We start from the raw sequence: 57,671 nt of genomic DNA on the forward strand, positions 1-57,671 counted from the left end.
AAGATGGAGGCACAGCAGGAAATGGATATCCAAATGATACACCGACAAGTGGGGGCGGACAAACAGAACCACCGCAAACTGGAGGAAGTGGACAATCAAACCCGACCCATAACGATGGGGTGAATGGTGGAAACACAACTTATCCAACTGGTGGTCCATCTTCACAAACATCAGGCAATGCATCAAACGTAAATGATAATAGAGTGGCAACTTCCGACGATAGTAATTATGGTGATTTATCTCAGTCTTCTAATAAGGTTAAACAAAATAGCAACAGCATAAATAATTCAACTGATGTAAATTCTAATAGTGGTAGAGATAGTAATCCATCAAATTATCAAAATGATAGTTTATCCTATAATTATGAGCAAAATAAAAATGCTACTAGTTCAGGTGCTAAGCCAGCTTCAGCACAAACATTTGGTGATTTGGCGAATCAACAGAAAGATTCAAATGAAGATTCCGATAGTAATGTGATGAATCGCTTCCGTCAACTTTCTCCGGGTTCATTTAAATATAATCCTTATGTTTTAAAACAAGTTAAAGCATTGAATAATGATGACAGTAATGTTTCGGATAGTGATATAAATGCTATTTTTTCAAAACAGAAATTTACCGATAATTCTTATTTAAGAGAGTTACAAAAAAGTACAAACTATTTTAAGTTTCAGTATTTTAATCCTATTAAATTTGATGATTACTATAAAAATTTAGATAATCAAGTATTGTCATTAATTACAGGAGAAATCGGTTCAATGCCTGATTTAAAAGCGCCAAAAACTAAAAAGACTCAAGGTGCATATGAATATGAAGAAAGTGATGATACAGAAACGACTCAAACACGCCAAGAAGCTGAGAAAGCAGATAAAGGCTTGAAATTTGAACGTGTATTATTTACTTTAATAGCTGGTATAATAGTGATATTTATCGGTGTTGTTACTACCTATTTCATTCATAGAAGAAAAAAATAAATGCATGTTATCAAAAATAGGCTACTCATTCCTAGAATTCATCTGGGTATAAGTAGCCTATTTTTTATTTAGTTCTAAGTTAATTTAGAGATTGTTCTTATTATGCAGTTAACTTAAGTGTGATGTGGGTTGGTTTAAATGTACGTGACAAGGTATTAGAACAACATTTTTCATTAAAAAGGTCAACAAATTTCTTCGCATCTTGACGAGGGACTTGATCGAAAATCCAATTCTCCTCACTTTTTTCAGTAATAACTATTCTAAAAGGACTAAAAGAAGTACCTGATTTAATATTTTTAATGTCGCTAAATAAAAATGTATCCTTAATTTCAGAACCTTCTATGACTCCTGCTGCTTGAAATTGAATTCTATCTCTTAAAAGAGTCAAAGTTCCTGGTACTGCTTGTGATCGAAATATTTTCATAGATGCATATACTGATATTATAGGATTGGTTAAATCATTTTCCATAATGTTGACCACCTTTTTTAATAATTTAAATTATAACACACTAGATAGTTTTCACTGGTTAAACAATATAAGTAAAGTGGTGAAAACTAGATTGTAAGTGAAATGTTTTTTACTATTTTCTAGGCTTCTAATTTTTTACATTTTAACTTTATTATAGTATTCAATTGAATATGCTTTAGTCATAGAAAACCACCTCCAAATAAATTCATTTGTAATGAGAAGTTACTTGGAGGTGGTTTTATTTTACTCTTAGTAATTGATAAGATGCTTATTTTAAATAAAGAAATTTATAATAAATGATGTAGATTGTTGAAGTTCTTTAATTTTATCTGGACCAATTAAAATTTGTACTACAACAACAAATCCATTTTGAAATACATGAATCAGTATTGGAACCCAAATCCGTTTAGTATATACATAGAAAGCTGAAAAAATCATGCCCATACCAAAATAAATAATGAAGAAAGAAGGATCGCCATGTGCGACACTAAACAATATCGAGCTGACTATACTAGCAATTAAAAACTTAACTAACTTGTTACCTTTCAAGATATTGTACAGTTCACCGAAAATAACTTTACGGAATATATATTCTTCTAATATAGGGCCAATAACAGCGATTAAAACTATAAATATTGGAAACGCATTGGCAATTTGTAATATACGTTCTGTATTAGGGCTCTTTTGAGGGGCACCTAGAATATGTATATTTATCAAACTTGCAATGATTTGATAAATCATAACAATAAAATAGCCGACGAATGCCCATAAAATAATATAGCGTTTTTTTTCTTTAGGTTGACGCTCTAACTCTGTGGGATTTGATATTTTAAGATGTAACACTGCTATAATAATGAAAGCAATGAAAAATAGCACCACTTGAGTAGCAATTCCAGTAATTCTAAGATTTTCCCTGCTTAAGTTACCGAGTATACCAGTTGATAAGATAAGCGCTGGACCAAATTGTGCAAGTCCATAAATCAATAATGTAAGTATGGACACCCATAAACGTGACATTTTCTACCTCCAAAAATAATAATATACTTTATTTTATCGTAAAACTGAGATTACTACAAAATAAACCCCCGATAGTTTTTGCTTGAATTATTGACCAACTTTGATTATTATTAAAATTGTATTAGCACTCTATATATATAAGTGCTAAAAGTTTTTGAATTTTTAAGGAGGAACAATACATGTTAAAACCATTAGGTAACCGAGTAATTATTGAAAAAGTAGAGCAAGAACAAACAACTAAAAGTGGTATCGTGTTAACGGATAGTGCTAAAGAAAAATCAAATGAAGGTAAAATAATTGCAGTTGGTGCAGGACGTCTGTTAGATGATGGTACTCGTGTTGCTCCTGAGGTCAAAGAAGGCGATAGTGTGGTTTTCCAACAATATGCTGGAACTGAAATTAAACACGGTGAAGAAACATATTTAATTTTAAATGAAGATGACATTTTAGCAGTCATTCAATAATAAAAGTAACGGTAAAATAATTAAACAACATGGAGGTTAATTAATTATGGCAAAAGATTTAAGATTCTCAGAAGATGCGCGTCAATCAATGTTACGTGGTGTAGATAAATTAGCAAATGCTGTTAAAGTTACAATCGGACCAAAAGGACGTAACGTTGTTTTAGATAAAGAATATACATCACCTTTAATTACTAATGATGGTGTTACGATTGCAAAAGAAATCGAACTAGAAGATCCATATGAAAATATGGGTGCAAAATTAGTACAAGAGGTAGCAAATAAAACAAATGAAATTGCTGGTGATGGTACGACTACTGCAACTGTATTAGCACAAGCAATGATTCAAGAAGGATTGAAAAACGTAACGAGTGGTGCTAACCCTGTTGGTATTCGACAAGGTATAGACAAAGCTGTAGATGTTGCGATTACAGCATTACATGATATTTCACAAAAAGTTGAAAATAAAAATGAAATTGCACAAGTTGGTTCTATTTCAGCAGCGGATGAAGAAATTGGTAAATATATTTCTGAAGCGATGGAAAAAGTTGGTAATGATGGTGTAATTACAATAGAAGAATCAAGTGGTTTCAATACAGAATTAGAAGTAGTTGAAGGTATGCAATTTGATAGAGGATATCAATCACCATATATGGTTACTGATTCTGACAAAATGGTTGCAGAACTAGAAAAACCTTATATCTTAATTACAGATAAAAAGATTTCTTCATTCCAAGATATTTTACCGCTATTAGAGCAAGTGGTTCAATCTAATCGACCAATTTTAATCGTAGCGGATGAAGTAGAAGGCGATGCATTAACAAATATCGTCTTAAACCGTATGCGTGGAACATTTACAGCAGTAGCTGTGAAAGCACCTGGTTTTGGTGATCGTCGTAAAGCAATGTTAGAAGATTTAGCTATCTTAACTGGTGCACAAGTTATTACAGATGATTTAGGCTTAGAATTAAAAGATGCATCTTTAGATATGTTAGGTACTGCGAACAAAGCAGAAGTAACAAAAGATAATACTACTGTTGTCGATGGTGATGGCGACCAAAATAGTATTGATGCACGCGTTAGTCAAATTAAAGCACAAGTAGAAGAAACAGATTCTGACTTTGACAGAGAAAAATTACAAGAACGCTTAGCAAAATTAGCAGGTGGCGTTGCAGTAATTAAAGTAGGTGCAGCAAGTGAAACAGAATTAAAAGAACGTAAATTACGTATTGAAGATGCATTAAACTCAACACGTGCAGCAGTTGAAGAAGGTATTGTTGCTGGTGGTGGTACAGCATTAATGAACATTTACGACAAAGTAAATGCTATCGAAGCTGAAGGCGACGTAGCAACTGGTGTTAATATTGTACTTAAAGCGTTAGAATCTCCAGTACGTCAAATTGCTGAAAATGCTGGTTTAGAAGGTTCAATTATCGTTGAACGTCTTAAAAATGCAGAAGTAGGTGTAGGTTTTAATGCAGCTACAAATGAATGGGTAAATATGCTTGATGCTGGTATTGTAGACCCTACAAAAGTAACACGTTCATCATTACAACACGCAGCAAGTGTTGCAGCAATGTTCTTAACAACTGAAGCGGTTGTAGCTAACCTACCAGAAAAAGAAGATAATGAACCACAACCAGGTATGGGCGGCATGCCAGGTATGATGTAAAATGACCACTAAACATTGATTTTATAGTAAATCAACTGTTCATCGGTCATAGCAATAATAAAATAATTAATGCAAGACGTTTTCCAAGAGGTTACTTAGCCTTTTGGAAAGCGTCTTTTTTATGGTTTTGTAATTTTCAGTAGTTTAATAATGTTAGGATTTATTCATAAAGTTGAGCGATATACACGAGATTTATATTTATATGAAAACAAGAGAATAACTAAGTTGGATTTGAGGCAGTGTGGAGATAAAAATAATTAAAAAGATTAAATAAAGTAGTTGATTACTTACGTTTTGTGTAGTGTAATTATATATGTAAGGTTGAGATACACCTTACTAACACTCTTGAAAAGGGGGTGTTATTAGTGGATGATATAGAAAAATTCCTAGCAATCGCAACTATAATGCGAACGCCAGGAATTTTAAAACAACTTAGATTGTGGCATTTCGGCGTCCTAGACCGAAAGCGGAACAACAAAGAAGATAAGTAATTCACTTTACAAAGCCCGTTAATTCGGGCTACCCTTTTCAACTATTATAATATTACAATTTGGGAGGTAATGCAAACATGAATATCTATATAATTATAGGATTAATCGCATTTATACTTTTAATACCCGAATTCATTAGAATAGCTAGAATTTTACATTTGAAACACTTAGGAATTAAACACATAGGTAACGGTAAATATGAAGAAATAGGTAATAAGAAATATAAATGGTACGAATGGTTGAGATAATATGAGTGAATACAAACAAACGATACTAGATTAAGCCCAACGGTAATGTCTACATTGAGAATAGGTAAACGTGATGTTGATCATTTAAACTTGGTACTACTGAAAAATATAAGAAAACACAAAAGCCCACCTTGCTTAGGTGGGTTATTTTATTTATTTAACCTCATTCTTGCATCTGTTGTTTCTTCTGCTTCAATTACATCATGATATTGTAGTTTAGTTTCTTCTCTTACTACTTCATCTGATGGTAATTCAATTTGACCGATTGGAATATCACTCATAGCATCATCATTAGGTATGCCAGTATAACCATGTTCTTTGCCCAACTTAGCATAAGATTCCATTTTTTCTTGGTCGGTAGATTCTTGTTGTACAGGTTGCTCTACATTTGGTGTTTGTTGTGATTCATCAGTGTTAGAATCATCTTTTTTATACAATTTTGTGACCTTTGTGTCGTTAGTCATGGTGCGAGTCAAATTAGAATATTATGTGTTATTTCCAACGGTCTAACTTACGCATGAATTTTTTTGTATACATTTTAGATAGAATCATTTTTTGAAATTTATTCATGTCTGACTCTTGAAATCTTTTTAAGTTGTAATCATACATCTCATCAAAACTTAAATCCAATGTCCATTGACCATTTTGATAACAGTGTATACAGTATTTGAGTGATAAACTGCCATCTTCTTCAGTACCCTGTGGCGTATTTTTATCTAGAGGGATTCCGCAACTTTGACATTGTTTTTCTTTTTTCATCATATAGTGCTCCTTTTTTCTTTTGATTATAGCATGATTTTAAATGTAGTTTTGATACGCAATATTTATTTAATTTGAACGTTGCTTTGGGATTATTTTTCATATTATTTAAATATATGGAGCGTGTTATTTGTTAATAATTATTAATTTAAAATGTTAACTTTTCGCTTATTATAATTCTTTATAAGAGTAAAAAAAGGAGAATTAATGTAGAATTGACACAGACACAAATTTATCATGGTTTTGTGTTGTGATAGAAATAAAAGAAAGGATGGATTCTATGACAAATAAAACAGTATTCGATGTCATTGACTTAGGGGTCAATTATTTACTCTCAGGCTACGAGAAGTGGGGGGTTGATGAAGTCATTGATAATAAAGCTGAAGTATTTCCAAACACAATACTTTGGCAGTATGGTCATGTTTTATCTGTATTTGAATCAGCCTTATCACTTTGTGAACAAAATGTTGTTGACGTTCCTTATTATTCAAGTATATTTGGTTATGGGTCTAGCCCAGAAAATTGGGGTGACCAAGAAATTCCAAGTTTAGATGAAATTTTTTCACATATCAAAACATTGCCAGAACGCGCTCGTACGTTAACGGACGTACAATTATCCCAAGAATTAACAGAAACTATTGCAGGCTGTGATACACTAGACGAATTGTTAACTTTAAATGCAGTACATATTCCACTGCATGCAGGTAAAATTGAAGAAATGACACGAGTGTTAAAGGCGCATAGATAAATAAAAAGCATTTGGTGAACAACGTATTCACCAAATGCTTTTTTTATTCTTGTAAATCATCAATACCTTGCGCAATAGAATCAAAAACGTGTGGAATATCATCTTTTTCTACACAACTGAATGCAATACGAATATCTGTATCATTTAATGCAATAATACCTATAGAGTAATTATCAATTAAATGGATTCTTAATGCTTCAGGATCTACACCTTTGACTTGTAAGGCCATAAAGTAACCTGAATTGAAATCGTATGGTTGCCAGAATTTTGTATATTTATCAGCATAAACCACTTCTTTAGTAACTTCATAACGTGCTTGTAATGTTTCCATGTTATGTTGAATTTCTTTATCAAAAGTTTCGTGGTTTTCTAAAACATATTTAATCGCACTCTGTGATGGCAGAGGTCCACTAGAAATATTACTACGAATAAGACCTTTAACCTTTGCTTCTAACACATTTTTAGTTGCATCGTCATTAATACCAAATGTGAGGAATCCTACACGTAAGCCCCAAGCGAAAAATTCTTTTGTAGCACCATCTAAACGGATAGGTAATAAGTTATTCAAGTGTAAGTTTGTTAATGCTGTAAATATTGATTGTGTATAAACATCTTCATAAAATAAACCATAATATGCATCATCTACTACTGCTATAACGTTTGTTCCACGTTCAGCTAATCCTTTAATTGCTTCAACAATTTGAGCGACTTCTTCTTTTGTAGGAGTGTAGCCAGTTGGGTTATTAGGGTAGTTTAAGATTAAGATAACTTTATCTTTGTCATAGCTTTCTAAAGTGCGAACAAGTGCTTCTGTTGTATAATGACCGTCTTCATCAAAGATTGAATATGTTTGAATTTCTGCGTTATGACGCGTAGAATAGACTAATTTATAATTTCCCCAATTGTGTTCAGGTAATAAAATAGTATCTTGACTGTTTACAAATAAGTCTCCTACTAATGATAAACCATGTGTTAATGCATTTGTCACGATTGGACGTGAAATATCTTTTTCAGCTAGGTCTGGATTGTCTTTTAAGATTTTTTGAGTCCATAATTGACGTAATGATTCGATTCCTTGAGGTGGTGCATAAGGGAAGATATCATCAGGTTCAAGATGATTAAATACTTCATTTAATGTATCAGCGTACATTTTACTGTCTTTATATGTAGCCATACCAATAGTAGCATTATATTGTGTTGTTTTAGCTTCAGCAGATTGTGACAGTATACCTTTTGGATAGTACATTAGTTTTCCTAAATCGGAAAGCATGTCAGCAACTTCTGGTTTTGCGTTAGATAATTTTTCATTCAAATCTAAGGCTAAAGGGTTCATATTTAATTCAACCTCTCTTTACTTTTCATTTCTTTGTACATTCTTATATTATCTTGAAATGAAATAAAGATAAAGTGTTCTTTATATTATATTTTAAATTTTTAAAATTCACAGATAAAATAGCGAACATACGTTCTGTATTTATGTTAGAATATGGATAGGCCATCAATTCCTACATGCCAAACTGATTGTGGGAGGTGTAGTATATTATGTGGTGGCAAGATGCCGTAACAACTTTATTGTCAGGTAGCTTACTTGTTATTTTTCGCGTTTGGTTAGAAAACAAATGGAAAGATAAGTAGTGGCCTTACACAAAAAAACCCCCATGTCTGCTGGTACCAGACTGGGGGTTTGTGTAGTATATTCTGTGGATACACTTATAGTTTAGCATTACTTATAATGAACTGCAAACAATATATTTAAGAATATATTTATATAATCATTAACAGTATTATTTAAGTACTTTAATAATAAGATTGTTAATTTTACTAGATGTTTGGTAGAATAAACGTGTTCGAGGTGAAAAAATTTGAAGCATTTAACAAAAATATTTGTGACGATTGCGATAATTTTATTTATCGTAGGATATTATTTACAAGCTACTGGCAACGAAGGCTCAGGAATAAAGCTATTGCTAGCAGCAATTTTGTTTATGATATGTGCATTTATTAATAGAAGAAACGATCGATTGAAAAACAAAAAGAAATAACAATCGCATGCTACTAAAAGTAAATTATATTATTTTTAGTAGCAATTTTTTTGGCCTTGATTGAATTTCCGATTGAGTTGTGTATAATATGTTGTGTTTAGAACTATAATAACTATATATTTTGTACATATAAAAATGAGGTTGTTACCGTTATATTTTATTATTTAAATGTTTTTTTACTATGTTAAATTTAGTTTGTTGATTTATCGTATTTCGTAAATTAATAGGAGGTATTTATGCAGTTACAAGATATTACAAAGAAGTATGGTAGTAACAATGTACTTGATCATATTGACTTTGATTTTAATGATAGTCGTATTGTGGGACTTATCGGGAAAAATGGTGTAGGTAAAACAACACTTATGAAGGTTATGAATGGTAATATTATTAACTTTCAAGGAAAAGTAGAATTAGCTAATAATGAAAATATTGGTTATTTAATAGAACATCCGAAATTATACGATAATAAATCTGGCTTATATAATTTAAAACTATTCGCCCAAGTTTTAGGAAAAGGTTTTGACAAAAAATATGCTAATCATATTATCCAAACTTTCGGCATGGAACCTTATATTAAAAAGAAAGTAAAAAAATACTCAATGGGTATGAAGCAAAAATTAGCTATTGCTGTATCATTAATGAACAAACCTAAGTATTTAATTTTGGATGAACCTACAAATGGCATGGATCCAGATGGTTCTATTGATGTGTTAACGACTATTAAACAACTTGTAAAAGAGCTTGATATGAAAATTCTCATTTCTAGTCATAAGTTGGAAGACATTGAATTAATTTGCGATAGAGCGGTATTTTTACGAGATGGCAATTTTGTTCAGGATGTTAATATGGACGAGGGTGCACCTACAGACTCAACAGTTATAATATTTGAGGATGAAGACTTTGAACAAGCACATACGTATTTGAAAGAACATTATGAAATTATTGAGTCACAACGTGCGAATAAAGAAGTTGTTATACGGGCACAACAAAGTTATCAAGCTTTACTTAAAGGCTTGGCAAGTATTGAAGTATATCCGAAATTTATTGAAACACGAAAAAGTTCATTACGTGATACTTACTTTAATATTAATCAGAGAGGTGACCAATAATGAATAGCTTTCAATTAATCAAACATGATGTGTACAGTATTTTTAGAAGCCCATTGACTTATTTAGCTTTACTTCTAACATATGGTGCAATGGCTGGAATGACTGTATTATTTGTACAGCAGTTAGATAAAGTAGACGGCAATATTATACTGGCAGTCGGCAGTTGGTTCTTCTCAATTGTAGGTTTACTTTTTGTAATTAAAACGATTACGCGAGATATTTCTCAAGGTACGTTACAATTGTTTATGAATAAAACTAAAAATAGAGTTGGATACTTTATTGCGAAAGTATGTTCAATGATAATCATCGCCTTACTTATGTCAGGATTTTTAGTGGCATTTGTTATTATTGTTCAAAATATAGTAGATGGTAAAAATGTCACTGCTGAAAAGTGCTGGGAATTATTAGTATTTTATCTTATATTCCATCTGTTTTTCGGTTTGTTATTATATTTATTTGCATTAGTTATTCCAAAGACAGCTTTAATTTATACTGTAGGAATTATTTTAATATTCCTTGTACCATTTGCAGAACCATTTATCCCAATGATTCCTAAAATTGGTGATAATATTCAAGATTCATTAAAATATATACCATTTAGCTACTTACCAAACAAAACTACATCAGATGATTTTACTTTTACGAATTGGCAATGGTTTATATCAGCAGCTTCAATCATAATTTTATTTATCGTTAATTTATTCTATGTAACTAAAAAAGATATATAAAGTAAAAAAGGTATATGCACTTCGCTCGAAGTGTATATACCTTTTTATTATTATTTGTGGCGTAATTGTTCAATGATAGATTCAAACACTGCTTTCCACATTTGTGAATCTGTTTTATAACGATTGGAGATAATCGCATGAACTTCATTTGATTTTTCTTCAAATGTTGGGTCATCTTTCGCTGGTAGATTGGCACGAGCTTCATCTACAAATTTTTGAACTTGGCGTGCACGTGGTCCCCATACAGTTTCCTGTTGATATTCATCATTTAAAAAGACGAATATAGGAATAGAACGGGCAGTACCATTTGTTAAGTATTGATCAATTAAATTAGTATCGTCATCACGATGGAAGACTCTAACTTCTAAATTTAATAGTTCACTAATATGTTTTAAGATTGGAAGGTTCATCATAGCGTCCCCACACCAATCCTCTGTGATAACAAGTACTTTATCATAATTAGCTGCTTTAATTTTTTCGATGTTATCATTTTCTGTATTTGGCACAGAAAAAGAATTATAAATTGTTTCCACACCATCTTTATTAACAGTCATATTTTCGATGTATTCATTAAGTAGCTGACTGTCGTTAAAATAAGTCTTTAGACTTGTCATTTGTATTCCCCCTTCAATCTATTGATGTAATTATAGCAAATTAACTTATAATTGGGAAAATTATTAACTCTTAAATTTACATTATTTTTTATAGGAGTTGTAGGTGAGAGATGCAACTGTAAAATAGCTATGCTATATTTAAATAATGAAATGAATACGGTTGAAACAGGTGTAAAAAGTGAATTTCGTCAACTTTTTAGTGTGAAACGTATAGAGTAAAGTATGTGTTTGTAGTTAAAAACCGTAAATAATAGAACTATAGCAAGATGATAGTCATAATTAATGATAATTGGCGGAGATAATTTTGGACAAAATTACATTTTTAAATGAGCTCGAACAAGAACTGGAACGTTTACCAAGACAAGAACGTGATAAAATCATGTTTGAATATGAGAGTTACTTTTTTGACTTAGAGAAAAATGGGAAAAATGAATATCAAATTATGGGAGAGCTTGAATCCCCTAAAGTTATTGGAAAAGAAATTAAAGCTAAAAATGCGATTAGTTATGCAGAATATAAAACGAATGCTAAAACTATAATTAGAGCAATTATTGCTTCATTAGGTATGGGTATCTTTTCTTTATTATTAATTTTAATTCCTATGGTGTTTATAGCATGTATTATGTTTGTACTATTGCTCGTGTCTTTTATGATGTTTATTTCACCGTTATTGTTAATTGTTCATGGTGTGATTAACCATAATATCAGTTTAGCAATTAGTAATTACCTTTTTGCATTTTCCTACAGTGGTTTAGGAATTGTACTGTTTGTATTAATTTTAAAACTTGCTGAGTTAGTTTATCGTGCAATTTTAAAATATTTAAGATGGAATATTAAAACGATTAAGGGAAGTGCTGTAGAATGAAGAAGTTGTTCATTTGTGGTCTAACCATATTCGTCGTTTGCTTCGTGTTAGCTTGTTTATTTTGGTTTTCATTTGAACAACAAGATAATAAAACGAATGAAGTATCACAAAATTACCATGATGATGAGATTGAAGATATTAATGTGGCGACGAAGAATGCAGCAGTTAAAGTACGGCAAGGTGAGAAGTTTAACATTACATATAAAGGATCGAAAGATGTAAATATTAAACGTCATGCTGATAAAGTTAATGTAACGGAAAAAAATAACAATGAAGATCATTACGGTTTGAACTTTAATCCATTTAAAAATATTCATAGTACAGTATATATTACAGTTCCTAAACAAGCCTCAGCTAATCTTGATATGGAATTACATTCGCAATTTATTCAATTAGATCAACTGCGTTTGGGTGATGTTAAAGTATATACTGAACACGGTAATAGTGAAGGGTTTAAAGTGAAAAATTCTACAATAAAAAATTTAACGTATCAGTCTGACTTTTCATCAGTAGCTATATCTGATAGTAAGATTAAACAAGGCAATCTTAAAACGCAAAATAAAATTGAAGTGACACGTAGTTTATTAAAAGATACGATCTTATTAACTGAGGATAGTAATATTATGTTAGCTGATATGAAATCCAATACAGATGTGAAAGCTTCTACGAACGAAGGAAATATTAATATTTCCTATGCACAGAAACCTCAAGATACACTGTTAAAATTAAATCCATTAAAAGGGAAATCACATGTTAACAATCCTTACTTTCAACATAATAAAGTAGGTAATGGGCAAAATATAATTGAATTATATACAAATCAAGGCGATATTTATATCGACTAAATAAAGGGACAAACGACCATTATAGTGAAGCTTCTCCAAGTTGAATCACTATTGGCGTTTGTCCCTTTAGTTATTAATAAGTAGCAAATGTAAGGTCGGTATCAATGTAGCCTTTAAATGTTGAAACATCAAGTGATGTGCCATTGAGCCATTGTTGAAAATCAAAGTATGTTGGTTTGCTGTTTTCTCCTAGACTTATCCAAGCGGCTAATTGCTGAGGTTCGTACATACTAGTATGTATCGTTCCAGACCAGCTATTAAATAGTTTACTGTAAATATCAAAATCAGGGTTATTAAATAATTCAAAAGCGTCAAATTTATTTAATTGGTGCTGTGTACTTTGATTCAAACGATCCAAACGTGCTTTGGACTCTTTAGTATAATTTCTATTTTCGTGAGTTAAGAGCTGAAAATGATTCGTGCATGTATTATCATATCTGACGTCAATCGAACGTGGTGATACTTCAATAATGGCATGATTTAAAGCTTTATCCATAACGATATAACTGAATGAACTACGGTGTGGTATGGTTTTCAATAATTTTATGGCATCTTCGACATCTTTGCAGTATTGCAAAATTAATCGACCTATCATATAACAGACGAAACCATCACCGGGTTTTTTACGGTGCATGAAATTATAACCCATTACTAATCCGGCTTCGTTCATACCATCCATTCTTCCTGTAACTCTTGAAGTGGGGCCAATTTGAGCTAGTCCGCCATCAGTAGGTTGAAATAATAAATATCTACCATCATAAGTAGCGGGGTGGTAATCGTAATTACGTACCATATAATCGTTGCCTAAATAAACCGTACAGCCACTATTTGTTAACGGCGTAAAACGATAATGAGCAAAATTCAATACCATTTGGTTAGATGGTAAATTTAAAACTTCTTGCATACCTTTTATTTCTTCCCAAATATGTGGTGCATAGGTTTGGAAGATATCATAAGTCTCTTTAATATGTATATCAAAACGAGGCATACGTTTGCGCCATTCTTTTTCTCTATTTTTTAGTAAAGGTGTTTGTTGCATCCATTGAGCAGTTTTAACGCCTAAGTCAAAATGTGATCCGCGATGAGTCATTATATCTGATTGGACAAATTGCATTTTTTATACACTCCTATGAATATTATATATAACATGATTGTAACTTTATTGTAATTTGTTATTAATTGCTATTGAATAATGTAGTGGTTATTATAAACATACAACATAGAAAAATCTTTATTAGTTTATTGAGGTGATACTATGAATGAGTACTATCAAGCAGCAAAATCAGCTATGTCCGCATGGTGGAGAAACTAATAATTGTTTTCTGAGTTATCGAGTAACGACTATGATTATCATAGTCGTTTTTTGTGATTCTTGCATGTAAACATTTCACAGTTTAATCTTAATTATGATAATATAGATATGTTATTAATAAATAATATAGTCAATGTAATTTACCTATATTAACGCTTTTTACTTCTTACAATATCGTATCATAAAATTTCCTGTGATATTACTGGAATAAAAAAATGAATAATAGGTATATATTTATTGATGCTTTTAAGTGTGCTATTATTGAATATAGACATGCTATTAAATTATTGAGGTGAACAGAATGTGTAATTTTATTAAAGGTTTATTTAAATTTGTATTTGGTACAATTTTAACTGTATCACTAGTTGCTGGAATCGGTGCAGTTGTATTTGCATACATCTTCAAAAAAGATTTTGAAGACATCGAAAGCAAAACAAAAGAAATCGTATCAGACATCGAATCAAATAATTAATACTACAATAGAACACGATAGTGTTCTATTTTTTTTATAGACCCTTACTACTTTAGTAGTTAGGGTCTATTATGCAGATGAAGCATCTGCGAACCATAAAAACATACTACTTCAGTAGTTAGGGTCTATTATGCAGATGAAGCATCTGCGAACCATAAAAACATACTACTTCAGTAGTTAGGGGCTATGGTGCAGATGAAGCATCTGCGAACTATAAAAGACATACTACTTCAGTAGTTAGGGGCTATGATGCAGATGAGGCATCTGCGAACTATAAAAACATACTACTTTAGTAGTTAGGGGCTATTATGCAGATGAAGCATCTGCGAACTATAAAAACATACTACTTTAGTAGTTAGGGTCTATTATGCAGATGAAGCATCTGCGAACTATAAAAGACATACTACTTCAGTAGTTAGGGGCTATGATACAGATGAATATTTGTAGTTGCATGTTGGACTAAATTGTTAATTAGTAGTGATTTGTTGAATATTAGTAATGTCTACTAATGATAATTGAACAATTTGGGAATCTGTTTTGGATTCGCCAATTAAAGTCATCTGTAGCATATCAATTTTTTTGATATAGATTGATTTGTGTTCTAACCAGCCATCACAATAATATTCAATATGAATAGGTGTATTATTGTGTAAAGATTGATGTAATTGAAAGTTGAGATTATTGAGTTGGTCATCTGATAATATAGGGCGGTCAATTTTATTTTGGTCTATAATATACTGCTGTATTCTAGTGAACTGTTCGGGCAAAGTGGCAAAAGGTGCCCATTTTACCATGCCGCGTCCCTTAGGTATGCTTTGAGTTAAATATTCTCTAGGGATCTTGCGATAGTCAGTTTCATTTTTATATTTATCCGGAATCATAAAATCACCTCATCAATATTATAGAACATATGTTCGTATAAGTGAAGTGCTTTATTAATAATCTAACAATGAAATGTTGCACGTATAGATGCAGTTTTTGGCGTAACAGTATCAACGAGCTGTCACTAGCTAAATAAAAAGACGACATAAATTATGTCGTCTTAGTGTTTAGTTTGTTTTATGAAATTGCTGTATCGTGCGACCAATTTCATCTCGGACGCGTTGAAATTCTGACCAATCTTTTCCTGCTGGGTCGTCAAAACCCCAATGTTCTTTTTTTACATTTGGTGGCAGGATAGGGCAATTAGCATCTGCATCGCTACATAATGTAACCACCAAATCCGATTGCTTAAGAATATTATTATCAATTAAGTCTGACGTATGGTTGGATATATCAATATCTACTTCTTGCATTGCTTCAATTGCTTTAGGATTCACACCGTGTGTTTCAATACCAGCTGAATAGACATTCCAATGTTCGCCAAGTATTTTCTTACCCCAACCTTCTGCCATTTGGCTACGACAAGAGTTTCCAGTACAAATAAAATAAATTGTTTTTTTACGCATTATTAAAGCCTCTTTTCTTAAAATATAATTAATGTTAGGAATAAACCTAATAATGTTACAAAGAGTACCGGAATAGTAATAATGATTCCAGTTTTAAAGTATGTGCCCCATGCGATTTTTACACCTTTTTGTGTTAAAACATGTAGCCACAATAATGTTGCTAAAGAACCGATTGGAGTAATTTTCGGTCCTAAATCGGAGCCTATTACATTTGCATAAATCATACCTTCTTTAATAGACCCAACTACATTTGATTGTCCGATAGCAATAGCATCTATTAAAACTGTAGGCATATTATTCATTATTGATGATAAAAAGGCTGATATAAAGCCCATGCCCATAATACTGCTGAATAAGCCATAACTTGAAATATTAGATAATACATCGGCCAAAATTGTAGTGATACCTACATTTTTTAAGCCAAACACGACTAGGTACATACCAATTGAAAATAGGACAATATTCCATGGTGCCCCTTTAATCACTTGTTTCGTATGAACTGCATGAGACTTACGAGCTAAGAGTACAAAGATAACAGCAACTATACCAGCAAAAATTGATACTGGAATATGAATAAATTCACTAACAAGATAACCCACAAGTAAAATAGCTAACACAATCCATGAAATCTTAAATAATTTTGGATCTTTTATAGCATCATTTGGATTCATAAGATTTTCAGTTTCGAAAGTTTTGGGTATAGATTTTCTGAAATATAGCCATAGTACGAGAATACTAGCAATCAAAGAGAATATGTTAGGTATAATCATTCGACTAAAGTACTCAATAAATCCGATGTCAAAGTAATCAGCAGAAACAATATTAACTAGGTTACTGACAATTAAGGGTAGAGATGTAGTATCAGCAATAAATCCACTAGCAATAATAAATGGGAATATCATTTTTTTATTAAAGCCTAAATTTCTGACCATCGCTAATACAATAGGCGTTAAGATTAAAGCAGCGCCATCATTTGCGAAAAATGCAGCTACAATTGACCCTAATAGCATGATAAAAATAAACATTTTTAACCCATTACCGTTTGAAGCTTTGACCATATGTATCGCAGACCATTCAAAAAATCCAATTTCATCTAATATTAATGAAATAAGAATGACAGCAACAAATGTTAAAGTAGCATTCCAGACAATACCGGTTACTTCTAAGACATCGGAAACGCTAACCACGCCTGTAATGATAGCAACTACAGCTCCAATTAAAGCTGTAATACCAATATCTAGGCCTTTAGGTTGCCAAATGACAAAAAATAAAGTTATAAGAAAAATTATAATTGCTAAAGTCGTCATCATCAGCATTCACCTGATTTCATATTTTTACAGACACAGCGTGTGTTAGGTGTTGTAATGGTATTTAAGTTTTGATTGAGATCATCTAAAGTCTCGTGATTAAGTTGATACATACGTTTGTTACCATCTTTTCGTGTAGTAACTAACTCATTATCTACTAATGACTTCATATGGTGGCTTAATGTTGGTTGAGAAAATTGAAAGTGTTCTAACAAGTCACAGGCACACAGCTCACCACAAGAAAGTAAATCTATTATTTCTAATCTACTTGGATCTGATAAAACTTTTAATATTGAAGAAAGATTTTTATAAGACATCAATATACCTCCTAAACATTATATAGATTAACATCTATATAGAAGGTTGTCTATATAATTTGAAATGACTACATCAGTTCATGGCTATGCATCAAAATTTAATTGATTGTTATTCTGGTATATATTTTATAAACTAGTACTATATCAATAATGGAGGGGTTTACATGACAACACTAGGATATGTTGGTACATATACTAAAAAAGAAGGCAAAGGGATTTATCGTTTTGAATTGAATGAAGCTACTGGTGACATAGATACCGTAGAAACTGGATTCGAACTAGAAGCGTCAACGTATATTACCCAATATAATTCTTATTTATACGCAATTACGCGTGAAGGTGATGATTGTGGCGTAGCAAGCCTTAAAATTGATGCAGAAGGGCGTTTGACATTAATTAATAAATGTTTAGCTTCTACAGCTGGTACAGGATGTTATATAGCAGTATCTCCTGATGGACAATATTTATTTGAGTCAGTTTACGGTGCTGGTGTTGCACGACTATACGAATTAAATGCTGAAACTGGGGAAGTAGTGCAGTTGATTCATGAATTGCAACATACTTATGAGGTAGGTTCTAATGAACGTCAAGACGGTCCTCATGTTCATTTCTTAGATGTCACACCGGATAACAAGTATGTAGTAGCAATGGATTTAGGAACAGACAATGTAGTGACATATACTTATGGTCAAGATGGTTTAACAGAATACGCTGTTACTAAATTTGAGCCGGGAGACGGCCCTAGACATATTACTTTTAATCAAAATAATAGTAAATATGCTTATATCGTACATGAACTATCCAATAAAGTATCCGTAGTAAAATATGAAGATGGTAAATTCGAAGAAATAGAAAAACATTTGACAATTCCCGAATCATTTAATGGTGATACTAAGTTAGCAGCTGTTAGGTTATCTCAGGACCAACAATTTTTATATATTAGTAATAGAGGTCATGATAGTATAGCGATTTTTAAAATAGTAGAAGATGGTGCATCATTAGAATTAGTAGATATTACGCCGAGTGGCGGAGAGTTTCCTAGGGACTTTAATATTGTAGCATCTGACGACTACTTAGTTTGTGCGCATCAAGAAGGCAGTTCACCATTAGTTGTCTTTAAACGAGATAAAGCAACAGGAACATTAACTCAAACAGATAATAGAGCAACGGCGCCTGAAGGTGTATGTGTTCAATTTTTAAAATAATAATAACGCTAAAAGGGAGTGGGACAGAAATCTGATTTTGAGAAAATGATTTCGTTGTCCCACCCCGGCAAGGATGACTAGCGTTGAAAAAAGCTCGGTTTGAAGCGCATTTTCAATGCAGTCAACTACTGACCATATGAAAAAGGTTTCGAATAAAATATGGAGTGGGACAGAAATCTGATTTTGAGAAAATGATTTCGTTGTCCCACCCCGGCAAGGATGACTAGCGTTGAAAAAAGCTCGGTTTGAAGCGCATTTTCAATGCAGTCAACTACTGCCCATATGAAAAAGGTTTCGAATAAAATATGGAGTGGGACAGAAATCTGATTTTGAGAAAATGATTTCGTCTTCCCACCCCGGCAAGGATGACTAGCATTGAAAAAAGCTTGATTTGAAGCGCATTTTCAATGCAGTCAGCTACTGCCAAAATAAAAAGAGGTTGGAACAAATTAATATTATCCCAACCTCTTTTTAATCGTTAGTTATTGAAAAATGTTTTGATATATTTGAATTTACCTTTATAAGGTGGGAAGACAAGACTTGATTCTAAACGAGTTGTTTTGAAAATATAAGATTTTGCATGACTGAAAGTATCAAAACTGTATTTACCGTGGTATTGACCAATACCCGAAAGTCCTACACCGCCGAATGGTAAATTAGGATTGGCTAAATGCATAATAGTATCATTGATGGCACCACCACCGAAAGATAATTCATTTAAAATACGTTCTGTAGTATTTTCATCTTCACTAAATAGATATAAACTCAATGGTTTAGGTTTACTTTGTAAAGTGTTAATAATTTCATCAAAATCATCGTAAGCAATAATAGGTAAGATAGGCCCAAAAATTTCGTCTTTCATAATTGTAGAATCAAATGTAATATTATCTAAAATAGTAGGGCTAATGTAGTTCTCATTTTGATCGGTATCACCACCGAAAACAATTTCATTTTGGTGTGATTCAAGTAATTGTTGTAATCGCGTAAAATGTTTAGCGCTAACAATTCTACCGAAATCAGGCGATGATTGGATTTGTGTACCATAAAACTCTTTAATTGTAGTTTTAATAGCTTTAATAAGATCTGCTTTTACCTTTTGATTGACTAAAATAAAGTCTGGTGCAACGCAAGTTTGGCCAGCATTAATAAATTTACCAAAACAAATGCGTTCGCTGGCAACTTTAATATTGGCTGTGTCGTCAACTATAACTGGAGATTTTCCTCCTAATTCTAACGTTACTGGTGTTAAATTTTTGCTCGCCGCTTGATAAATGGAACGACCAACGTGTTCACTACCAGTGAAGAATATATAGTCGAAAGGTAATGCTACTAGTTGTTTTGTTACTTCTGCATCACCTTCAATAATGCTAATGTAAGCTGAATCAAATGTAGATTCAATAATATTTTTGACGACGTGTGAGACATTAGGTGTGAGTTCTGAAGGCTTCAAAATAACCGTATTACCAGCAGCTATAGCACCAATCAATGGCTCTATCAATAACTGAAATGGGTAATTGAAAGGTCCGATAATGAGTACCGTACCGTATGGTTCTTTCATTATATAGCTTTTAGTTGGAAACATGTGAAGCGGAGTATTTACTTGTTTACGTTTAGCCCAATTTTTAAGTTCTTTTCGTGCTAATTTTAAATTTTTTAGGACAAAACCAATTTCAGACGCATAAGCTTCGACTTTATTCTTTCCTAAATCTTGTTGAAAAGCGTGTAACAAGTCATCTTCGTGCGCTTTAATACTTTTACTAAGCGCCTTTAATTGTCTTTTTCTGAATTTAAGATCTTTTGTAACATGTGACTTAAAGTATTGTTTACTTTGGTTGAAAACAGTGTCGAACTGATTCAAACTAATTCCTCCTTTAAGTGTGTAAATGTATAACAGTATTATGTGAGAAAAAACTGGAACATAGTTATGTTCCAGTTTAATGTATATAAAATTAAATAGTAAAGGATATTAGCTTAATACTTCAGTAATTTGAGGTACAACTTGTTTCTTTCTAGAAACAACACCTGGTAAGAATGCTGTACCGTTTTCTAATTGTACATTAAATGCTTCGCCAACTTTATCTTTGTTGTCACCGATAACTAAGATTTTTGAATTACTGTTGATAATATCTGTCACTAATAAAACAAATAAATCATAATTTTGTTCTGTGTTTGCTGCTAACATTGCTGTAGCTAATTCATCGTGACGTTCAAAAACTTCGTCAATATCAACCGTGTTTACTTGTCCAATACGAGTTACATAGTCACCCATGTTGAATGATTTAGCATCTAATGATAATAAGTCCACTGCACTTTTATCTACTGTAGATGCACCAGCTTTTAACATTTCAAGGCCATATACTTCTAAATCAACATTTGCAATTGCTTTTAAAGCTTCAGCAGCAGCAACGTCTTCTTCAGTACATGTAGGTGATTTGAATAGTAAGCTATCTGAAATAATTGCAGAAATCATTAAACCAGCAATTTCAGGTTTGATTTCGAAACCTCTTTCTTTATACATTTTGTATAAAATAGTTGCTGTACAACCTACTGGTTCAGCGCGATAATAAAGTGGCGCAGCAGTTTCGAAGTTTGCAATTCTGTGATGATCAATAACATGTTGTACCGTAGCGTTTGCTATCGAATCCGCACTTTGTTGGAATTCGTTATGGTCAACCAATATTACATTTTGATCTGTTAAATCATCATTTAAAAGGTCTGGTGCTGTAATGTTGAAATAATCTAAAGCATGTTGTGTTTCTGGTCCGACTTCGCCTAAGCGGAAGGCTTGAGCATCTGTATTACCAGTTTGTTTTTCAAAGTCTGCCATGATGATTGCTGATGAAATTGCATCCGTATCTGGATTTTTGTGTCCGAAAATATAAGTTTTAGCCATAATTCAATTCTCCTTAAATAAATATTTAATATTATTCTAGCATGATTTATGCTTGATGTTCTACTTCAGCACCTAACGAATTTTTAAAATGTTCTAAAGCCCAACTATGACCTGTTTGGTTGAATGAAGCTACACCTCGTGCTGAAATTGCTATTTTGTAACCTAAATTATATGCTGAAATTGCAGTATGTAATACACAAATGTCAGTACATACGCCAACGATTTCTAAACGTTTAACACCACGTTCGCGTAACAGTAACTCTAATGGTGTGCCACAAAAAGAATCATAACGTGTTTTATCAATAAAATGGACATGATCATTGTATTGAATGTTTTGATAAATATCATTGACTTTACCATATAATTGTCTTCCTGACGTTCCCAATATGTTATGTGGGGGGAAGAGTTTGTTTTCTGGATGGTTATAATCGTCTTCGTGATGCAAATCCATCATAAAAAAAATAGGGCATTTATGACTATTGTAATCATCGATACGTCGTACGATGTAAGATTCAATCCTTTGTCCAGGTTTTCCACATGTAAGTTTCCCATTGTCAGCAACAAAATCATTAGAATAATCTACAACAATTAAGGCACTATTTTTCATAAATCTCTCCACACTCCAACTTTATTAATAAGTTATACCAAAAGTATATGTGTTAGCATAACTTAAAAAAGCAAATTAATCGAGTTTAAATATTTTATATTTTGTTAATTACTAACTATCAACACACATAGTGGAAAGGAAAAAATTATGCAAATAAACGCACAAGATTTTGGCTTAGTGGGACGCAATAAACGTAAAGACACACGAGCGATTCAACAAGCATTAAACGTCGCTAAAAAATATCCCCATACTACAGTGTTCATACCTAAAGGTGAATATCATATAAGAAAAGCATTGGTCATCTATGGCAATACTACAGTTATAATGGATAACCAATGTGTGTTAAAACGATGTGGCAGAGATGCTTTAATTAAAAATGGGAAAAAACCTCGAGTGTATTATGGATATAATGGCAACAGTCATATTACTATTCGTGGTGGTGTCCTAGATATGAATGGTATACAGTACCCGTATTATAATACAGCGCTATGTATAGGACACGCACGTGAAATTTTAATTGAAGAAGTGACATTTAAAGACGTGGTAGGAGGGCATTGTATTGATGCATGCGGCTTAAATGGTGTGCATATTAATAAATGCAACTTTTTAGGGTTTAATGACCCTAAAAATAAACGCCAATTTTCTGAAGCGGTGCAAATTGATATGCAAGTGAAAGGTGCTTTTCCGAAATTTGGAGCAACAGATGGAACTACGACGCAAAATATGATTATTGAAAATTGTTATTTTGGTTCGTCTGACACGCCAGGCATGAAAGCGTGGAATCGTGCTATTGGTTCGCATGCAAGTCGTTTTGACCAATACTATACAAATATTCATATTAGACGTAATACTTTCAATAACATGCACTATTATGCATTAACCCCGTTAAAATCATACAACATTTATATTTATGATAATTTATTTCAACAGTGTGCAGGTGGGATTCGCTATCTAGCTGTTAAGGAAGGCAATATACATGCCCAAGACTTACAAGGACGGATGAGTAAAACACAGGCTGGAAATAACTTAAACATTTATCGCAATCGTTTTGAAGGTCAAATGGCGTATGATGCAGTGCATATTAGAAGTTACGATAACATAAGACATTCTAATGTTGTCATTGCTAACAATAACTTCACCCATGATTCACAATCATTACATCTTGAGGATATTGAGCATTTAATATTAACACAATATGATAAGGTCAAATTAAAAACAATAAATGTTATTAAGTAAAAGCATAAATTATAAAAATGTTTTTAGAATTTATATATATAAGTAGGTTATAATGTGATACAATCCAATTGTTATTATTGAGAATATTCAGATAATAACAAGGGGGATTATAAAATGAAACAAAATAATACTAGTAATGTGAGATCCTCGTATTATTTAACGTTCTTTTCAAAAAAGGATAAAAATCAGTCTTATAATACGGGGCAATTAGTTGGCTTAATAGTAGGGCCGTTATTATTTGTGCTAACACTACTATTTTTCCATTCAGACTCATTATCTACACAAGGTACTTTTGTGTTAGGTATTACGCTATGGATTGCTGTATGGTGGATTACTGAAGCAATTCCAATAGCAGCAACGAGTTTGTTGCCGTTAATTTTACTACCTCTGGGTCATGTCTTATCACCTGAAGAAGTGTCAGCACAATATGGTAATGATATTATCTTCTTGTTTTTAGGTGGTTTTATATTGGCGATAGCTATGGAGCGTTGGAATTTACATACTCGTGTAGCATTAAATATCATTAATTATCTAGGAACAAGTACGGGACGAATTTTATTAGGTTTTATGATAGCAACTGGTTTTTTATCCATGTTTGTATCTAACACCGCAGCAGTGATGATTATGATACCAATTGGTTTAGCTATTATTAAAGAAGCGCATGAACTAAAAAGTAGTAAAACGAGTACAGAGAGTTTAAATAAATTTGAGCAATCTTTAGTATTAGCAATTGGATATGCAGGTACTATAGGTGGTTTAGGTACACTTATAGGAACACCGCCATTAATCATTTTAAAGGGGCAGTATCAATCTGCATTTGGTGAAGAAATTAGTTTTGCTAAATGGATGATTATTGGAGTGCCAACAGTTTTTATATTATTATTTATTGCATGGTTTTATTTAAAAAATTTAGCTTTCAAACATGATATGAAAGAATTACCTGGCGGACATGAAATTATTAAACAAAAGTTAGATGAGCTAGGGAAAATGAAGTACGAAGAAAAAGTTGTGCAAATTGTGTTTATGTTGGCGAGTTTTTTATGGATTACGAGAGAGTTTTTATTAAAAAATTGGTCTGTAACTTCAGAGATTGCTGATGGTACGATTGCGATTTTTATTGCGGTGTTATTATTCCTAATTCCTGCTAAAAATAAAGAACAACATAAACGTATCATTGATTGGAATGTGGCAAAGGACTTACCTTGGGGCGTATTAATACTATTTGGTGGTGGTTTAGCACTCGCAAAAGGTATTGCCTCAAGTGGTTTAGCTGCATGGTTAGGTGATCAGTTGAAGTTAATCCAAGGAGTGAGTCCACTCATTATCGTTATCGTAATAACATTGTTTGTACTATTCTTAACTGAAATTACTTCTAATACTGCAACAGCAACGATGATATTACCTATATTAGCTACGTTGTCGGTAGCGGTTGAAGTTAACCCATTATTGTTAATGGTACCTGCAGCAATGGCAGCGAACTGTGCTTATATGTTACCTGTAGGAACACCACCGAATGCGATTGTCTTTGGTACTGGAAAGATATCAATTAAAAGAATGGCATCCGTAGGTTTTTGGGTCAATTTAATCAGTGCATTAATTATTATTTTAGTAGTGTATTTTGTGATGCCATATGTGCTTGGTGTAGATCTCACGCAACCAATGCCACTAAAAGATTAATAGTAATGCATAGTACAAAAGTTTAGAAATATTATTATATTTAGCTAGTAATAGCATTAAGCAACAGAAAATAAGAGGATTAATCCTAAACATGGATTTGTCCTCTTAGACTGTCGATAAAGCTTCCGACTTTGTTGGCAGTTTTTTTGTGCACGCTTTCCGCGGGCGTCAGCACGTTACAAAACCGATACAAATTATATTTTATTAGTCAAAATAGGGCTCTTCGAAAACCAACAAATAGTAATAAAGAATTATAGATGTGAATATTTTATAAAACTAATAAAACGTCAATTTCTATATCGTATCAATAGAAATTGACGTTTATTTTTTAGTCAGAGCTTTTTATGTACTGGACTCTTTGTTTAATTGATTTTATTGAAAGAACCGATAAGTTTAGTATGGAAATCTAAAGTGTTTAATATGGTAATCACTTTGTTTAAATTTTCATTCATCGAACTATCAGCTTGAACGAAGAAGTGATACATACCTAGTTGTGTTTTTAAAGGTCTTGATTCGATCCACGATAAGTTGATGTCAAATAGAGCAAAAGTATTTAAGATGCTAGCTAATAAACCAGGCTTATCATGCTTTGGAGTTATTAATAATATGGTATCTGAAGCATTAGTTGTATGTTGTGCTTGGTTACTTACGACTAAAAAGCGTGTAACGTTATGTGGGTAATCTTGGATATTTTGCATTAATGGTGAATATCCATGTGCTTCGCCACTGCCTAAAGGAGCAATCGCTCCTACGGTAGGAGTGATTTTTTCTAAACTTTTGACAGTACTATCCACATAATCGTATTGATAGCCCTGTTTTTGAATAAATTGACTCGTTTGACTAATAGCTGGCGCTATGGAATAAACCTTTTCGATATTTGTAACAGAGCTCTCTTGGTCACCGTATAATGCGAATTGAATGTCTAAGTGAATTTCACCTTGGGCATAAATGTTTTGTTGTGTCAGTGCATCGGCAACTATATTAATAGTACCTTCAATTGAATTTTCAATAGGAACTACTGCGACGCTATTACTATCGAGAGAGACAGCATTTACAACTTCATAGAGGTTTGTTTTAGGAATATAAGTCATTTCTTGTTCTGATTTGTATTGTAGAGCTGCTAAATATGAAAATGTCCCTTTAGGCCCTAAATAATATAATTTCATAGTTTGATCTCCTTAACTTTATGCATACTTTAGTGGAACGGACAGCCCCGTTTTTCTTGCTGCTTATAATGAAAATTTGGATCATTCATAATGTTTGGATAGCCATGGTGATAGTTTGATACTAATGTAGGCGATAATGACGGCACTAGCCATGACCATTTTCCAGTTACATCTCGCTTGTTTTGATATTCGTTTTGTTCAAACAAGGAGAATTGTTTAGAAGCAGTATGATGATCCACAATAGATACACCAGCTTGCTTAAATGAATGATATACTGCGTGATTCAATTCGACTAAAGTACGATCTTTATTGAACGAATTATTTTTAAGTGTATCAAATTCAAGCGCTTCTGCAACAGATTCTAATAAATTATAGCGATAACTATCAGTAAAATTACGGACTGCAATTTCATTAACCATATACCAGCCGTTGAATGGTGCAGTTGGATACGTAATTCCACCAATCTTCAAATCCATGTTTGAAATGATAGGTACTGCATACCATTTTAATGCTAATGACTTGAGTTTCGGATACTGATCATGAGTTATTGCAACTTCTTTAATAATTTCAGACGGATATTCATAATAAGTTACTGGTTGATTTGGCATTGCATAAATTAGAGGTAAGACATCAAAATTTGTATTATTGCCTTGCCATCCCAATTGCTGAGCTAAAGCGGTCACTTGCTTTTCTGCTGGATCACCATAATCATCGTAACCAGCATAGCGAATAAGTTGATTGTTGAAAATTTTAGGTGGGTGCTCAGGATGATAGATTGTAATAAAAGGTTTGATTTTACCGTTATTTGTAGCTTCATTAATATGATGATTGATAGAAGCGATAAAAGTGTCTTCATCATCGACATCTCTAGCATCTTGAACTGTCAAAGTATTCCAGAAAAAACGTCCAATACAACGGTTAGAATTACGCCAAGCCATTTTTGCGCCGTAACTTAATTCCTCATACGTATGTGTATAGGAGCCTGTGTCAGTTATTTCTGCGGAGATTGCTGTTAAACGTTCGTTTAAGCTTTGATTATCATAATTTAACTCTGAGTACATCTGAGTAATAAAATTCTTGGCTTCTGTTAACATTTTTTAACACCTCAAAATTAAGTATAATTGATTTTGCTAAAAGGTATTGAGATAAATTAAAAAATGTCACTAATTTGTCGATTGAATGGTCATAAAACACACAAATTTTAAAAATGCTATATATCAATGATTTATGATAAACTAAGAAAAAAGGTTGATTGGAGAGATAATCTGTGCAGCAATTTGAGGATGATACGCTTACATTACATAATGATTTATACCAAATAAATATGGCAGAAACATATTGGCATGATGGTATTCATGAACGTAAAGCAGTGTTTGATTTGTATTTTAGAAGTATGCCTTTTAATAGTGGATATGCAGTATTCAATGGTTTAAAACGAGCTATAGAATATATTAAAAATTTTAAATTTTCCGAGTCTGATATTGAATACTTAAAATCTATAGGCTACCAAGAAGATTTTTTAGCATATTTACAAGAACTTAAATTTACTGGTAACATCCGTTCAATGCAAGAGGGAGAATTATGTTTTGGTAATGAACCATTAATGCGAGTAGAAGCGCCATTGATTCAAGCGCAATTAATAGAAACAATGCTCTTGAATATAGTTAATTTCCATACTTTGATTGCGACTAAAGCAAGTCGTATTCGTCAAGTTGCAAATGATGATGTATTAATGGAATTTGGTACGCGCAGAGCACAGGAAGCAGATGCAGCAGTTTGGGGAGCTCGTGCTGCATATATTGGTGGCTTTAATTCAACAAGTAACGTACGTTCAGGAAAATTATTTGATATTCCAGTGTCAGGAACACATGCACATGCAATGGTGCAAACATACGGAGACGAATATATTGCTTTTAAAAAGTATGCTGAACGCCATAAAGACTGCGTATTTTTAGTGGATACGTTCCACACTTTAAAATCAGGGGTACCAAATGCAATCAAAGTTGCAAAAGAATTAGGTGATCAAATTAATTTTGTAGGTATCCGATTGGATTCTGGTGATATAGCATATTTATCAAAAGAAGCACGTAGAATGTTAGATGAAGCTGGCTTTACAGATGCTAAAATCATAGTCTCTAACGACCTAGATGAACAAACGATAACAAGTTTAAAATCACAAGGTGCTAAAGTTGATTCGTGGGGAGTAGGGACGAAATTAATTACTGGTTATGATCAACCTGCCTTAGGTGCTGTATATAAATTAGTGGCTATAGAAGATGCAGATGGTAATTACGTAGATCGTATCAAATTATCAAATAATGCTGAAAAAGTAACCACACCGGGTAAAAAGAATGTGTACCGTATTATTAATAAAAAGACGAATAAAGCTGAAGGTGATTATATTACCTTGTCTCATGAAGATCCTAATGCAGAATCACCGTTGAAATTATTCCATCCTGTTCATACGTACAAAATGAAATTTATAAAGTCCTTTGTTGCTAAAGATTTACATCATGATATTTTTGAAAACGGGAAGTTGGTTTATGATGTACCTACAGAAAGAGAAGCACAGCTCTATTTGAAAGATTGTTTATCTCATCTATGGGAAGAAAATAAACGTTATTTAAATCCACAAGAATATCCTGTAGATTTAAGCACTGCATGTTGGGAAAATAAACATAAACGTATATTTGAAGTTGCAGAACATGTGAAGGAGATGGAGGAAGAAAATGAGTAATTTACAAGATATTGTCGTCAACGAAATGAAAGTGAAGCCAGAAATTGATAGTGAACTGGAAACACGAAATATCATTCAATTTATTAAAAATTACGTACAATCACATGGATTCATTAAATCACTTGTATTAGGGATTTCTGGTGGACAAGATTCAACCTTAACTGGAAAATTAGTACAAATAGCTGTAGAAGAGTTAAGAAATGAAAACAGAGAATGTAAATTTATAGCTGTAAAATTACCATATGGGCAACAACAAGATGCTGCTGAAGTTGAAGATGCTTTGAAGTTTATAGCACCTGATGAAATCGTAACAGTAAATATTAAACCGGCTGTTGATCAAAGTATTGCGTCATTAGAAGAGGCCGGCATTCAGTTAACAGATTTTCAAAAAGGAAACGAAAAAGCACGTGAACGAATGAAAGTACAGTTTTCTATAGCTTCAAATCAATCAGGCATTGTTGTAGGAACTGATCATTCTGCAGAGAATGTCACAGGATTTTATACTAAATATGGTGATGGAGCAGCAGATATAGCACCTATATTTGGTTTGAATAAAAGACAAGGAAAGCAATTATTAGTCTATTTAAATACACCTGAACATCTCTACAATAAAATCCCTACCGCTGATTTAGAAGACGACAAACCACAATTACCAGATGAAGCGGCATTAGGTGTTACGTATGAACACATCGATGATTATTTAGAAAACAAAAAAGTGCCAGATGAAGCCCAAAATATAATTGAAAATCACTATATCAACAATGCACATAAAAGGGAATTAGCCTATACACGTTATAGTTGGCCTAAAAACCCACAATTTTATAGTGACAAATTTTAATGCTACTGATACACTAATTTAGATTTAAAGTATTGAAAGAAGGAGTAAGTCATGTCAGTTATTGCATCAAATCCGTGGCTCATGGCATTAGCGATATTTATAATTAACGTAGCGTATGTAACATGTCTAACAATGCGAACGATATTAACGTTAAAAGGCTATCGATATGTCGCGGCAATAGTAAGTTTTGTCGAAGTACTTGTTTACGTTGTTGGTTTAGGACTAGTGATGTCTAGTCTAGATCAAATACAAAATATTGTTGCTTATGCCTTTGGTTTCTCTATCGGTATTATTGTAGGTATGAAAATAGAAGAAAAATTAGCGTTAGGTTATACAGTTATTAACGTTACATCATCTGCATATGAATTAGATTTACCAAAACAATTAAGAGATTTAGGTTATGGTGTTACACACTATACTGCATATGGTCGTGATGGTAATAGACTGATTATGCAAATATTAACACCACGAAGATTTGAATTTAAGTTAATAGAGACCATTAAACAAATTGATGACAAAGCCTTTATTGTAGCTTATGAACCAAGAACGATTCACGGTGGTTTTTGGGCTAAAGGTCTTAAAACTAAAAAACTTAAACAATATGATACAGATGAAGTGGAAAGTATATGAAAAAACAACAAAAATTTACAGTTGAAGAACATGAAACAATAGAACAATGTTTGCAACGTATAAGAGAAGCAGGCTATATGCCTGTTAAACGTATAGAAAAACCTGTCTACAAAGAAAATAAAGATGGCAGTGTAGAAGTATTAAAGCAAAACATCGAATTTGTAGGTAAAAAAATAGAATAATTAAGCAATGGTTGAGTTAAAGTTATAGAAAAGCTACTCAACCATTTTGTTTTTAAATGTACACTTAAAAACCTTATACTTTTTAAGTTGATTCTGTTAAACTATAGTTGAAGGTACTAAACACGAACTTTATACGAAAACATTTTGATAATGTACATGTTTTGGAGTTTGTTACATAAAATCTTATAGATGATAGGAGTTTAATGAAATGATAGAACGTTATTCAAGAGAAGAGATGTCAAATATTTGGACAGACCAAAATCGTTATGAGGCTTGGTTAGAGGTTGAAATTTTAGCTTGTGAAGCTTGGAGTAAACTAGGTCATATACCAGAAGAAGATGTTAAAAAAATTCGTGACAATGCACAAGTAAATGTTGAACGTGCACAAGAAATAGAACAAGAGACACGTCACGATGTTGTTGCTTTTACAAGACAAGTTTCTGAAACACTTGGTGAAGAACGTAAATGGGTACACTATGGTTTAACATCTACAGATGTAGTAGATACTGCATTAAGTTATGTCATCAAACAAGCAAATGATATCATCGAACAAGATTTAGAACGTTTTATTGAAGTTTTAGCACGTAAAGCAAAAGACTATAAATATACTTTAATGATGGGTCGTACACACGGCGTACATGCTGAACCGACAACATTCGGCGTGAAAATGGCATTGTGGTATACAGAAATGCAACGTAATCTTGAAAGATTTAAGCGTGTAAGAGAAGAAATTGAAGTCGGTAAAATGAGTGGTGCAGTTGGTACTTTTGCGAATATTCCACCAGAAATTGAAGCACATGTTTGTGAACGTCTTGGCATTGGTGCAGCACCAGTTTCAACACAAACGTTACAACGTGATAGACATGCATATTATATTGCTACACTAGCATTAATAGCAAGTTCAATGGAAAAATTTGCAGTAGAAATTCGTAATTTACAAAAAACTGAAACACGTGAAGTGGAAGAAGCATTTGCAAAAGGTCAGAAAGGTTCATCAGCAATGCCACACAAACGTAACCCAATCGGTTCTGAAAATATTACAGGTTTATCTCGTGTTATTAGAGGCTACATTACTACAGCATATGAAAATATCCCATTATGGCACGAAAGAGATATTTCACATTCTTCTGCAGAACGTATTATGTTACCAGATGTAACGATTGCATTAGATTATGCTTTAAATAGATTTACTAATATCGTAGATCGTCTGACAATTTATGAAGATAATATGAAAGCAAATATAGATAAAACGTACGGTTTAATTTTCTCACAACGTGTGCTATTATCGTTGATAAATAAAGGTATGGTACGTGAAGAAGCCTATGATAAAGTTCAACCTAAAGCTATGGAATCATGGGAAACGAAAACACCATTTAGAACATTAGTTGAACAAGATGATACAATCACGTCACTTTTATCTACTGAAGAACTTGATGAGTGTTTTAATCCGGAACATCATTTAAACCAAGTTGATACAATTTTTGAACGTGCAGGATTAGTTTAAAATAGCGTGATTACAGCGTCTTATAAAGAATTTCAATTTTTTAAGGGAAATTACTACATTTTAATGCGTTAGTACGTTAAAATGAGATTAAATTGAAATGTACAGGGGTTGTTTTATATGCAAATTGAAAAATTAAGAGGACAAGCGTTAGACGAATTATTTGATGCAATATTAACGCTTGAAACACGCGAAGAATGTTATCAATTTTTTGATGATTTATGCACAGTTAACGAGTTGCAATCATTGTCTCAAAGATTACAAGTGGCAAAAATGATTAAACAAGGATTTACTTATGCTACGATTGAACAAGAATCCGGCGCATCGACAGCGACAATTTCAAGAGTAAAACGATCATTACAATGGGGCAATGACGCCTACACTATGATTTTAGATAGAATGAATATTGAAACTGCAGATTAGTATAACTGAATTATGTGAAGATGTTTCTGTTTGGTCACTTTAATAGTATACAGACAGTTACTAATGCAACCTCAAAGAGTCAACAACGAAATGTTGACTCTTTTTGTAGTGTCATAATATAATCTGTAGCTGAATAAAAAGCATAAATGAACTAGATCGTGCAAGGGGGATAATAAGTGAAGAAAAAAACTTTTAGTCTCGTGTTAGTTATTTTGATAGTTAGTTTCACAGTGTTTATTGTGCAATTATTTATTACTGTTAGTAGTAATAAGAGTAATCAATATACTGCTTATGTTAAGCCAGAAAATGCATTGCCAATCTTAACAACTGAAGACGGAGTAACTAAAGTAAATGGACACGTTTTAGTTAATGAACAATATAGTTTGCCGGAAACTTATAACCCAGGTGAAAGTAAACATGCACGTCGTCAGTTAAATAAATTGTTAGCACAAGCTGAAAAAGAAGAAATTGATTTAAAATATAGAAGCGGTTTTAGAAGCTACGAAGAACAACAAAAACTCATCAAGCAAGCGATTAAACAAGATGGCCGACAGAAAGCATATGATTATACTGCGAAACCTGGTCATTCTGAACATCAAACAGGACTTGCTTTTGATGTTGGAACAGATGCCCCTTTATCCAATTTTAAGAAAGAATTTGGTCACTCTAAAGAAGGGCGCTGGCTAGCAAAGCATGCTAAACAATATGGATTTATTATACGTTATCCTAAAGGGGAAGAAGATTGGACAGGGTATGAATATGAACCGTGGCATTTAAGATATGTGGGTGACAGTTTAGCTCATACAATACATGAAGAGCAGACTAGCTTAGAAAAATATTATAATTTAAAATAATATGGCATTTAACGACGGTTTTTTATTAAATGCAGCTACAAAATCATCTTAAAATTTAAGGTGATTTTTTGTTGCAATTTTAGAACTCAAATCATAAAAATGCTATAATCAGATGTATGCTATAAGAAGGAGTAACATGCAATGTATAACATTAAAGAATGGCAACATATTTTTAAATTAGACCCAGCAAAAGATATAAGTGATGCGGACTTAGAGTCCATTTGTGAGTCCAATACAGATGCTATAATAATTGGTGGTACTGATAATGTTACTGAAGATAATGTTATTCATTTAATGAGTCGCGTTAGGCGTTACCCATTACCTTTAGTATTAGAAATTTCTAATATAGAAAGTGTAATGCCTGGTTTTGACTTTTATTTTGTGCCGACAGTGCTAAATAGTAACGATGTCACATATCATAATGGGATATTACATGAAGCGTTAAAAACCTATGGACATATGATTGATTTTAATGAAATGGTTTTTGAAGGATATGTGGTGTTAAATTCAGACAGTAAAGTGGCTCGAAAAACACAAGCAACTACGGATTTAACAATTGAAGATGTTGAAGCGTATGCACAAATGATTAACAACATGTATAAATTACCAATCATGTATTTAGAATATAGTGGACAATATGGAGATGTCGAGATTGTACGCAGTGCCGCAGAAATGCTTACTGAAACTCAGTTGTTTTATGGTGGTGGGATAGTTGATTTAGATACTGCAACTGAAATGGCAACGTATGCAGATACAATTATAGTTGGAGACATCATCTATCAAGACATAAAAAAAGCGTTAAAAACAGTGAAAATAAAGGAGTTACATAAATGAATTCGTTAGTAGAGAAAATGAATGATGAACAAAGTTTAGCGGTGAGAACCACAGAAGGTCCATTATTAATCATGGCAGGTGCAGGTTCAGGAAAAACACGTGTGTTAACACACCGAATTGCTTATTTATTAGATGAGAAGGATGTATCACCGTATAACATTTTAGCAATTACATTTACTAATAAGGCTGCCAGAGAGATGAAAGAGCGTGTGGAATCACTTGTCGGGGAACAAGCTGAAGTGATATGGATGTCAACGTTTCACTCGATGTGTGTACGTATATTACGTAGAGATATTGATAGACTTGGTATAGAATGCAATTTTACAATTATTGATCCTACTGATCAAAAGTCAGTAATTAAAGATGTGTTAAAACAAGAAAATATTGATAGTAAAAAATTCGAACCACGCATGTTTATTGGAGCTATTAGCAATTTAAAAAACGAATTAAAAACACCTGAAGATGCACAAAATGAAGCAACAGACTATCATTCACAAATGGTCGCAACTGTTTACAGTGGTTATCAACGTCAATTGTCACGTAATGAAGCGTTGGATTTTGATGACTTAATCATGACAACAATTAAATTGTTTGAACGTGTTCCAGAAGTATTAGAATATTATCAAAATAAATTTCAATATATACATGTGGATGAGTATCAAGATACTAATAAAGCACAGTATACTTTAGTACAACAATTAGCGAGTAAATTTGAAAACTTATGTGTTGTAGGGGACTCAGATCAATCTATTTATGGATGGCGTGGTGCTGATATCCAAAACATTCTATCTTTCGAAGAAGATTACCCACAAGCAACAACAATATTTTTAGAACAAAATTATCGTTCAACTAAAACCATCTTAACAGCTGCGAATGAAGTAATAAAAAACAACTCTGAGCGTAAACCTAAGGGTCTATGGACTGGCAACACTGAAGGTGAAAAAATTCAATACTATGAAGCGACAACTGAACGTGATGAAGCGGAATATGTTGTACGTGAAATAATGAAACAGCAAAAAAAGAATAAAAAGTACAAAGACATGGCGATATTGTATCGTACAAATGCGCAATCACGTGTGCTTGAAGAAACATTTATGAAATCGAACATTCCATATACGATGGTAGGCGGTCAAAAGTTCTATGACCGTAAAGAAATTAAAGACTTATTAAGTTATTTACGTATTGTAGCCAATAGTAATGATGATATTAGTTTACAACGCATTATTAATGTACCTAAAAGAGGTATCGGTCCATCCTCAGTAGATAAAATTGCTAATTATGCACGTCAAAATGACATTAGTATGTTTGATGCATTAGGTGAAGTCGATTTTATCGGCTTATCCAAAAAAGTAACTCAAGAATGTATTACTTTTTATGAATTAATGCAGAACCTCATTAAAGAACAAGAATTTTTAGAAATAAGTGAAATTGTAGAAGAAATTTTACAAAAATCAGGGTATAGAATGATGTTAGAAAAAGAACAAACACTTGAATCTCGTAGTCGCTTAGAAAACATCGATGAATTTATGTCAGTTCCTAAAGATTATGAAAAAAACACCCCTTTAGAAGAACAATCGTTAATTAATTTTTTAACTGATTTATCATTAGTAGCTGATATTGATGAAGCGCAAATTGAAGATGGTGTTACTTTAATGACAATGCACTCTGCGAAAGGTTTAGAATTCCCAATAGTCTTTATAATGGGAATGGAAGAATCTATCTTTCCACACATTAGAGCAATTAAAAGTGATGATGAGCACGAAATGGAAGAAGAGCGCAGAATTTGTTATGTAGCGATTACTCGTGCAGAAGAACAATTATTTATTACCCATGCAACGTCTAGAATGTTGTTTGGACGATCACAGTCAAACTTACCTTCTCGTTTCTTAAGAGAAATCCCAGAAGAATTATTAAATAACACTTCAAGAACGTCTGCACAAAGTCATAAAATTAATACTGCAACTAAAAAACCTGAAAAACGAGGATTTAGTAAAAGTGTTCGTCCTTCTAAAAAACAGGTAAGCACAAATGAATGGCATGTAGGTGACAAAGTGACGCATAAGTCTTGGGGAGAAGGCATGGTTAGTAATGTAACTGAGAAAAATGGTTCAGTTGAATTAGACATTATATTTAAATCCGAAGGTCCTAAAAGATTATTAGCGCAATTCGCACCTATTGAGAAGAAGGGGGAATAACTTCATGAGTCAACAAATTGAACAACGTGTTGAAACGTTACGACAATTATTGAATCAATATAGTTATGAATACTATGTAAAAGATCAACCTTCAGTACCAGATAGTGAATATGATAAGTTGTTACACGAGTTGATTGATATAGAAGCAGCACATCCTGAAATGAAAACTGCAGATTCTCCGACCGTTAGGGTGGGAGGAACTGCACAATCAACGTTTGAAAAAGTAAAACACGATACCCCTATGTTAAGTTTGGGAAATGCTTTTAATGAAGAAGATTTAAGGAAATTTGACCAGCGAATACATGACCAAATAGGCACAGTAGAGTATATGTGTGAATTGAAAATTGATGGGTTAGCAGTGTCATTAAAATATGAAAATGGTGTATTTGTAAAAGGTCTAACTCGTGGCGATGGCACAACGGGTGAAGATATTACAGAGAATTTAAAAACCATTCATGCCATTCCATTAAAAATCAAGAAGCCACTTACATTTGAAGTTCGCGGTGAAGCATATATGCCTAGATCCTCATTTTTAAAATTAAATGAAGAGAAGGCTCAAAACGATGAACAGCCATTTGCTAACCCTCGAAATGCTGCAGCAGGCTCACTAAGACAATTGGATGCACGTTTAGCTGCCAAAAGAAAGCTCAGTGTGTTTTTATATAGTGTAAATAATTTTACGGAATTTGATGCAACTACACAAAGTGGCGCTTTAGATGAATTAGATGAACTTGGTTTTAAAACGAATCAAAAGCGTAAAAAAGTTGGAACTATTGACGAAGTATTGGAATTTATATCTTATTGGACTGAGCAACGTGAATCACTGTCTTACGATATTGATGGCATAGTCATTAAAGTGAACGATATTGAACAACAAGAAGAAATGGGATATACACAAAAATCACCACGGTGGGCAATTGCATATAAGTTTCCTGCTGAAGAAGTAGTTACTCAATTACATGATATTGAATTGAGTATTGGACGTACAGGAGTAGTAACACCAACGGCGATTTTAGAGCCAGTTAGAGTCGCTGGCACAACAGTATCAAGAGCTTCATTACATAACGAAGATTTAATTCATGAAAAAGATATTCGAATTGGTGATAGCGTAGTAATCAAAAAAGCAGGCGATATTATACCAGAGGTCGTATACAGTATTGTCGAAAGGCGTCCTGAAGGTGTTGAAACATATCATATGCCGACACATTGTCCTAGCTGTAATCACGAATTAGTCCGTATTGAAGGAGAAGTTGCGTTAAGGTGCATAAATCCTAAGTGTCAGGCACAATTAGTTGAAGGACTAATACATTTTGTATCTCGCCAAGCTATGAATATTGATGGTCTAGGTACAAAAATTATTCAACAGCTTTATGAAAATAATAAAATTAAAGATGTAGCGGATATTTATTATTTAACTGAGGAAGATTTGTTGCCATTAGAGAGAATGGGGACTAAAAAAGTAAGTAACTTATTATCAGCTATTGAAGCCTCAAAAGAAAATTCACTCGAACAGTTATTGTTTGGTCTAGGTATTAGACATTTAGGTGTAAAAGCCAGTCAAGTGATTGCAGAGAAATACGGTACGATTGATAAATTATTTGATGTTACGGAAGAAGAACTTATTGAAATTTATGATGTAGGTCACAAGCTAGCGCAATCTGTTGTAACGTATTTAGATAACGAAGATATTCGTGCACTCATTAATAAATTAAAAGAAAAACATGTTAATATGGATTTTAAAGGGGTCCGTACAACTAATATAGAAGGACATCCTGACTTTAAAGATAAGACAATTGTGTTAACTGGCAAATTACATCAAATGACTAGAAATGAAGCTGCACAATGGCTAGAGTTACAAGGTGCCAAAGTAACTAACAGTGTAACTAAAAAAACAGATGTCGTTATTGCCGGTGATGATGCAGGATCTAAATTAGCGAAAGCGGAAAAATTCGGTACTACGGTATGGAGTGAAAATGACTTTATCGCAAAACAAAAAGAAATTATGAATTAGAGGAGATAGTGCATGAAACGGACATTATTACTAATCATCTCAGCAATTATCGTATTATCAGCATGTGGCAATTCGGAAGAAAATAAAAAAGACTCAGATAATTCCAATGAGCAAGCAACAGAAAATAAAAAAGGCTCTGTGAAGGAAATAGCGACAGATAAAAATGTACAAGGTAATAATTATAGAACAATTTTGCCATTTAAAGAGAGTCAAGGTCGTGGTTTGCTTCAAGACAATATGGCAAACAGTTACAACGGTGAGGATTTCGAAACAGGCTTATTAGAGTTAAGTAAACAAGTTTTTCCTACAGATGACTACTTATATCAAGATGGCCAATATCTAGATAAAGATACTACTAATGCCTACTTACAGCCGAAATATACTAAAGATGAAATAGACAAAATGGATAAAGATGAACGTGAAGAAAAAAATGCTAATGAAAATTTAGGGTTAAACCCATCACACAAAGGTGAGACGGACCCTGAGAAAATTGCAGAACAATCTCCAGCATATTTATCTAATATTTTAGAACAAGATTATTATGGTAGCGGTGATACAAAAGGTAAAAACATCAAAGGTATGACAATTGGTTTAGCAATGAATGGTACATACTATTATCAAAAAGAAAAAGATGGGGAAACATTCAGTAAAAATCTAGATGATAAAGAAATCAAGCAACAAGGAAAACAAATGGCTAGTGAAATATTAACAAGATTACGTGAAAACAAAGATTTAAAAGATATTCCAATTCATTTTGCCATTTATAAACAATCTGGAAAAGATGCAATCATACCAGGTGAATTCATTGCAGGGACAACTGTAGAAAAAAGTAAAACGAAAATTAACGAGTGGAATGATATTAACCAAGAAACGGTATTATTACCTTCTGATGAAGCAGGAGAATTAGACGACAATTTGAATGAGAACTTTAAACAATTTAATGATAATTTACAGTCATACTTTAGTAATTTCACACAAGCTGTAGGTACAGCTAAGTTTGAAAATAAAAAAATTAAAGAACTTGTTGTCGATTTACCAATAGATTACTATGGTAGAGCTGAGACAATAGGTATTACGCAATATGTAACAGAACAAGCAGATAAATATTTCAAAGATATAGATGAATATGAAATTCATATAAAAGATGGCAACAGTTCGAAAGCTTTAATTAGTAAATCTAAAGATGATGATGAACCACAAGTTCATATTTACAAAAATAGTAATTAGCATATATTCACAATATGCATACAAAAACGAAAGCGCATGTAGTATGTATCATTTCTAGAAGATAGTAATGTCTATGATTGTAAACAAAAGAAAATTGTAAGTTAAATATGTGAGTTTATATTTAAGGGAGTAAGATTGAAGTCAACAATGAACGCGTAGACTTCAATCTTACTCCTATTTTGAATTGAATATGAAAGGCACATCGGACAGAGTAATATTTATTTGTAAAAATAAGTAACAATTACTAAATAATGCAGATGAAGTTAGTAATAAATTGAATATTTATTAAAATACTTAGATTTTTAAGGCGAATTTTGGTACAATTTTGTAATGAATGAGTAAAAGGAGGCTTTTTATTTAATGGCTAAAGTTACACGTGAAGAAGTTGAACATATAGCAAATTTAGCTAGACTTCAAATTTCAGAAGAAGAAACTACAGAAATGCAAGAAACGTTAGAAACAATTTTAAATTTTGCCAATCAAATAGATTCTGCAAAGACAAGCGATATTGAACCAACATATCATGTCCTTGATTTACAAAATGTATTAAGAGAAGACAAAGCGATAGAGGGTATTCCTCAAGAGCAAGCATTAAAAAATGCAAAAGAAACGGAAGATGGACAATTTAAAGTACCATCTATCATGAATGAGGAGGACGCTTAAAATGACCATCCGTTACGAATCTGTGGAAAACCTAATAACTTTAATTAAAAATAAAGAAGTAACACCATCACAAATTGTAAGTGATATATATGATGCAATTGAAGAAACAGATCCTACAATAAAATCATTTTTAGCTTTAGATAAAGAAAATGCATTACAAAAAGCTAAAGAATTAGATGACTTACAAGCTAAAGATCAAATGGAAGGTAAACTTTTTGGTATTCCAATGGGAATCAAAGATAACATTATTACTGAAGGTGTCGAAACGACATGTGCTAGTAAAATGTTAGAAGGCTTTGTACCGATATATGAATCAACAGTGATGAATAAATTGAAAGCTGAAAATGCTGTATTAGTCGGGAAAGTAAATTTAGATGAATTTGCAATGGGTGGTTCTACAGAAACTTCTTATTTCAAGAAAACAGTAAACCCATTCGATCATACAGCTGTACCTGGTGGTTCTTCTGGTGGCTCTGCAGCAGCAGTAGCAGCTGGTTTAGTTCCATTTACATTAGGTACTGATACAGGAGGTTCCATTCGTCAACCTGCAGCATATTGCGGCATAGTTGGGATGAAACCTACATACGGAAGAGTATCACGTTTTGGACTTGTAGCATTTGCCTCTTCATTAGACCAAATTGGACCATTAACGCGCAACGTTAAAGATAATGCATTAGTGCTTGAAGCTATTGCTGGTGTTGATGAAAATGATTCAACAAGTGCACCAGTTGAAAATGTGGATTTCACTTCTACTATTGGTCAAGATATTAAAGGATTAAAAATTGCGTTACCTAAAGAGTATTTAGGTGAAGGAATTGATGAAGAAGTTAAGGCATCAGTTAAAACTGCAGTAGACATTTTAAAATCATTAGGTGCCACTGTTGAAGAAGTATCATTACCAAATACGAAATACGGTATTCCATCATATTATGTAATTGCATCATCAGAAGCATCATCAAACTTATCTCGTTTTGATGGTATTCGTTATGGTTATCATTCACCAGAAGCAAACTCACTTGAAGAATTATATAAAATGTCAAGAAGTGAAGGCTTCGGCGAAGAAGTAAAACGTCGTATTTTCTTAGGAACATTCGCTCTAAGTTCTGGATACTATGATGCATTTTATAAAAAATCACAAAAAGTTAGAACATTAATTAAAAACGACTTCGATAATATCTTTGAAGATTATGATGTAGTAGTAGGACCAACAACACCTACAACTGCTTTCAACATTGGAGATGAAATTGACGATCCTTTAACAATGTATGCAAATGACCTATTAACTACACCAGTTAACTTAGCTGGGTTACCAGGTATTTCTGTTCCTTGTGGTCAATCAAATGGTCGCCCAATTGGCTTACAATTCATTGGTAAACCGTTCGATGAAAAAACGTTATATCGTGTCGCTTATCAATATGAAACTAAATTTAATCTTCATGATGAATACGAAAACTTATAAGGAGTGGAAATAATGCATTTTGAAACTGTTATCGGACTTGAAGTCCACGTTGAGTTAAAAACCGAATCAAAAATGTTTTCACCAGCCCCTGCACATTTTGGAGCTGAACCAAACTCAAATACTAACGTAATTGACCTTGCATATCCAGGTGTATTACCAGTTGTTAACAAACGTGCAGTCGATTGGGCTATGAGAGCTGCAATGGCTTTAAATATGGATATTGCAACTGAATCTAAATTTGATCGTAAAAACTATTTTTATCCTGATAATCCAAAAGCATATCAAATTTCTCAATTTGACCAACCAATAGGTGAAAATGGTTATATTGATATTGAAGTAGATGGTGAAACAAAACGTATTGGTATTACACGTTTGCATATGGAAGAAGATGCTGGGAAATCCTCACATAAAGATGGTTACTCACTTGTTGATTTAAATAGACAAGGTACACCATTAGTTGAAATTGTATCAGAGCCAGATATTCGTTCTCCTAAAGAAGCATATGCATACTTAGAAAAACTACGTTCTATTATTCAATATACAGGTGTTTCTGATTGTAAAATGGAAGAAGGTTCATTACGTTGCGACGCTAATATATCATTACGTCCATACGGGCAAATGGAATTCGGTACAAAAGCTGAATTGAAAAACTTAAACTCCTTTAACTATGTGCGTAAAGGTTTAGAATATGAAGAAAAACGCCAAGAAGAAGAATTATTAAACGGTGGAGAAATCTTACAAGAAACACGCAGATTTGATGAATCAAATGGCAAAACAATTTTAATGCGTGTTAAAGAAGGTTCAGATGACTATCGTTACTTCCCAGAACCAGATATCGTACCGCTATACGTTGATGAAGCGTGGAAAGAACGTGTACGTCAAACTATTCCAGAATTACCAGATGCACGTAAAGCAAAATATGTTTCCGATTATGGTTTACCAGCATATGATGCCCACGTCTTAACACTGACAAAAGAAATGTCAGATTTCTTTGAAGGTGCAGTAAAAGCTGGAGCAGATATTAAATTAACATCAAACTGGTTAATGGGTGGGGTAAATGAATATTTGAATAAAAATCAAGTAGAATTACAAGACACTCAATTAACACCAGAGAACTTAGCTGGCATGATTAATTTAATAGAAGATGGAACAATGAGTAGTAAGATTGCTAAAAAAGTCTTCCCAGAGCTAGCAGAAAATGGTGGCGATGCAAAACAAATTATGGAAGACAAAGGATTAGTACAAATCTCTGATGAAGCAACATTATTAAAATTCGTCAATGAAGCGTTGGATAATAATGAACAATCTGTTGAAGATTATAAAAATGGTAAAGGCAAAGCTATGGGATATTTAGTTGGCCAAATCATGAAAGCTTCTAAAGGACAAGCAAACCCACAATTAGTTAATCAATTATTAAAACAAGAATTGGATAAACGTTAATTGTAAGTTAAATCTATAGTTATTTTCAGTTACCTGCGAGCACAATAAATTACTCGCAGGTAACTTATTGTGTAAAAAATTTGAGTTGAGACAAAAATATATAATTGAAATGCTTTCAACTCGTTTCTAAATCCTTTAATATAGAAGATGAGTATACTAAGTTGAGGGATAAATTATGAGAAAAAAAGCTAGAATTATTTATAATCCAACGTCAGGCAAAGAGCTTTTTAAAAGAACATTGCCAGACGTTTTAATTAAACTAGAAAAAGCAGGATTTGAAACAAGCGCTTATGCTACCGAGAAAAGTGGAGACGCAACTGAAGAAGCCCAAAGAGCTTTGCAAGGAAATTATGATGTATTAATAGCTGCAGGTGGAGATGGTACTTTAAATGAGGTCGTTAATGGGATTGCTGAACAACCCAACAGACCTAAATTAGGTATTATACCTATGGGGACAGTCAATGACTTTGGACGCGCTTTACATTTGCCTAATGATATCATGAGTGCTATTGATGTTATTATCGATAATCACATAACTAAGGTCGATATAGGAAAAATGAATAACAGATATTTTATAAACTTAGCTGCAGGTGGCCAATTAACACAAGTATCTTATGAGACACCTAGTAAGTTGAAAACAATTGTTGGACCATTTGCTTACTATATCAAAGGCTTTGAAATGTTACCTCAGATGAAGGCAGTTGATTTAAGAATCCAATATGACGATGAAGTTTTCCAAGGTGAAGCTTTACTATTCTTGCTTGGGTTAACTAATTCTATGGCTGGCTTTGAAAAGTTAGTACCTGACGCTAAGTTAGATGATGGCTATTTTTCACTTATTATAGTTGAGAAAGCAAACCTAGCAGAATTAGGACATATTATGACTTTGGCTTCTAGAGGAGAACATACTAAACATCCGAAAGTTCATTATAAAAAAGCAAAAGCAATTAATATTTCTTCATATACAGATATGCAGCTAAATGTTGATGGAGAATATGGAGGCAAATTACCTGGTAACTTTTTAAACTTAAAGCAACACATCGAAGTATTCACACCTAGTGATGTAACAATCAGTGAGTTAACAGAGCAATAATAAATGTAATATACGAGCACGTAGTTTAATAATAAGAGGTTAGGTAAATATCTAAAAACATCCTAGCCTCTTTTAGTATGGAGTGAATGACTGTGAATACTATTCAAAAAAACGAAGTAAGAACTGGAAAAGTAGTGGACCTAACACATGAAGGACATGGTGTAGTAAAAATTGATCGTTATCCTATTTTTGTGCCTAATTCTTTAATTGATGAAACGATTGAATTTAAAATTATCAAGGTAAAAAAGAATTTTGCCATAGGTAAATTACTAACAATAGCGACAACAAGCCCTGAGCGAGTGGAACCACCTTGTGTGTATTACTATAAATGCGGTGGCTGTCAGTTACAACATATGAGTTATGAAGCACAATTAGCGATGAAAAAAGAACAAGTTATCACATTATTTCATAGAAAAGCTAATTTTAACTCAACAATTATAGGCGATACTATTGGGATGACTAATCCATGGCGATATAGAAATAAATCACAAATTCCTATTGGGAAAAATAGTGATGACCAAGCAATAATGGGCTTTTACCGTCAGAGAAGTCACGATATTATTAATATGGACGAGTGTCTAATACAAGATGAACAACATCAACACATGATGAATTTTATTAAACAATGTTGTAATGAATTAAATATTAGTATTTATAATGAAAAAACAAAAAAAGGTTTGTTGCGTCATTTAGTAGTTCGTACTGGTCATCATACAAACGATTTAATGGTGATTTTAGTCACTAATGGAAAACAATTCCCGCAAGCTCAACAACTTATTTCACGTTTAATACAGAACTTTCCCCAAGTGACGAGTATTAAGCAAAATATTAATACGACACATTCTAATGTCATTATGGGTGATCAGTCATATACATTATATGGTGAAGATAAAATCATTGATACTTTAAGTGAAATTACATTTAAAATCAGTGATCAATCCTTTTATCAAATCAATTCTGCTCAGACTGAAAAACTTTATCAAAAAGCTATTGATTATGCTAATTTAGCAGGAAATGAAATAGTACTAGATACGTATTGTGGTATTGGTACAATCGGGTTATATATGGCTCCTAAAGCAAAACATGTTTATGGTGTCGAAGTAGTCAAAGAAGCAATCGAGGATGCTAAGCAAAATGCTCAACTTAATGAATTTGAAAATACAACTTTCGTCTGTGGTAAAGCTGAAGATGTTATCTTACAATGGAAACAAGAAGGAGTACACCCAGATGTTGTGATGGTAGACCCTCCAAGAAAAGGCTGTGATGAAACATTTTTAAATACATTATTAGCCTTAGAACCCAAAAAAATAGTCTATATATCTTGTAATCCTTCTACACAACAACGTGATGCACAAATACTTGCAACAAAATATAATCTTACCCAAATTACACCAGTCGATATGTTTCCACAAACAACTCATGTAGAAACAGTGGCGCTTTTTGAACGCTTGACATCTAACGAATGATGCAGTGTAAAATGTTTCAATATGGAAAAGTTTATTAAAACTATATTACAGACAATTTATTTTATTGAATTTTATAATATAGGCATTTATAATCAAAATTGAAATTAATATTAATGTGATTGAGTGAGGAGGGTGAATAGTGTTTAAAGTTAGTTTGTTTTCAAATAAAAAGGCGCTAGAGCGCTTTGCATTATTTCAACTTGCGGTTATTATGATTACCATTTTGTGTTCATATAAAATTGCTTATGCGTATACGCATATCATAGAACAAAATTTAATATTGAATATACTTTTCGGTGTGATTGGATTTGTAGTTGTAGCAGTTATACATGAATTTATTCATAACTTGTTATTCCGAGGTTTTTCCAAAGGAAATAAGCCTATTCATCGCTTCCACTTTGGCATAATATCAACACATATGCCTAACGTTTACTTTAAAAAATGGCAATATGCCATAATCATGCTTACACCGTTAGTTGTTATAACAACAGTACTTTCAATATTATTCTTATTCTTTTCTTATTCATCATTAATATTTATTGGAAGTTTTCATATAGGTTATTGTCTTCTTGATTTATATTTTGTAATGGGAGTATTAAATAATAAAGTGAAATACATTGAAGACACTGAAGAAGGTCTAATTTATTACACAGAATCACCATTACAAGAAGTACAATCAGAAACAAAATAATAGTACAAATGATTCACTCCAACATGTCAGTAGGACAAGCTTTTGGAGTGTTTTTTGTTTGATTGTATTATAATTTAACTGGTTGATGATACATGGATGAACAAATTATTGTGCAGGAGGGAAAAGTTATGCATGAAAGACGAATAATTCATATTGACATGGATTACTTTTTTGCACAAGTTGAAACGAGAGATAATCCATCTTTAAAAGGGAAACCAGTCATAGTAGGTGGTAAAGCAAGTGGACGAGGTGTAGTGTCTACGGCTTCATATGAAGCAAGGAAATATGGTGTTCACTCAGCAATGCCTATGGCTCAAGCGCATAAATTATGTCCCAATGGTTATTATGTAACGCATCGTTTTGAAGCATATAGAGCGGCCTCAAAAATTATTATGAGCATTTTTAAAAGTTATACTGAAATTGTTGAGCCACTATCATTGGATGAAGCATATTTAGATATAACACATTTAGTGAGACCTGACTTACCAGCATCAACGATTGCACAATTCATCAGACGTGATATATGGGAGCAAACACAGCTCACAGCATCTGCAGGTGTTTCATACAATAAATTTCTAGCAAAATTAGCGAGTGGTATGAATAAACCTAATGGCTTAACAATTATTGATTATCATAATGTGCATGATATTTTAATGGGCTTAGATATTGGAGACTTTCCCGGTATTGGAAAAGCAACTAAACAGAAAATGCACGACCATGAGATTTTTTGTGGCCGAGATTTATATGAACAAAGTGAATATAATTTAGTGCGGTTGTTTGGGAAGCGAGGTCACGGCTTATATAATAAAGCCCGAGGTATCGATCATAATTTAGTAAAGCCTACGCGAATTCGTAAATCAGTAGGTACTGAACGTACTTTTGCTACAGATATGAATGATGATGAGGCAATACTGCAAAAGGTATGGGAACTGAGCACTAAAACAGCTGAAAGATTAGCAAAATTACAAAAGTCGGCCAAAACAGTAACCGTAAAAATCAAGACATATAAATTTGAAACATACTCTAAGCAAAGAAGTTTGAGAGAGCCAGTGAGGTCTGAAACAGATATATACAATATTGCGTATGCTTTGTTTACAGAATTAAAAGAAGCGGATGTGCCGATTCGGTTAGTAGGAGTAACTGTTGGAAATTTAGAAAAAACGACATTTGAAAATATGACGATATATGATTATTTAAATTAATCCTTATCTTGTAATTGTTTACCATAGACGTTTAACATGGCTTGTAAGTTATCATAGTGTTTTAATAGGCGAAACGTAATCATAGCACAAGCTTTAGCATCGTTAAGCGCATCATGATGTCCATGAAAATCTAAATTATAAAATTTCATCATATGGTTTAACCCATAACGCGAGTTACTGACAGTACGTCGTGCTAATTGCAATGAGCAAAAATACGTCATAGCTGGTGTATCACAGTGAATATACTTGATACTTTCATGTAGTACAGTCATATCAAAAGAAGCATTATGAGCTACCACTGGTAATTGATTGATAAATTGCATCATATAAGGATATACTTCTGCGAAAGTTGGAGCTGATTTGACATCACTACTTTGTATACCATGAACTGCTATGTTTTGTTGTGAAAAGTAATCATGAGGATTGATGAGCGTATAAAAAGTTTCTACGATTTCATGGTTCACAACTTTGACCATACCTATAGAACAAATACTAGTACGTTTTCCATTTGCAGTTTCAAAATCAAGTGCTACGAAGGCATTATCGTTCATTAGCTTTAAATCCTTTCTGTGTGAAAATGAGTTTTAGACATATTACTATAAAAAAATAGTTCACGAGGTATTTTAACATACAATAGATAATATTTATTATATAATAAACATGAGATTGTGACAGCAGTGCTTAAAATCTGAGTCCTCATTATAGGTACTTCAAACAATAATCACACGTCCCAACCTCATGGTAATGTATCGTATTAATTTATTAGATGAAACTTATTATTCCTCTTCATCAAAAGAACGTGCAGCAAGCTCTTTTTCATATAGATATAACGTATTGTGGTCATCGCCAATACGTTTTAAGTAATCAATATGAGTTTCAAACATTGATTCTTCTTCTACTTGTTCATCTAAGAACCAGTTTAAAAATGAAATAGTAGCATAATCTTTATCTTTGTTCGCGATATCTGATAAGTTGTAAAATCTACGAGTAACATCTTGCTCTTGAGTTAGTCCATCTTCAAAAGTTTCTAAGATACTTTTGAATTCTGATTTAGGAGCTGATATAGCAGAAAATACGGCATGCTCACCACGATCATTGATATAATCATAAATTTTCTTACCATGGAAACGTTCTTCTTTTGCTTGTTGGATATAAAAATTTGCAAAACCTTCATAGGACTCTTTATCACAGTATGCAGCCATTGCCATATAAGCATGTGCTGCAAAAAATTCATGGTTCATTTGTTCATTTAAAGCATTTAACAATTCTTTATTTAACATAAATAACAGCCTCCTATTGGTGTAATTGGTACAAGTATAGCAAAACCATTGTTTTTAGTAAATAATAATAATTACAATCTGTGTATTGTCAAACCTTTTTAATTGAGAATGGTTTGGAAAGCAATTAAATCGTGTTATAATATTTTAGCGAATAATTAAGGGAGGAAACTTATGAGACATTGGACTGCAACTCGATTAGCCAAATTGGCAAGGTCAGCTAGTAGAGCTGTCGGTAAGAAAGGAACAGACTTACCTGGCCAAATTGCGCGAAAAGTGGATAAAAATATATTGAAAAATTTAGCTTCAAAAGTAGATGAAATTGTATTTATTAGTGGTACAAATGGGAAAACAACTACATCTAATTTAATTGGTCACACTTTAAAGAAAAATGATATTGACATCATACATAATAATGAAGGAGCTAACATGGCTGCTGGTATCACTTCAGCATTCATATTACAAAATACGGCTAATACAAAAATAGCTGTTATTGAGATAGACGAGGGTAGTATTCCAAGAGTATTAAAAGAGATGACTCCGACAATGATGGTATTTACTAACTTTTTCAGAGATCAAATGGACCGTTTTGGTGAAATTGATATAATGGTTAATAATATTGCTAAAGCAATTGAAAATAAGGGAATAAAATTATTGTTAAATGCAGACGATCCTTTTGTTAGTAGATTAAAAATAGCGAGCGATACAGTTTTATATTATGGTATCGAAAAAAATGCCCATCAATTTGAGCAAAGTACAATGAATGAAAGTAAATATTGTCCAAACTGTGGAAAATTATTACATTATGACTATATACATTATAATCAAATTGGACATTATCACTGTGCGTGTGGGTTCAAGCGTGAACAACCTAAATATGAGATTTCTGAATTTACATTATCACCATTTATAAATATGGTAGTGAATGAAACCACTATGAACATGAAAATAGCAGGAGATTTTAACGCATATAACTCATTAGCTGCTTACACAGTTTTACGAGAATTAGGTTTAGAAGATGACCTTATTCGTAAAGGCTTTGAAACATATACATCACAAAATGGACGCATGCAGTATTTTAAACATGGGGAAAAAGAGGCCATGATTAACTTAGCTAAAAACCCTGCAGGTATGAATGCCAGTCTGTCAGTAGGTGAAGAAATAGAAGGTAGCAAAGTATATGTTCTAGGTTTAAATGACAATCCAGCAGACGGTCGAGATACATCATGGATTTATGATGCAGATTTTGAAAAGTTATCACGTCAAACTATCGAAGCAATAATTGTAACTGGGAATAGAGCAGAAGAATTACATTTACGATTAAAGCTAGCTGAAATAACGGCTCCAATTATCGTAGAAAAAGATATTCACAAAGCGTCAGCGCTAACAATGAATTATGCTAGTTTTACAGTAGCAATTCCAAATTATACTTCATTAGCACCTATGTTAGATCAGTTAAATCGTTCTTTTGGGGAGGCAAACTAAATGAAAGAACTGACCATTTATCATTTCATGCCAGATAAATTAAATTTATATAGTGATATTGGCAACATTATCGCATTAAAACAACGGGCAAAACAACGCAATATAACAATTCATGTCGAAGATATAAACCAAACTGAAGGTGTAACTTTAGAAAATTGTGATTTATTCTTCATTGGTGGTGGAAGCGACAGAGAACAAGCGCTAGCAACCCAAGAATTAAGTAAAATTAAAAACACTTTAAAAGAAGCTATTGAAGATGGTATGCCAGGCTTAACGATTTGTGGCGGTTATCAATTTTTAGGTAGTAAATATATAACACCAGACGGTACAGAATTAGAAGGCTTAAATATTTTGGATTTTTACACACAATCTAAAGAAGAGCGTTTAACTGGTGATATTGTAATAGAGAGTGACACATTCGGTACTATTGTAGGGTTTGAAAATCATGGTGGTCGAACATATCATTCGTTTGGCACTTTAGGTAAAGTCACACATGGATTCGGCAATAATGATACAGACGGCAAAGAAGGTATTCATTATAAAAACTTATTAGGTACATATTTACATGGACCAATATTGCCTAAAAATCACGAATTAACAGATTACTTATTAGAAAAAGCATGTGAGAGAAAAGGTATTACTTTCGAACCAAAACAATTAGACAATACAGTAGAAGAAGCGGCAAAACAAGTTATAGTTAAGCGCGTGAAAAATAATAAAAAGTAGCTATTAATAAAACCACTAAGTTTACTTAGTGGTTTTTAGATTGTCGACTAAGTTTATGGCTTTGTTGGCAGTTTTTGTACACGCTTTCCGCGGACACTGCCTTAGCCTGTAGTCTTCGGCTAGTGCTCTTCCCGCAGGAGTCGGCCCAAAGCATTGCCAATATAATAATATATAAATTAAAAGATAAAAAAGAGTGATTTGAGAGAAAATTGGGCGATGCAAAAGAACAGTATAGTTTGCTCGATGGACGATATATGGATTCCAAAGTTTTCATAAATAACACACTAATTTGTCCTGCCATGAACCTTAAAAAATTAGCAATGTAGTTAGTAAAATAAATAATGAACGCCTGATAGACACTACTTTTATGAAAAAACTATATAGATAAAATAAACAAACACCACCTTTGCAAATTAATGTGAAGGAGGTGTTTATGTTTTGAAAGTCTAAGTAAGCATACTTAGTGGTTTTACATATGTATTATGATTACGCATAGCGTTCATCTAAAATACGATAAATCAATAAAATTTCGTAAATGATGTGACTTTTAAGTTGATGTTCATCGAATTCATCCAGTCCTTTAACTGAATTTTTTAATATAGAAGCACTTTGCTTTTCTCTTTTGAAATGACCTGTTGCTATTATTTGATTAATACTATTTGCAATGGATAAGATTGCGTATTTTTCTTCAATATCAAAGCCAATTGCTGTGCGTTTAGGTAGATATATAATGTTCGATAAATGAGAAATAAAAAGGCGATCTGTTTGTGCTAAAGTTTGAAGTTTTTTAAATTTTATCCATTCTTGCTTATCGTTTTTATGATATGCTAATTCATCGTTTTGATAATTAATTAAAGTTTCTATTTTTTTGCTCGCATCTAATAATTGGTTAAGTTGTTGGTTTGACTGTTCGGATTTAAATTGACTGAGTAATAATTGTTGCATGCGATTACTATATAAACTGTACATTTTAGACTCAGTCTCTTTAATTAGTTGATCAAGTTGATTATAATATTTTGGGGGCAAGATAATAAAATTGACTAATGCCGCAGTACTTAAACCAATAAAGGCAGTTAGTAATCTAGAAAAGAAATTAAAAATATATGCGTCATGTATACCAGGTATCATTGCAACTGCTGTCAAAGTAGCAACAGTAGTACCTGCATGTAAATTTAAGCGGGTACAAATTAAAATGGTAAACATAGTACTTAACGCATAGGATAATGGAGATTGATCACCGAATAGGTAAGTAAATATAACAGCTAAAAGTGCACCAATAACAGTGGCAGGTAGTCTTTTGTATCCTTTTTTTATTGACGCTTTTGCAGTAGGTTCAATTGTTACGACTGCTGTCAATATAGCAAAAATAGGATTTAAATTTAGCAGCATACAGAAGAGCGCTGTTAAGAATGTTGCTAGTCCTGTTTTAAGTGTACGTGCACCAATAATATTTTTATACCATTTATCGTTCATAGTTCAAAACTCCTAATCATAATAACCAGATGTGTAAAACTGTTTATGTAATTTGAAAAGTTAAAATGTTAAACTAGTATGTATTCTAATACTGTAAGTTATTATATCAAAATTTTTCTGCTATAATAATAAGTAATATAATTTTATAAAAAGGATCGGGATAAAATGATTGTAAAAACAAATGAAGAATTACAAGCCTTGAAAGATATTGGGTATATTTGTGCTTTAATAAGAGATAAAATGCAAGAAGCAACAGTACCTGGTATTACAACAAAAGAATTAGATGATATCGCAAAAGAATTATTTGAACAACATGGAGCATTATCTGCACCTATACATGACGAAAACTTTCCAGGACAAACATGCATTAGCGTAAATGAAGAAGTCGCACATGGTATTCCTGGCAAACGTGTCATTCGTGAAGGAGACTTAGTAAATATTGATGTTTCAGCTTTAAAAAATGGTTACTATGCAGATACAGGTATTTCATTTGTAGTAGGTGAAGCAGACAATCCAATGAAACAAAAAGTATGTGATGTGGCATTAGAAGCATTCGATGCGGCTATGACGAAAGTTAAACCTGGAACAAAATTAAGTCAAATAGGTAAGGCAGTACATGCTACAGCACGTAAAAATGATGTTACAGTTATTAAAAATTTAACTGGTCATGGCGTAGGGCAATCATTACATGAAGCACCAAGTCACGTGATGAATTACTATGATCCAAAAGATAAAACATTATTAAAAGAAGGCACAGTTATTGCTGTTGAACCATTCATTTCATCTAATGCAACATTTGTTACAGAAGGCAAAAATGAATGGGCATTTGAAACAAAAGATAAAAGTTATGTTGCCCAAATAGAACATACTGTAATTGTCACGAAGGATGGCCCATTATTAACAACTAAAATTGATTAATAATGTTCGGTCTAAAGTCTTAATGTAATATGGTTCCGGAGCCTATAGGATTGGTTCCGGTAATTTTTTATAATGAAATCTAATCAATGATGAGGTGGTTTCATGAATTATATTACAACTTATTTAAATCGTGTGTGTCAACAAACAATGGAAGTTAGTTTAAACACATACCGTGAACATTTAGATCAAAAACTTAAAAGTATCGAACGCTATATTAACTATTTAGTGCAAAAAAGGGACTACATAGGTAAGATGATTGACAGTCTCGCATTAAGATTAGAAAATAAATATATCGATATGATTGAAGAAGAATATATTGACTGTGCAGAAGAAATTGAACATGATGATATTGAAGCAATAAAACAAAAGTTAAATGTAATGGAAGCTGACTATGCACGTATTGAGACAGATTTATCACTACAAGCAAAAGAAAAAATCAACACAGAAACAGAATGTGATTTAATCGAACGCATAAGTTTAGTCGCTTAAAGAAAGGTGGCGAACCATGACACATAAGTATATATCGACAGAGATGTTGATTATCTTTACAGCATTGATGATTATAGCCAATTTTTACTATATCTTTTTTGAGAAAATTGGCTTTTTATTAGTGTTGTTATTAGGATGTATCTTAGTTTATGTAGGCTATGTATATTTCCATAAGATAAGAGGGTTGTTATCTTTTTGGATAGGTGTGTTATTAATTGCTTTTACATTGCTATCAAATAAATATACGATCATTATTTTATTTATCTTTTTAGTAGCTTTGATTGTAAAGTATCTTATTTACAAATTCAAACCTTTAAAAGTTGTTGCAGCTGAATCTGAAGTGGACAATCCAGAATTTATAAAACAAAAATGGTTTGGTGAACAACGTACACCTGTGTATGTATACAAATGGGAAGATTTACAAATACAACATGGTATTGGCGACATACACATTGATATGACAAAAGCAGCCAACATTAAAGAAAATAATACTATTGTAGTAAGACAACTCATTGGTCGCATTCAAATTATCGTACCACTTAATTACAATTTGAATTTCCATTTTAGTGCTTTGTACGGCAATGCTTATCTCAATGATAAATCATATAAAATTGAAAATAATAACATTAAAATTAATGAAGAAACCAAAGAAGAAAATTACAATGTAAATATATACGTATCTAGTTTAATAGGAGATGTTGAGGTGATTTATAGATGAATCACTACATTAGAGCAATAGGCTCTATGCTAATATTAGTATATAGTACATTAATTGCTTTTTTCTTTATAGATAAAATATTTGTAAATATTATGTATTTTCAAGGTATGTTTTATACCCAAATATTTGGTATTCCAGTATTTTTATTTTTAAATTTGCTCATAATTTTATTATGTATCATTGTAGGATCGGTTTTAGCTTATAAAATAAACCAGCAAAACCATTGGCTACAAACACAAATTGAACGTTCAATTGAAGGAGAAACAGTAGGGATTAATGACCAAGATATAGAACTTTATAATGAAACTATAGAGCTCTATCAAACGTTAGTTCCACTCAATCAAGAAGTACATAAACTGCGAATGAAGACCCAAAATTTAACAAATGAATCTTATAATTTAAACGATGTCAAAGTTAAAAAAATAATCGAAGATGAACGACAAAGATTGGCTAGGGAATTACATGATTCAGTGAGTCAGCAACTTTTTGCAGCTAGCATGATGTTATCAGCTATCAAAGAATCTCAATTAACACCACCTTTAGATCAACAAATCCCTACATTAGAAAAAATGGTACAAGATTCTCAACTAGAAATGAGAGCATTATTACTACATTTAAGACCAATTGGTTTAAAAGATAAGTCTCTCGGAGAAGGTATTAAAGATTTAGTTGTCGATTTACAGAAAAAAGTACCAATGAAGGTCATACATGACATTGAAGATTTTACTGTACCTAAAGGTATTGAAGATCATTTGTTTCGTATTACGCAAGAAGCGATATCCAATACATTACGTCATTCCAACGGTACAAAAGTAACAATTGAATTATTTAATCAAGAAGCATATTTATTATTACGTATTCAAGATAACGGTATTGGTTTTAACGTAGATGATAAAGCTGAACAAAGTTATGGATTGAAAAATATGCGGGAGCGTGCATTAGAAATAGGTGCCACATTCCATATTGTATCGCTGCCTGATTCAGGTACTAGAATAGAAGTGAAAGCACCATTAGATAAGGAGGATATAGATGCCAATTAAAGTATTATTTGTAGATGACCATGAAATGGTTCGGATTGGAATTTCTAGTTATTTATCAACACAACAAGATATAGAAGTAGTAGGCGAAGGTAAGTCAGGTAATGAAGCAATTGAATTAGCACATAAGTTACAACCCGATTTAATATTAATGGATTTAGTTATGGATGATATGGATGGGGTAGATGCAACTGCGCAAGTAAAAAAAGACTTACCGCAAATTAAAGTAGTTATGTTAACAAGTTATATAGAAGATAATGAAGTATATCGTGCGTTAGATTCAGGTGTAGATAGCTATATTTTAAAAACTACAAGTGCAAGTGATATTGCCGAAGCGGTGCGTAAGACATATCATGGTGAGGCTGTGTTTGAAGCAGAAGTATTAGTGAAAATGCGTAATCGTATGAAACAACGTGCTGAGCTTTATGAGATGTTGACAGAGCGAGAGATGGAAATATTATTGTTAATTGCTAAAGGTTATTCTAACCAAGAAATTGCTAGCGCATCACACATTACTATTAAAACAGTTAAAACACACGTAAGTAATATATTAAGTAAATTAGAAGTACAAGACCGTACACAAGCAGTAATCTATGCATTCCAACATAATTTAATTCAATAAAAAAAGCAGGTCACCGGCATTTTAGATAAATGCGAGGTGACCTGCTTTTTTTATTATATAACTTAAGAAAAATTAGCTTTGTCATCTTTATTTTGTTCAATAGCTTGCATTGTGCGTTCTTCAGGTGTTGGTCCTGAGATAATTTTACGTTGGTGAATAATTGCATTAATTTCAGCACCGATAATAATAATAAAACCAGTAATATATAACCAAAGCATTAAAATGATAATCCCTGCAATACTACCGTATGTTTTAGAATAATTCGAGAAATTAGAAACGTAATAGCCGAATAAAAATGACCCTACTATAAAGACAATCGTCGCAAATACAGCTCCTGGAATAACAGAAGATATTTTAATTTTGACATTAGGGGCTAATGTATATAGCACCATAAATGCCAATAAGACGATAATAAATGGTAACACAATACGAACAATACTAAAGAGCCAACTGATTTGTTCTCCTAGACCTAGAGGTCCAAATAATAATGAACCAATTTGTTCGCCAAATGCTGGTAAAATCATGGCAATTGGTAAAATAATAATCATGGCTAATGTGAAAACGACGCTTAATAATTTAGCAACGACGAAATTACGACTATCTTCAACATCATAGGCAACATTAAATGAATTCATTAATGCTGTCATACCGTTAGATGCAGACCACAGAGATAAAATTAAACCAACAGATAGTAAGCCGCCACTGGCATTATCCATTATGTCTGATATTAAATGAGATACTTGTTCAGCATAGTCGGGTGGCACGTTTTGGCTTATCATATTTTGAATTGTTTCTTGCTTT

General features: G+C 32.6%; 60 protein-coding genes (1 of these 60 running past the window's edge). 40 read left to right on the top strand and 20 right to left on the bottom strand.

The features are described from left to right. On the top strand, positions 1-971 hold a 971-nt coding region (locus KA845_RS11580), incomplete at its 5' end, for an SdrH family protein (RefSeq protein WP_245338066.1). Between the two features lie 100 nt (positions 972-1,071). On the opposite strand, the gene KA845_RS11585 is transcribed toward KA845_RS11580, so the two are convergent. Next, positions 1,072-1,440, bottom strand: coding sequence for a hypothetical protein (locus KA845_RS11585; protein WP_210128113.1), 369 nt, complete (start codon positions 1,438-1,440; stop codon positions 1,072-1,074). Between the two features lie 273 nt (positions 1,441-1,713). Continuing rightward, the gene (gene mroQ / locus KA845_RS11590; protein ID WP_103388384.1) at positions 1,714-2,457 is read right to left on the bottom strand and encodes an intramembrane glutamic endopeptidase MroQ; all 744 of its coding nucleotides are present in this window, start codon (positions 2,455-2,457) and stop codon (positions 1,714-1,716) included. 179 nt (positions 2,458-2,636) lie between these two features. On the opposite strand from mroQ, the gene groES reads away from it, so the two are divergent. The 3 genes from groES (at position 2,637) to KA845_RS11605 (ending at position 5,329) form a co-directional block, all read left to right on the top strand. Next, on the top strand, positions 2,637-2,921 hold the full coding sequence (gene groES / locus KA845_RS11595) for a co-chaperone GroES (protein ID WP_002509124.1): 285 nt from the start codon (positions 2,637-2,639) through the stop codon (positions 2,919-2,921). Between the two features lie 46 nt (positions 2,922-2,967). Next, positions 2,968-4,590, top strand: a complete 1,623-nt coding sequence (groL, locus tag KA845_RS11600; RefSeq protein ID WP_021459238.1) for a chaperonin GroEL — start codon at positions 2,968-2,970, stop codon at positions 4,588-4,590. Between the two features lie 568 nt (positions 4,591-5,158). Then, positions 5,159-5,329, top strand: a complete 171-nt coding sequence (locus KA845_RS11605) for a hypothetical protein (RefSeq protein ID WP_157950643.1) — start codon at positions 5,159-5,161, stop codon at positions 5,327-5,329. A 149-nt stretch (positions 5,330-5,478) separates the two neighbouring features. Here the strand turns inward: KA845_RS11605 and KA845_RS11610 are convergent, their stop codons facing one another. Then, entirely contained in the window at positions 5,479-5,766 is a 288-nt protein-coding gene (locus KA845_RS11610) for a hypothetical protein (RefSeq protein WP_103388385.1), read from the bottom strand. Between the two features lie 55 nt (positions 5,767-5,821). Next, entirely contained in the window at positions 5,822-6,088 is a 267-nt protein-coding gene (locus KA845_RS11615) for a zinc ribbon domain-containing protein (RefSeq protein ID WP_002509130.1), read from the bottom strand. A gap of 280 nt (positions 6,089-6,368) precedes the next feature. On the opposite strand from KA845_RS11615, the gene KA845_RS11620 reads away from it, so the two are divergent. Beyond that, positions 6,369-6,836: a bacillithiol transferase BstA gene (locus tag KA845_RS11620; RefSeq protein ID WP_002509131.1), complete on the top strand. Its 468-nt coding sequence runs from the start codon at positions 6,369-6,371 to the stop codon at positions 6,834-6,836. Between the two features lie 43 nt (positions 6,837-6,879). Here KA845_RS11620 and KA845_RS11625 read toward each other — a convergent pair whose 3' ends face one another. Next, complete coding sequence (locus tag KA845_RS11625) at positions 6,880-8,169, bottom strand: aminotransferase class I/II-fold pyridoxal phosphate-dependent enzyme (RefSeq protein WP_002509132.1); 1,290 nt, start codon at positions 8,167-8,169, stop codon at positions 6,880-6,882. A gap of 209 nt (positions 8,170-8,378) precedes the next feature. Here KA845_RS11625 and KA845_RS13055 point away from each other — a divergent pair, with 209 nt between their 5' ends. From KA845_RS13055 to pmtD, 4 genes are all read left to right on the top strand, one after another. After that, positions 8,379-8,471, top strand: a complete 93-nt coding sequence (locus tag KA845_RS13055; protein WP_002509133.1) for a Trp-rich small protein — start codon at positions 8,379-8,381, stop codon at positions 8,469-8,471. Between the two features lie 227 nt (positions 8,472-8,698). After that, the gene (locus KA845_RS11630; RefSeq protein ID WP_002509134.1) at positions 8,699-8,878 is read left to right on the top strand and encodes an SE1626 family protein; all 180 of its coding nucleotides are present in this window, start codon (positions 8,699-8,701) and stop codon (positions 8,876-8,878) included. 236 nt (positions 8,879-9,114) lie between these two features. Next, positions 9,115-9,987, top strand: a complete 873-nt coding sequence (gene pmtC / locus KA845_RS11635) for a phenol-soluble modulin export ABC transporter ATP-binding protein PmtC (RefSeq protein ID WP_021459229.1) — start codon at positions 9,115-9,117, stop codon at positions 9,985-9,987. Further along, on the top strand, positions 9,987-10,715 hold the full coding sequence (pmtD, locus tag KA845_RS11640; RefSeq protein ID WP_103388386.1) for a phenol-soluble modulin export ABC transporter permease subunit PmtD: 729 nt from the start codon (positions 9,987-9,989) through the stop codon (positions 10,713-10,715). Before pmtC ends, pmtD begins: the two co-directional genes overlap by 1 nt. Positions 10,716-10,765: 50 nt before the next feature. Here the strand turns inward: pmtD and KA845_RS11645 are convergent, their stop codons facing one another. Beyond that, a complete protein-coding gene (locus tag KA845_RS11645) occupies positions 10,766-11,329 on the bottom strand; it encodes a thioredoxin family protein (protein WP_002509137.1) in 564 nt (187 codons plus the stop codon). A 304-nt stretch (positions 11,330-11,633) separates the two neighbouring features. Here KA845_RS11645 and KA845_RS11650 point away from each other — a divergent pair, with 304 nt between their 5' ends. Next, on the top strand, positions 11,634-12,194 hold the full coding sequence (locus tag KA845_RS11650; protein WP_103388387.1) for an HAAS signaling domain-containing protein: 561 nt from the start codon (positions 11,634-11,636) through the stop codon (positions 12,192-12,194). Next, positions 12,191-13,039, top strand: a complete 849-nt coding sequence (locus tag KA845_RS11655) for a DUF4097 family beta strand repeat-containing protein (protein WP_002509139.1) — start codon at positions 12,191-12,193, stop codon at positions 13,037-13,039. The genes KA845_RS11650 and KA845_RS11655 overlap by 4 nt, the downstream gene beginning before the upstream one ends. 73 nt (positions 13,040-13,112) lie before the next feature. Here KA845_RS11655 and KA845_RS11660 read toward each other — a convergent pair whose 3' ends face one another. Continuing rightward, a complete protein-coding gene (locus KA845_RS11660) occupies positions 13,113-14,153 on the bottom strand; it encodes a C45 family autoproteolytic acyltransferase/hydrolase (protein ID WP_103388388.1) in 1,041 nt (346 codons plus the stop codon). 499 nt (positions 14,154-14,652) lie between these two features. Here KA845_RS11660 and KA845_RS11665 point away from each other — a divergent pair, with 499 nt between their 5' ends. After that, entirely contained in the window at positions 14,653-14,823 is a 171-nt protein-coding gene (locus KA845_RS11665) for a hypothetical protein (RefSeq protein WP_002509141.1), read from the top strand. Between the two features lie 467 nt (positions 14,824-15,290). On the opposite strand, the gene KA845_RS11670 is transcribed toward KA845_RS11665, so the two are convergent. The 4 genes from KA845_RS11670 to KA845_RS11685 all read right to left on the bottom strand — a co-directional run bounded on the left by KA845_RS11670 (position 15,291) and on the right by KA845_RS11685 (position 17,895). After that, positions 15,291-15,704 carry a YolD-like family protein gene (locus KA845_RS11670; RefSeq protein ID WP_002509142.1) on the bottom strand — a complete coding sequence of 138 codons (414 nt, stop codon included), beginning with the start codon at positions 15,702-15,704 and terminating at the stop codon, positions 15,291-15,293. A gap of 168 nt (positions 15,705-15,872) precedes the next feature. Further along, positions 15,873-16,271: an arsenate reductase (thioredoxin) gene (arsC, locus tag KA845_RS11675; RefSeq protein WP_002509143.1), complete on the bottom strand. Its 399-nt coding sequence runs from the start codon at positions 16,269-16,271 to the stop codon at positions 15,873-15,875. 17 nt (positions 16,272-16,288) lie between these two features. Continuing rightward, positions 16,289-17,581 (bottom strand): arsenite efflux transporter membrane subunit ArsB, encoded by a 1,293-nt coding sequence (gene arsB / locus KA845_RS11680; RefSeq protein WP_210128115.1) that lies wholly within the window; start codon positions 17,579-17,581, stop codon positions 16,289-16,291. After that, positions 17,581-17,895, bottom strand: coding sequence for an ArsR/SmtB family transcription factor (locus KA845_RS11685; RefSeq protein WP_103388389.1), 315 nt, complete (start codon positions 17,893-17,895; stop codon positions 17,581-17,583). Before KA845_RS11685 ends, arsB begins: the two co-directional genes overlap by 1 nt. Before the next feature lie 164 nt (positions 17,896-18,059). On the opposite strand from KA845_RS11685, the gene pglS reads away from it, so the two are divergent. Next, the gene (gene pglS, locus KA845_RS11690) at positions 18,060-19,100 is read left to right on the top strand and encodes a 6-phosphogluconolactonase (RefSeq protein WP_103388390.1); all 1,041 of its coding nucleotides are present in this window, start codon (positions 18,060-18,062) and stop codon (positions 19,098-19,100) included. Between the two features lie 478 nt (positions 19,101-19,578). On the opposite strand, the gene KA845_RS11695 is transcribed toward pglS, so the two are convergent. The 3 genes from KA845_RS11695 to KA845_RS11705 all read right to left on the bottom strand — a co-directional run bounded on the left by KA845_RS11695 (position 19,579) and on the right by KA845_RS11705 (position 22,600). Next, a complete protein-coding gene (locus KA845_RS11695) occupies positions 19,579-20,958 on the bottom strand; it encodes an aldehyde dehydrogenase (RefSeq protein WP_002509147.1) in 1,380 nt (459 codons plus the stop codon). 108 nt (positions 20,959-21,066) lie between these two features. After that, positions 21,067-21,993 carry a manganese-dependent inorganic pyrophosphatase gene (locus KA845_RS11700; protein ID WP_002509148.1) on the bottom strand — a complete coding sequence of 309 codons (927 nt, stop codon included), beginning with the start codon at positions 21,991-21,993 and terminating at the stop codon, positions 21,067-21,069. A gap of 46 nt (positions 21,994-22,039) precedes the next feature. Next, the gene (locus KA845_RS11705; RefSeq protein ID WP_002509149.1) at positions 22,040-22,600 is read right to left on the bottom strand and encodes a cysteine hydrolase family protein; all 561 of its coding nucleotides are present in this window, start codon (positions 22,598-22,600) and stop codon (positions 22,040-22,042) included. 147 nt (positions 22,601-22,747) lie between these two features. On the opposite strand from KA845_RS11705, the gene KA845_RS11710 reads away from it, so the two are divergent. Both KA845_RS11710 and KA845_RS11715 read left to right on the top strand, forming a co-directional pair. Beyond that, positions 22,748-23,836: a glycosyl hydrolase family 28-related protein gene (locus KA845_RS11710; RefSeq protein ID WP_002509150.1), complete on the top strand. Its 1,089-nt coding sequence runs from the start codon at positions 22,748-22,750 to the stop codon at positions 23,834-23,836. A 114-nt stretch (positions 23,837-23,950) separates the two neighbouring features. Then, positions 23,951-25,513, top strand: coding sequence for an SLC13 family permease (locus KA845_RS11715; protein ID WP_103388391.1), 1,563 nt, complete (start codon positions 23,951-23,953; stop codon positions 25,511-25,513). Between the two features lie 362 nt (positions 25,514-25,875). On the opposite strand, the gene KA845_RS11720 is transcribed toward KA845_RS11715, so the two are convergent. Then, positions 25,876-26,679: a prephenate dehydratase gene (locus tag KA845_RS11720; RefSeq protein ID WP_002509152.1), complete on the bottom strand. Its 804-nt coding sequence runs from the start codon at positions 26,677-26,679 to the stop codon at positions 25,876-25,878. A gap of 29 nt (positions 26,680-26,708) precedes the next feature. Then, positions 26,709-27,773, bottom strand: coding sequence for a nitric oxide synthase oxygenase (locus tag KA845_RS11725; protein ID WP_002509153.1), 1,065 nt, complete (start codon positions 27,771-27,773; stop codon positions 26,709-26,711). A 173-nt stretch (positions 27,774-27,946) separates the two neighbouring features. On the opposite strand from KA845_RS11725, the gene KA845_RS11730 reads away from it, so the two are divergent. The 18 genes from KA845_RS11730 to dinB all read left to right on the top strand — a co-directional run bounded on the left by KA845_RS11730 (position 27,947) and on the right by dinB (position 48,125). Then, the gene (locus KA845_RS11730) at positions 27,947-29,416 is read left to right on the top strand and encodes a nicotinate phosphoribosyltransferase (RefSeq protein WP_002509154.1); all 1,470 of its coding nucleotides are present in this window, start codon (positions 27,947-27,949) and stop codon (positions 29,414-29,416) included. After that, on the top strand, positions 29,409-30,254 hold the full coding sequence (gene nadE / locus KA845_RS11735; RefSeq protein WP_002509155.1) for an ammonia-dependent NAD(+) synthetase: 846 nt from the start codon (positions 29,409-29,411) through the stop codon (positions 30,252-30,254). The genes KA845_RS11730 and nadE overlap by 8 nt, the downstream gene beginning before the upstream one ends. A gap of 51 nt (positions 30,255-30,305) precedes the next feature. Then, positions 30,306-30,884, top strand: coding sequence for a DUF2179 domain-containing protein (locus KA845_RS11740; protein WP_210128117.1), 579 nt, complete (start codon positions 30,306-30,308; stop codon positions 30,882-30,884). After that, positions 30,881-31,066: an NETI motif-containing protein gene (locus tag KA845_RS11745; RefSeq protein WP_002509157.1), complete on the top strand. Its 186-nt coding sequence runs from the start codon at positions 30,881-30,883 to the stop codon at positions 31,064-31,066. Before KA845_RS11740 ends, KA845_RS11745 begins: the two co-directional genes overlap by 4 nt. A gap of 208 nt (positions 31,067-31,274) precedes the next feature. After that, positions 31,275-32,570: an adenylosuccinate lyase gene (gene purB, locus KA845_RS11750; protein ID WP_021459038.1), complete on the top strand. Its 1,296-nt coding sequence runs from the start codon at positions 31,275-31,277 to the stop codon at positions 32,568-32,570. A 117-nt stretch (positions 32,571-32,687) separates the two neighbouring features. Then, positions 32,688-32,990 (top strand): YerC/YecD family TrpR-related protein, encoded by a 303-nt coding sequence (locus KA845_RS11755; RefSeq protein ID WP_002509159.1) that lies wholly within the window; start codon positions 32,688-32,690, stop codon positions 32,988-32,990. 176 nt (positions 32,991-33,166) lie between these two features. After that, positions 33,167-33,844 carry a M15 family metallopeptidase gene (locus tag KA845_RS11760; protein WP_002509160.1) on the top strand — a complete coding sequence of 226 codons (678 nt, stop codon included), beginning with the start codon at positions 33,167-33,169 and terminating at the stop codon, positions 33,842-33,844. 141 nt (positions 33,845-33,985) lie between these two features. Beyond that, the gene (gene pcrB, locus KA845_RS11765; RefSeq protein ID WP_002509161.1) at positions 33,986-34,678 is read left to right on the top strand and encodes a heptaprenylglyceryl phosphate synthase; all 693 of its coding nucleotides are present in this window, start codon (positions 33,986-33,988) and stop codon (positions 34,676-34,678) included. Beyond that, complete coding sequence (gene pcrA, locus KA845_RS11770) at positions 34,675-36,873, top strand: DNA helicase PcrA (RefSeq protein WP_210128119.1); 2,199 nt, start codon at positions 34,675-34,677, stop codon at positions 36,871-36,873. The genes pcrB and pcrA overlap by 4 nt, the downstream gene beginning before the upstream one ends. A gap of 4 nt (positions 36,874-36,877) precedes the next feature. Beyond that, entirely contained in the window at positions 36,878-38,884 is a 2,007-nt protein-coding gene (gene ligA / locus KA845_RS11775; RefSeq protein WP_210128120.1) for an NAD-dependent DNA ligase LigA, read from the top strand. A 12-nt stretch (positions 38,885-38,896) separates the two neighbouring features. After that, positions 38,897-40,111 carry a CamS family sex pheromone protein gene (locus KA845_RS11780; protein WP_210128122.1) on the top strand — a complete coding sequence of 405 codons (1,215 nt, stop codon included), beginning with the start codon at positions 38,897-38,899 and terminating at the stop codon, positions 40,109-40,111. A 360-nt stretch (positions 40,112-40,471) separates the two neighbouring features. Beyond that, positions 40,472-40,774 carry an Asp-tRNA(Asn)/Glu-tRNA(Gln) amidotransferase subunit GatC gene (gatC, locus tag KA845_RS11785; RefSeq protein WP_002509165.1) on the top strand — a complete coding sequence of 101 codons (303 nt, stop codon included), beginning with the start codon at positions 40,472-40,474 and terminating at the stop codon, positions 40,772-40,774. 1 nt (position 40,775) lies between these two features. Then, entirely contained in the window at positions 40,776-42,233 is a 1,458-nt protein-coding gene (gene gatA / locus KA845_RS11790) for an Asp-tRNA(Asn)/Glu-tRNA(Gln) amidotransferase subunit GatA (protein ID WP_021459034.1), read from the top strand. Positions 42,234-42,245: 12 nt separating this feature from the next. Next, complete coding sequence (gene gatB, locus KA845_RS11795) at positions 42,246-43,673, top strand: Asp-tRNA(Asn)/Glu-tRNA(Gln) amidotransferase subunit GatB (protein ID WP_002509167.1); 1,428 nt, start codon at positions 42,246-42,248, stop codon at positions 43,671-43,673. A 175-nt stretch (positions 43,674-43,848) separates the two neighbouring features. Next, entirely contained in the window at positions 43,849-44,766 is a 918-nt protein-coding gene (locus KA845_RS11800) for a diacylglycerol kinase (protein WP_002509168.1), read from the top strand. A gap of 92 nt (positions 44,767-44,858) precedes the next feature. Next, complete coding sequence (rlmD, locus tag KA845_RS11805) at positions 44,859-46,232, top strand: 23S rRNA (uracil(1939)-C(5))-methyltransferase RlmD (RefSeq protein ID WP_021459033.1); 1,374 nt, start codon at positions 44,859-44,861, stop codon at positions 46,230-46,232. Between the two features lie 139 nt (positions 46,233-46,371). Further along, entirely contained in the window at positions 46,372-46,923 is a 552-nt protein-coding gene (locus tag KA845_RS11810) for a DUF3267 domain-containing protein (protein ID WP_021459032.1), read from the top strand. A gap of 128 nt (positions 46,924-47,051) precedes the next feature. Beyond that, a complete protein-coding gene (dinB, locus tag KA845_RS11815; RefSeq protein WP_002509171.1) occupies positions 47,052-48,125 on the top strand; it encodes a DNA polymerase IV in 1,074 nt (357 codons plus the stop codon). Here the strand turns inward: dinB and KA845_RS11820 are convergent. Then, positions 48,122-48,676, bottom strand: a complete 555-nt coding sequence (locus tag KA845_RS11820) for a 3'-5' exonuclease (RefSeq protein ID WP_021459031.1) — start codon at positions 48,674-48,676, stop codon at positions 48,122-48,124. The two genes, dinB and KA845_RS11820, sit on opposite strands and share 4 nt — an antisense overlap. 225 nt (positions 48,677-48,901) lie before the next feature. Continuing rightward, positions 48,902-49,405, bottom strand: coding sequence for an H-type ferritin FtnA (gene ftnA / locus KA845_RS11825; protein WP_002509173.1), 504 nt, complete (start codon positions 49,403-49,405; stop codon positions 48,902-48,904). A gap of 171 nt (positions 49,406-49,576) precedes the next feature. Between ftnA and murT the strand changes: the two genes are divergently transcribed. Both murT and gatD read left to right on the top strand, forming a co-directional pair. Continuing rightward, complete coding sequence (gene murT / locus KA845_RS11830) at positions 49,577-50,887, top strand: lipid II isoglutaminyl synthase subunit MurT (RefSeq protein ID WP_103388396.1); 1,311 nt, start codon at positions 49,577-49,579, stop codon at positions 50,885-50,887. Further along, positions 50,888-51,613 carry a lipid II isoglutaminyl synthase subunit GatD gene (gatD, locus tag KA845_RS11835; protein WP_021459029.1) on the top strand — a complete coding sequence of 242 codons (726 nt, stop codon included), beginning with the start codon at positions 50,888-50,890 and terminating at the stop codon, positions 51,611-51,613. Positions 51,614-52,099: 486 nt separating this feature from the next. Here the strand turns inward: gatD and KA845_RS11840 are convergent, their stop codons facing one another. Then, on the bottom strand, positions 52,100-53,086 hold the full coding sequence (locus KA845_RS11840) for an FUSC family protein (protein ID WP_103388397.1): 987 nt from the start codon (positions 53,084-53,086) through the stop codon (positions 52,100-52,102). Between the two features lie 165 nt (positions 53,087-53,251). On the opposite strand from KA845_RS11840, the gene map reads away from it, so the two are divergent. The 5 genes from map (at position 53,252) to vraR (ending at position 56,870) form a co-directional block, all read left to right on the top strand. Next, complete coding sequence (gene map / locus KA845_RS11845) at positions 53,252-54,004, top strand: type I methionyl aminopeptidase (RefSeq protein WP_021459027.1); 753 nt, start codon at positions 53,252-53,254, stop codon at positions 54,002-54,004. A 102-nt stretch (positions 54,005-54,106) separates the two neighbouring features. Further along, entirely contained in the window at positions 54,107-54,493 is a 387-nt protein-coding gene (locus KA845_RS11850) for a hypothetical protein (protein ID WP_002509178.1), read from the top strand. A 16-nt stretch (positions 54,494-54,509) separates the two neighbouring features. Beyond that, entirely contained in the window at positions 54,510-55,211 is a 702-nt protein-coding gene (gene vraT / locus KA845_RS11855) for a cell wall-active antibiotics response protein VraT (protein ID WP_002509179.1), read from the top strand. Beyond that, on the top strand, positions 55,208-56,251 hold the full coding sequence (gene vraS / locus KA845_RS11860) for a sensor histidine kinase VraS (protein ID WP_002509180.1): 1,044 nt from the start codon (positions 55,208-55,210) through the stop codon (positions 56,249-56,251). Before vraT ends, vraS begins: the two co-directional genes overlap by 4 nt. Beyond that, positions 56,241-56,870: a response regulator transcription factor VraR gene (vraR, locus tag KA845_RS11865; RefSeq protein ID WP_002509181.1), complete on the top strand. Its 630-nt coding sequence runs from the start codon at positions 56,241-56,243 to the stop codon at positions 56,868-56,870. Before vraS ends, vraR begins: the two co-directional genes overlap by 11 nt. Positions 56,871-56,932: 62 nt before the next feature. Here the strand turns inward: vraR and KA845_RS11870 are convergent, their stop codons facing one another. After that, positions 56,933-57,671, bottom strand: partial view of a YihY/virulence factor BrkB family protein gene (locus tag KA845_RS11870; protein WP_103388398.1) — the 3' portion only. It continues 341 nt past the right edge of the window; only the last 739 of its 1,080 coding nucleotides appear in the window; the start codon falls outside the window, past its right edge; its stop codon occupies positions 56,933-56,935.

The sequence above is a fragment of the Staphylococcus sp. GDX8P114P-2 genome (assembly GCF_017892945.1).
In the GTDB taxonomy this organism is placed as follows: domain Bacteria; phylum Bacillota; class Bacilli; order Staphylococcales; family Staphylococcaceae; genus Staphylococcus; species Staphylococcus arlettae.

Coding starts and splice junctions, on each gene's coding strand:
- KA845_RS11605 (WP_157950643.1), top strand. CDS start 5,159: ATGAATATCTATATAATTATAGGATTAATCGCATTTATACTTTTAATA.
- KA845_RS11700 (WP_002509148.1), bottom strand. CDS start 21,993: ATGGCTAAAACTTATATTTTCGGACACAAAAATCCAGATACGGATGCA.
- map (WP_021459027.1), top strand. CDS start 53,252: ATGATTGTAAAAACAAATGAAGAATTACAAGCCTTGAAAGATATTGGG.
- arsB (WP_210128115.1), bottom strand. CDS start 17,581: ATGATGACGACTTTAGCAATTATAATTTTTCTTATAACTTTATTTTTT.
- KA845_RS11620 (WP_002509131.1), top strand. CDS start 6,369: ATGACAAATAAAACAGTATTCGATGTCATTGACTTAGGGGTCAATTAT.
- KA845_RS11745 (WP_002509157.1), top strand. CDS start 30,881: ATGAAAAAACAACAAAAATTTACAGTTGAAGAACATGAAACAATAGAA.
- KA845_RS11780 (WP_210128122.1), top strand. CDS start 38,897: ATGAAACGGACATTATTACTAATCATCTCAGCAATTATCGTATTATCA.
- KA845_RS11850 (WP_002509178.1), top strand. CDS start 54,107: ATGAATTATATTACAACTTATTTAAATCGTGTGTGTCAACAAACAATG.
- KA845_RS11665 (WP_002509141.1), top strand. CDS start 14,653: ATGTGTAATTTTATTAAAGGTTTATTTAAATTTGTATTTGGTACAATT.
- KA845_RS11840 (WP_103388397.1), bottom strand. CDS start 53,086: ATGAACGATAAATGGTATAAAAATATTATTGGTGCACGTACACTTAAA.
- KA845_RS11820 (WP_021459031.1), bottom strand. CDS start 48,676: ATGAACGATAATGCCTTCGTAGCACTTGATTTTGAAACTGCAAATGGA.
- KA845_RS11725 (WP_002509153.1), bottom strand. CDS start 27,773: ATGTTAACAGAAGCCAAGAATTTTATTACTCAGATGTACTCAGAGTTA.
- arsC (WP_002509143.1), bottom strand. CDS start 16,271: ATGCGTAAAAAAACAATTTATTTTATTTGTACTGGAAACTCTTGTCGT.
- KA845_RS11705 (WP_002509149.1), bottom strand. CDS start 22,600: ATGAAAAATAGTGCCTTAATTGTTGTAGATTATTCTAATGATTTTGTT.
- gatC (WP_002509165.1), top strand. CDS start 40,472: ATGGCTAAAGTTACACGTGAAGAAGTTGAACATATAGCAAATTTAGCT.
- groES (WP_002509124.1), top strand. CDS start 2,637: ATGTTAAAACCATTAGGTAACCGAGTAATTATTGAAAAAGTAGAGCAA.
- groL (WP_021459238.1), top strand. CDS start 2,968: ATGGCAAAAGATTTAAGATTCTCAGAAGATGCGCGTCAATCAATGTTA.
- pmtC (WP_021459229.1), top strand. CDS start 9,115: ATGCAGTTACAAGATATTACAAAGAAGTATGGTAGTAACAATGTACTT.
- pcrB (WP_002509161.1), top strand. CDS start 33,986: ATGTATAACATTAAAGAATGGCAACATATTTTTAAATTAGACCCAGCA.
- mroQ (WP_103388384.1), bottom strand. CDS start 2,457: ATGTCACGTTTATGGGTGTCCATACTTACATTATTGATTTATGGACTT.
- KA845_RS11740 (WP_210128117.1), top strand. CDS start 30,306: ATGTCAGTTATTGCATCAAATCCGTGGCTCATGGCATTAGCGATATTT.
- gatB (WP_002509167.1), top strand. CDS start 42,246: ATGCATTTTGAAACTGTTATCGGACTTGAAGTCCACGTTGAGTTAAAA.
- vraS (WP_002509180.1), top strand. CDS start 55,208: ATGAATCACTACATTAGAGCAATAGGCTCTATGCTAATATTAGTATAT.
- KA845_RS11660 (WP_103388388.1), bottom strand. CDS start 14,153: ATGCAATTTGTCCAATCAGATATAATGACTCATCGCGGATCACATTTT.
- KA845_RS11655 (WP_002509139.1), top strand. CDS start 12,191: ATGAAGAAGTTGTTCATTTGTGGTCTAACCATATTCGTCGTTTGCTTC.
- KA845_RS11685 (WP_103388389.1), bottom strand. CDS start 17,895: ATGTCTTATAAAAATCTTTCTTCAATATTAAAAGTTTTATCAGATCCA.
- nadE (WP_002509155.1), top strand. CDS start 29,409: ATGAGTAATTTACAAGATATTGTCGTCAACGAAATGAAAGTGAAGCCA.
- KA845_RS13055 (WP_002509133.1), top strand. CDS start 8,379: ATGTGGTGGCAAGATGCCGTAACAACTTTATTGTCAGGTAGCTTACTT.
- vraT (WP_002509179.1), top strand. CDS start 54,510: ATGACACATAAGTATATATCGACAGAGATGTTGATTATCTTTACAGCA.
- KA845_RS11755 (WP_002509159.1), top strand. CDS start 32,688: ATGCAAATTGAAAAATTAAGAGGACAAGCGTTAGACGAATTATTTGAT.
- vraR (WP_002509181.1), top strand. CDS start 56,241: ATGCCAATTAAAGTATTATTTGTAGATGACCATGAAATGGTTCGGATT.
- KA845_RS11800 (WP_002509168.1), top strand. CDS start 43,849: ATGAGAAAAAAAGCTAGAATTATTTATAATCCAACGTCAGGCAAAGAG.
- KA845_RS11625 (WP_002509132.1), bottom strand. CDS start 8,169: ATGAACCCTTTAGCCTTAGATTTGAATGAAAAATTATCTAACGCAAAA.
- purB (WP_021459038.1), top strand. CDS start 31,275: ATGATAGAACGTTATTCAAGAGAAGAGATGTCAAATATTTGGACAGAC.
- ligA (WP_210128120.1), top strand. CDS start 36,878: ATGAGTCAACAAATTGAACAACGTGTTGAAACGTTACGACAATTATTG.
- KA845_RS11720 (WP_002509152.1), bottom strand. CDS start 26,679: ATGAAATTATATTATTTAGGGCCTAAAGGGACATTTTCATATTTAGCA.
- ftnA (WP_002509173.1), bottom strand. CDS start 49,405: ATGTTAAATAAAGAATTGTTAAATGCTTTAAATGAACAAATGAACCAT.
- pmtD (WP_103388386.1), top strand. CDS start 9,987: ATGAATAGCTTTCAATTAATCAAACATGATGTGTACAGTATTTTTAGA.
- KA845_RS11585 (WP_210128113.1), bottom strand. CDS start 1,440: ATGGAAAATGATTTAACCAATCCTATAATATCAGTATATGCATCTATG.
- KA845_RS11670 (WP_002509142.1), bottom strand. CDS start 15,704: ATGATTCCGGATAAATATAAAAATGAAACTGACTATCGCAAGATCCCT.
- pglS (WP_103388390.1), top strand. CDS start 18,060: ATGACAACACTAGGATATGTTGGTACATATACTAAAAAAGAAGGCAAA.
- KA845_RS11645 (WP_002509137.1), bottom strand. CDS start 11,329: ATGACAAGTCTAAAGACTTATTTTAACGACAGTCAGCTACTTAATGAA.
- KA845_RS11615 (WP_002509130.1), bottom strand. CDS start 6,088: ATGAAAAAAGAAAAACAATGTCAAAGTTGCGGAATCCCTCTAGATAAA.
- pcrA (WP_210128119.1), top strand. CDS start 34,675: ATGAATTCGTTAGTAGAGAAAATGAATGATGAACAAAGTTTAGCGGTG.
- gatA (WP_021459034.1), top strand. CDS start 40,776: ATGACCATCCGTTACGAATCTGTGGAAAACCTAATAACTTTAATTAAA.
- KA845_RS11710 (WP_002509150.1), top strand. CDS start 22,748: ATGCAAATAAACGCACAAGATTTTGGCTTAGTGGGACGCAATAAACGT.
- murT (WP_103388396.1), top strand. CDS start 49,577: ATGAGACATTGGACTGCAACTCGATTAGCCAAATTGGCAAGGTCAGCT.
- gatD (WP_021459029.1), top strand. CDS start 50,888: ATGAAAGAACTGACCATTTATCATTTCATGCCAGATAAATTAAATTTA.
- dinB (WP_002509171.1), top strand. CDS start 47,052: ATGCATGAAAGACGAATAATTCATATTGACATGGATTACTTTTTTGCA.
- KA845_RS11715 (WP_103388391.1), top strand. CDS start 23,951: ATGAAACAAAATAATACTAGTAATGTGAGATCCTCGTATTATTTAACG.